This is a genomic window from Segatella hominis (assembly GCF_004535825.1).
In the GTDB taxonomy this organism is placed as follows: Bacteria; Bacteroidota; Bacteroidia; order Bacteroidales; family Bacteroidaceae; genus Prevotella; species Prevotella hominis.
Map to the genome: position 1 here is coordinate 1 of NZ_SGVY01000021.1, position 57,671 is coordinate 57,671.

33 protein-coding genes and 1 riboswitch are annotated in these 57,671 nt (G+C 45.4%); of the genes, 6 read left to right on the top strand and 27 right to left on the bottom strand.

The window, feature by feature from the left end:
* Positions 1–342: 342 nt before the first annotated feature.
* Positions 343–436: riboswitch (TPP riboswitch) on the top strand.
* Positions 437–600: 164 nt separating this feature from the next.
* The 5 genes from thiS to thiH all read left to right on the top strand — a co-directional run bounded on the left by thiS (position 601) and on the right by thiH (position 5,486).
* Positions 601–798, top strand: a complete 198-nt coding sequence (thiS, locus tag EXN75_RS09050; protein WP_022111612.1) for a sulfur carrier protein ThiS — start codon at positions 601–603, stop codon at positions 796–798.
* 132 nt (positions 799–930) lie between these two features.
* Positions 931–1,569 carry a thiamine phosphate synthase gene (locus tag EXN75_RS09055; RefSeq protein ID WP_134843555.1) on the top strand — a complete coding sequence of 213 codons (639 nt, stop codon included), beginning with the start codon at positions 931–933 and terminating at the stop codon, positions 1,567–1,569.
* 132 nt (positions 1,570–1,701) lie between these two features.
* Positions 1,702–2,475, top strand: a complete 774-nt coding sequence (locus EXN75_RS09060) for a thiazole synthase (protein WP_022111614.1) — start codon at positions 1,702–1,704, stop codon at positions 2,473–2,475.
* A gap of 97 nt (positions 2,476–2,572) precedes the next feature.
* Positions 2,573–4,267 carry a phosphomethylpyrimidine synthase ThiC gene (gene thiC / locus EXN75_RS09065; RefSeq protein WP_118118659.1) on the top strand — a complete coding sequence of 565 codons (1,695 nt, stop codon included), beginning with the start codon at positions 2,573–2,575 and terminating at the stop codon, positions 4,265–4,267.
* Between the two features lie 79 nt (positions 4,268–4,346).
* The gene (gene thiH / locus EXN75_RS09070) at positions 4,347–5,486 is read left to right on the top strand and encodes a 2-iminoacetate synthase ThiH (RefSeq protein ID WP_134843556.1); all 1,140 of its coding nucleotides are present in this window, start codon (positions 4,347–4,349) and stop codon (positions 5,484–5,486) included.
* 241 nt (positions 5,487–5,727) lie between these two features.
* Here thiH and EXN75_RS09075 read toward each other — a convergent pair whose 3' ends face one another.
* The 27 genes from EXN75_RS09075 to EXN75_RS09205 form a co-directional block, all read right to left on the bottom strand.
* Positions 5,728–7,356, bottom strand: coding sequence for a dipeptidase (locus EXN75_RS09075; protein ID WP_371318223.1), 1,629 nt, complete (start codon positions 7,354–7,356; stop codon positions 5,728–5,730).
* A gap of 163 nt (positions 7,357–7,519) precedes the next feature.
* A complete protein-coding gene (gene nadC / locus EXN75_RS09080) occupies positions 7,520–8,371 on the bottom strand; it encodes a carboxylating nicotinate-nucleotide diphosphorylase (protein WP_134843558.1) in 852 nt (283 codons plus the stop codon).
* 119 nt (positions 8,372–8,490) lie between these two features.
* Entirely contained in the window at positions 8,491–8,709 is a 219-nt protein-coding gene (locus tag EXN75_RS09085; RefSeq protein WP_118118649.1) for a hypothetical protein, read from the bottom strand.
* 222 nt (positions 8,710–8,931) lie between these two features.
* A complete protein-coding gene (locus tag EXN75_RS09090; RefSeq protein WP_134843559.1) occupies positions 8,932–9,981 on the bottom strand; it encodes a DUF4296 domain-containing protein in 1,050 nt (349 codons plus the stop codon).
* A 2-nt stretch (positions 9,982–9,983) separates the two neighbouring features.
* Positions 9,984–10,637, bottom strand: coding sequence for a lipoprotein signal peptidase (locus EXN75_RS09095; protein WP_134843560.1), 654 nt, complete (start codon positions 10,635–10,637; stop codon positions 9,984–9,986).
* The gene (locus EXN75_RS09100; RefSeq protein WP_022111630.1) at positions 10,638–11,024 is read right to left on the bottom strand and encodes a TraR/DksA family transcriptional regulator; all 387 of its coding nucleotides are present in this window, start codon (positions 11,022–11,024) and stop codon (positions 10,638–10,640) included.
* A 191-nt stretch (positions 11,025–11,215) separates the two neighbouring features.
* Positions 11,216–14,827: an isoleucine--tRNA ligase gene (ileS, locus tag EXN75_RS09105; RefSeq protein ID WP_134843561.1), complete on the bottom strand. Its 3,612-nt coding sequence runs from the start codon at positions 14,825–14,827 to the stop codon at positions 11,216–11,218.
* 482 nt (positions 14,828–15,309) lie between these two features.
* Positions 15,310–17,304 carry an NAD(+) synthase gene (locus EXN75_RS09110; protein WP_134843584.1) on the bottom strand — a complete coding sequence of 665 codons (1,995 nt, stop codon included), beginning with the start codon at positions 17,302–17,304 and terminating at the stop codon, positions 15,310–15,312.
* Between the two features lie 26 nt (positions 17,305–17,330).
* The gene (locus tag EXN75_RS09115) at positions 17,331–18,473 is read right to left on the bottom strand and encodes a DUF2027 domain-containing protein (protein ID WP_134843562.1); all 1,143 of its coding nucleotides are present in this window, start codon (positions 18,471–18,473) and stop codon (positions 17,331–17,333) included.
* A gap of 267 nt (positions 18,474–18,740) precedes the next feature.
* Positions 18,741–22,085, bottom strand: coding sequence for an alpha-amylase family glycosyl hydrolase (locus EXN75_RS09120; RefSeq protein ID WP_134843563.1), 3,345 nt, complete (start codon positions 22,083–22,085; stop codon positions 18,741–18,743).
* Between the two features lie 218 nt (positions 22,086–22,303).
* The gene (locus EXN75_RS09125; RefSeq protein ID WP_134843564.1) at positions 22,304–25,663 is read right to left on the bottom strand and encodes an alpha-amylase family glycosyl hydrolase; all 3,360 of its coding nucleotides are present in this window, start codon (positions 25,661–25,663) and stop codon (positions 22,304–22,306) included.
* 217 nt (positions 25,664–25,880) lie between these two features.
* Positions 25,881–29,237 (bottom strand): alpha-amylase family glycosyl hydrolase, encoded by a 3,357-nt coding sequence (locus EXN75_RS09130; protein WP_134843565.1) that lies wholly within the window; start codon positions 29,235–29,237, stop codon positions 25,881–25,883.
* 223 nt (positions 29,238–29,460) lie between these two features.
* Entirely contained in the window at positions 29,461–32,832 is a 3,372-nt protein-coding gene (locus EXN75_RS09135) for an alpha-amylase family glycosyl hydrolase (RefSeq protein WP_134843566.1), read from the bottom strand.
* Between the two features lie 755 nt (positions 32,833–33,587).
* The gene (locus EXN75_RS09140) at positions 33,588–33,779 is read right to left on the bottom strand and encodes a hypothetical protein (protein ID WP_134843567.1); all 192 of its coding nucleotides are present in this window, start codon (positions 33,777–33,779) and stop codon (positions 33,588–33,590) included.
* Positions 33,780–33,794: 15 nt separating this feature from the next.
* Entirely contained in the window at positions 33,795–37,043 is a 3,249-nt protein-coding gene (locus EXN75_RS09145) for a hypothetical protein (RefSeq protein WP_134843568.1), read from the bottom strand.
* Between the two features lie 564 nt (positions 37,044–37,607).
* On the bottom strand, positions 37,608–37,814 hold the full coding sequence (locus EXN75_RS09150) for a hypothetical protein (RefSeq protein WP_134843569.1): 207 nt from the start codon (positions 37,812–37,814) through the stop codon (positions 37,608–37,610).
* Between the two features lie 36 nt (positions 37,815–37,850).
* On the bottom strand, positions 37,851–40,568 hold the full coding sequence (locus tag EXN75_RS09155) for a hypothetical protein (protein ID WP_134843570.1): 2,718 nt from the start codon (positions 40,566–40,568) through the stop codon (positions 37,851–37,853).
* 843 nt (positions 40,569–41,411) lie between these two features.
* The gene (locus tag EXN75_RS09160) at positions 41,412–41,609 is read right to left on the bottom strand and encodes a hypothetical protein (RefSeq protein WP_134843571.1); all 198 of its coding nucleotides are present in this window, start codon (positions 41,607–41,609) and stop codon (positions 41,412–41,414) included.
* Between the two features lie 40 nt (positions 41,610–41,649).
* Positions 41,650–43,821: a starch-binding protein gene (locus EXN75_RS09165; RefSeq protein ID WP_134843572.1), complete on the bottom strand. Its 2,172-nt coding sequence runs from the start codon at positions 43,819–43,821 to the stop codon at positions 41,650–41,652.
* A 563-nt stretch (positions 43,822–44,384) separates the two neighbouring features.
* Positions 44,385–46,028 (bottom strand): NAD(P)/FAD-dependent oxidoreductase, encoded by a 1,644-nt coding sequence (locus EXN75_RS09170; protein ID WP_134843573.1) that lies wholly within the window; start codon positions 46,026–46,028, stop codon positions 44,385–44,387.
* A gap of 24 nt (positions 46,029–46,052) precedes the next feature.
* On the bottom strand, positions 46,053–46,592 hold the full coding sequence (gene yfcE / locus EXN75_RS09175; protein ID WP_134843574.1) for a phosphodiesterase: 540 nt from the start codon (positions 46,590–46,592) through the stop codon (positions 46,053–46,055).
* A 197-nt stretch (positions 46,593–46,789) separates the two neighbouring features.
* Positions 46,790–48,064, bottom strand: a complete 1,275-nt coding sequence (gene nqrF, locus EXN75_RS09180; protein ID WP_134843575.1) for an NADH:ubiquinone reductase (Na(+)-transporting) subunit F — start codon at positions 48,062–48,064, stop codon at positions 46,790–46,792.
* A gap of 18 nt (positions 48,065–48,082) precedes the next feature.
* On the bottom strand, positions 48,083–48,706 hold the full coding sequence (gene nqrE / locus EXN75_RS09185) for an NADH:ubiquinone reductase (Na(+)-transporting) subunit E (protein WP_118118865.1): 624 nt from the start codon (positions 48,704–48,706) through the stop codon (positions 48,083–48,085).
* 1 nt (position 48,707) lies between these two features.
* Positions 48,708–49,334, bottom strand: a complete 627-nt coding sequence (locus tag EXN75_RS09190) for an NADH:ubiquinone reductase (Na(+)-transporting) subunit D (RefSeq protein ID WP_118118863.1) — start codon at positions 49,332–49,334, stop codon at positions 48,708–48,710.
* Positions 49,335–49,346: 12 nt separating this feature from the next.
* Positions 49,347–49,949 carry an FMN-binding protein gene (locus tag EXN75_RS09195; protein WP_118118861.1) on the bottom strand — a complete coding sequence of 201 codons (603 nt, stop codon included), beginning with the start codon at positions 49,947–49,949 and terminating at the stop codon, positions 49,347–49,349.
* Between the two features lie 18 nt (positions 49,950–49,967).
* Positions 49,968–51,125, bottom strand: a complete 1,158-nt coding sequence (locus EXN75_RS09200; protein WP_118118859.1) for an NADH:ubiquinone reductase (Na(+)-transporting) subunit B — start codon at positions 51,123–51,125, stop codon at positions 49,968–49,970.
* Positions 51,126–51,148: 23 nt separating this feature from the next.
* Positions 51,149–52,504: a Na(+)-translocating NADH-quinone reductase subunit A gene (locus tag EXN75_RS09205; RefSeq protein ID WP_134843576.1), complete on the bottom strand. Its 1,356-nt coding sequence runs from the start codon at positions 52,502–52,504 to the stop codon at positions 51,149–51,151.
* Positions 52,505–53,003: 499 nt separating this feature from the next.
* Here EXN75_RS09205 and EXN75_RS09210 point away from each other — a divergent pair, with 499 nt between their 5' ends.
* Entirely contained in the window at positions 53,004–57,236 is a 4,233-nt protein-coding gene (locus tag EXN75_RS09210) for a translocation/assembly module TamB domain-containing protein (RefSeq protein ID WP_246031344.1), read from the top strand.
* Positions 57,237–57,671 lie beyond the last annotated feature (435 nt).

A 57,671-nucleotide genomic window follows, 5' to 3' on the forward strand; every position in this document is an offset into this window, starting at 1 on the left:
AATTTTGCATTCATAACAGTTACTCTTTAAATCGTTGTTTTTTTGTTCTTTAGCGATTACAAAGATACAACTTTTTATCGAGAAACTGTTATTTTTACCCTACTATTTTGGGGTGGGAAACTTTAGTTTATAATAAGAGCAAAGATACGCTTTTATTTTGAAACTAACAAGAAAAATCATAAGAAGTTGAGAAAAAAAAGCGGTGACAACAGGTGAACGTCATCCATCTCTTTGTGGAAGCCAGAGACAGAGACGAGGCAGTGTATATCAACATCTGTTAATATACACTAAAAAACCGCCCTTTTGATACGACTTAAGGATATTATCAGTATATTTGCAAGATGAATGTCACGGGGGTGCTGAGAGATCGGCTGAGATTATACCCATTGAACCTGACGCAGATAATGCTGACGCAGGGAAATATGATATAACCAAGAGGATAATGACACTGGAATACTGCAAGATGAGTATCAGAAGGTGTATCCGAAAAAAAGCCCCTATTCTATGGCTAATGACCATGGATTAGGGGCTTTTTCCGTGATAAAAACAAGGACTTAAAATAAACGGCTATCAGCATAGCCCTTAAAAACAATTCGATTTATGAAAGTAAATATCAACAACAAGGAAACTGAGACTCAGGCTCTCAACGTTAAGCAACTGGCAGAAGAACTCAATCTTCCTGCCACAGGTGTAGCCGTTGCCATCAGCAACAATATGGTGCCTCGCGACGAATGGGAAACCACAAAGATCCTCGAAGGCGCTGACATCGTTATCGTAAAAGCTTTCTGCGGGGGATAAGGATTCTATATAAAGCTATGACTTTAGGATAATCTGAGTTTGACTTTAACATAAATAGACTCAAGATAACAGGCTATGGCTTTATGATAATAGAGTGAGTTTTTTAAATAACATGACGAAGAATTTAAAAAAATGGCAAAAATTTCATTAGACCGTTTCCGCCTGCAGTTCATCTCCCATCAGAATGAAAAGTTGGGGTATCTCGACGGTATCCGTGAGGCATTAGCTGGCGGATGCAAATGGATCCAGCTGCGCATGAAGGGAGCTACCGACGACGAAGTGCGCCCTATCGCCCTGCAGGTGAAGGAATGGTGCAGAGAACAGCAGGCCACCTTCCTCATCGATGACCGTGTGGCTCTCGTGAAGGAACTGCAGATAGACGGTGTGCATCTGGGCAAGAACGATATGCCTATCGCTGAAGCCCGCAAGATACTGGGCGACGGATTCATCATCGGCGGTACTGCCAACACCTTTGAGGATGTGAAGGCGCACTACGAGGCGGGAGCCGACTACATCGGTTGCGGTCCGTTCCGCTTTACCACCACCAAGGAGAAGCTCTCTCCTATCCTCGGACTGGAAGGATATAAGGACATCATCCAGAAGATGAAGGAAGAAAGCATCGACATCCCGCTCGTCGCCATCGGAGGCATTACCAAGGAGGATATCCCCGAAATCATGAAAACGGGAGTGAACGGCATCGCCCTCAGCGGTTGCATCCTCCATGCTGAAAATCCAGCAGAAGAAACCAGGGAGATTCTGGAGCTGCTATAAAGCTGGCTCTACGATTATCCAGACTCTGGAATTATCTTGTTTCTGCGATTATCAGCCTCCGGGATTATCCAGCCTCTGCAATAATCCAGCCCTCTCTATAAGAAAAAAATAAAAATATAAATCATAAAAACAATGGAAAAATTAGTAATTGCAGGCAGAGAATTCAACTCTCGCCTTTTCCTGGGAACAGGTAAGTTCAACAACAACCAGCTCATGGCTGAAGCCATCAAGGCTTCTGAAACAGAAATGGTTACCGTAGCCATGAAGCGTATCGAACTCGAAGACAAGCAGGACGATCTGCTCGCTCATATCGTGCAGAATCCTAACATCCAGCTTCTCCCTAACACCAGTGGCGTGCGCAACGCCGAGGAGGCAGTCTTCGCTGCACAGATGGCACGTGAGGCTTTCGGTACCAACTGGCTCAAGCTTGAAATCCACCCAGACCCTCGCTACCTTCTCCCAGACTCTATCGAGACTCTGAAGGCTACAGAGAAACTGGTGAAACTCGGTTTCGTGGTATTGCCATATTGTCAGGCAGATCCTACCCTCTGCAAGCACCTGGAAGAGGCTGGTGCTGCTACCGTGATGCCACTCGCTGCGCCTATCGGTACCAACAAGGGATTGAGAATGAAGGACTTCCTGCAGATCATCATCGAACAGGCTACTGTTCCTGTAGTAGTAGATGCGGGTATCGGTGCACCAAGCCATGCTGCAGAAGCAATGGAGATGGGTGCCAGCGCCTGCCTGGTGAATACCGCCATCGCCGTAGCCGGAGACCCTGTTGAGATGGCCAAGGCTTTCAAGGAGGCTGTCATCTGTGGTCGTCGCGCCTACGAGGCTGGTCTCGGAGCCATCAGCGACTGTGCTGAAGCAAGTTCTCCTCTCACCGCTTTCCTCAACGACTAATATAATATGATAAATCAAAAGGCATCAAGGATGAGGCAAAGAAGCAAGAATGCTCTTTTTACCTTTTTACCTTTTTACCTTTTTACCTTTAAACATTATGCCAAACGATAACAAAGCTTACGCCAAGAGAGAAAAGGCGTATATGCAGGGAAAACTCTTCCCTCAGATCAAAGTCGGAATGACCAAGGTGAACCTCACTCCTACGGTGGTGAAGGATGAGCGCGGCATTCCTCATACCGAGCCAAACGCTCCTGTGTATATCTACGATACCAGCGGTCCATACAGCGACCCTAACTATCAGGTGGACTTGAAGAAGGGACTGCCTCGCATGAGAGAGCAGTGGATTCTCGACCGCAATGATACCGAACAGCTCCAGGAAATCACCAGCGAATATGGTAAGCAGCGCCTGGCCGACCACAGTCTCGACCACCTCCGCTTCGAGCACATCCAGTTGCCTCGCCGTGCTCAGGCTGGCAAGCACATCACCCAGATGGCCTATGCCAAGGCGGGCATCGTGACCCCTGAGATGGAGTACGTGGCTATCCGCGAGAACATGAACTGCCAGGAGTTGGGCATCGACACCCACATCACTCCTGAATACGTGCGCGATGAGATTGCCCGTGGACGTGCCGTGCTTCCTGCCAACATCAACCACCCGGAGAGTGAACCGATGATCATCGGACGCAACTTCCTCGTGAAGATCAATACCAATATCGGCAACTCTGCCACTACCTCCAGCATCGAGGAAGAGGTGGACAAGGCGGTATGGTCTTGCAAATGGGGAGGCGATACTTTGATGGACCTCTCTACCGGCGACAACATCCACGAGACCCGTGAATGGATTGTCCGCAACTGCCCTGTACCTGTAGGAACCGTGCCTATCTACCAGGCTCTGGAGAAGGTGAACGGCAAGGTGGAAGACCTGAACTGGGAGGTATTCCGTGATACCCTCATCGAACAGTGCGAGCAGGGTGTGGACTACTTCACCATCCATGCCGGTATCCGTCGTCACAACGTGCATCTCGCTGACAGCCGTCTCTGCGGCATCGTGAGCCGTGGCGGTAGTATCATGAGCAAGTGGTGTCTCTACCACGACCAGGAGAGTTTCCTCTATGAGCACTTCGATGATATCTGCGACATCGTGGCACAGTATGACGTAGCCCTTTCTTTGGGCGATGGTCTGCGCCCAGGTTGTATCGCCGATGCCAACGATGCAGCCCAGTTTGCCGAGTTGGATACCATGGGCGAACTCGTTACCCGTGCCTGGGACAAGAACGTACAGGCATTCATCGAGGGTCCTGGCCACGTGCCAATGCAGAAGATCAAGGAGAACATGGAGCGCCAGCTCGACCACTGTCACGAGGCACCATTCTACACCCTCGGCCCATTGGTTACTGATATCGCTCCAGGTTACGACCACATCACTTCAGCCATCGGTGGCGCCCAGATAGCATGGCTCGGTACTGCGATGCTCTGCTATGTAACACCGAAGGAGCACCTCGCATTGCCTAACAAGGAGGATGTGCGCACAGGTGTGGTAACCTATAAGATTGCCGCTCATGCAGCCGATTTGGCCAAGGGTCATCCAGGCGCAACCATCCGCGACAATGCCCTCTCCAAGGCCCGCTTCGAGTTCCGCTGGAGAGACCAGTTCCACCTCTCGCTCGACCCAGAGCTCGCCTTGAAGTATTTCGAGGAGGCTGGTCATACCGAGGGTGAATACTGCACCATGTGTGGTCCTAACTTCTGTGCAGCCAAGTTGACTCACGATTTGAGAAAATATAAAAAATAAAGTAAGGTAAAAGCAAAGTCTGCCGGCTCATTTCTCACCAGAGGGAGGAGCAGGCAGCACTTTAGAAATTCATAGGAATATGTTTTCAGACGAATTAAAGAATATCAGTTGGGAGGAGACCACGGAGCGTATCGCTCGCATGACCGATAATGATGTACGCCGTGCCCTCGCCAAGGACCATTGCGATGTAAACGACTTCATGGCAATGATTTCACCGGCAGCAGAACCATATCTGGAGGTGATGGCCCGTCTCTCCCGCAAATATACAGAGGAGCGCTTCGGCAAGACTATGTCGATGTTCATCCCTCTCTACATCACCAATTCATGCTCCAACTCCTGCGTGTATTGCGGTTTCCACCGCGAGAATCCGATGGCACGCACCATCCTCACCCCTGAGCAGATCGAGAACGAATACAAGGCTATCAAGCAGCTGGCTCCATTCGAGAACATCCTGCTCGTGACGGGCGAAAACCCGGCAAAGGCTGGCACCCCTTATCTCGCCAAGGCCATCGACATCGCCAAGAAGTATTTCTCCAACGTGAAGATTGAGGTGATGCCGCTCTCTACCGAGGACTACAAGACCCTCGCTGACCATGGTATGAACGGTGTGATCTGCTTCCAGGAGACCTACCACCGCGACAATTACAAGCTCTACCACCCACGTGGCATGAAGAGCAAGTTTGAGTGGCGCTGCAATGGCTTCGACCGCATGGGTATGGCAGGTGTCCACTCCATCGGTATGGGTGTGCTCATCGGACTGGAGAAGGAGTGGCGCACGGACGTAGTGATGATGGCTCACCACCTGCGCTACCTGCAGAAGCACTACTGGAAGACGAAGTATAGTGTGAATTTCCCTCGTATGCGCCCAGCACAGAACGAAGGATTCCAGCCTAACTGTTTCATGACCGACAAGCAGTTGGCACAGGCTACATTCGCCATGCGCATCTTCGACCACGACGTAGATATTTCCTACTCTACCCGTGAGCCAGCCAACATCCGTGACAACATGGCTACCCTCGGTGTCACCACCATGTCGGCTGAATCCAAGGTAAATCCAGGTGGTTATCATACATATCCTCAGGCGCTGGAGCAGTTCACCGTGAGCGATGAGCGTACCGCCAAGGTAATCAATGCAAGACTGAAGGAACTGGGCAGAGAACCAGTCTGGAAAGACTGGGATGCCTCATTCGACTTCTTCGGAAATGTAGCTAACGGATAAAGAAGATTTTATAAAACAGAACATAATAAAAAAGCCTGGCTTCTATTTCTCCCTAAGAAGAGAATAAGAAGCCAGGCTTTCCTGTATTCAACTTATTTAATCTTTATCTCGCCAAATTATGCAAGGTCTTGTTGGCAGCATCATTGATTGCATCATGGGCTTTCTGGTGAGCCTCATTCACCTGGTTGGCAGCCTTCTGGTTGACAAAGGGGAACAAGGAGAACCCGTTTGTCCTGAGTTTCTACTCAGGACAAACGAATTTATCTCCAGTCTGCTTGATTAGCTCACGAGCATATTTCTCTGGATATCCCGGACGAACTGGGCGTGCACCGAGCCCCTCCTTCGTACGCTCGAAAGTTCCATTCTTGGTGGTTGGCTTGATGATCATATCATTATACTTCACCACGAGATAAGTATGGAGCTGCTTCCAGCGACCGAGCATCTGCTGCGCCTTCTCTACACCATAATCGTTGAGGTACTTCACTGCCTGCTGAGGATTCTGGGCATAGAGTTCGAGCGCCTTGTCCTCCACCTGCTTCTGGGCAGCAAAATAACTGTTGTCGAGACTGTCGCGAACCTCCTTCAAACTTGGGAACAGCTGGCTGTAACGTGGATAAACCATGTTGCTCACCATATTGCAAACCCAGTAAGCATTCTTATCGCTGAAGGTCACGGCATCTGCGCCAGGCGTATTGTAGCACTCTGGACGAATGGTAGAACTGCAGTAGATAGGTGTAAAGGCCACCATGTTGGCATCATCATTGCCAAACCAGAGCACACCACCGATCTCGCGTGGCAACCAAGAACGCATCTGGCTCACATATACGAAACCACTCTGCTGAGTGCTGACAGGGCGCTCGTTGAAGCACTGCTTGCCATCCACCTTGAATGTCAGAGGAGTTGGACGGTAAGGCATCTGCCAGATACCGCCACCGATATCATCGCCATCAGCCACAGAGAGCGGAGTACCCTCATAATGGTCTCTCATGCAAGCCTCTACATCCTTTACGCTCACCTTCTTGTCAGGAATCACCCAGAGTGGCATATCCTCAGCATTCGGATCCTTGCCGAGTGCCCAAGGCAGATAACGGCTCATATCCTTGAAGTGGTTGAGCAAAGCCCAAGCACGGGCATCGCAGAAGCGGCGACCCGAGAAATCCGGTTTGGCATAAGCCATCTTCCAGGAGAAGTCAGCATCCTTGCCGCTGAACCAGCCCTTGCTGCGCGCGAAGGCTACCACGTCCTTGGCAAACATGACATTCTTCTTGTCCTTCATATTAAACTTGCCGATGCGACTCTGGTTAGCATGGGCACAGATAGCCTCATCAGGGATGCGCTGAGCCACCCAGACCACGCCCTTGCTGCCCGGTCCCTTGCCCATCATCTCCATGATCCAAGCCTCGTTAGGATCGCAGATGGTAAAGGTCTCACCTTCTGAATTATAACCGTAGGTCTGCGCCAGTGTAGTCATCACCTTGATAGCCTCGCGAGCGGTCTTACTGCGCTGCAAAGCCACGTAGATGAGTGAACCATAGTCTAAGATACCGGTAGAATCCACCATTTCCTCGCGACCACCATAGGTAGTCTCGCCGATGGTCACCTGATATTCGTTGATATTACCGATAACACTGTAGGTCTCGGCAGCCTCAGGAATCTCTCCGTGATAAACATTGGTATCCCAGTCAAAAATCTTGCGCATCTCGCCCTTGGCATGCTTGCCCGCAGGATAATGGGCGAGATTCTGGAACATACCATAGTCGTCGGCACTGTAAGAGCACATCACCGAACCATCTACAGATGCTTTCTTGCCCACGATGAAATTGGTGCAGGCATCAGCCTCAGATACACTGCCCATCATAGCCACAGCCATCAAGGCCGAAGCAAAAATCTTATTCATAAAATATACCTTAATTAATATACACCTAAATGCAATGTGGAGTTAGAAAAGTCTCCTAACTCCACAAAATTATTTCAGAAGAACAAAGAGAAAAGCATTTGAATTCTTCACTCTTCCCTCTTCACTTAAATCACTCTTAATCACAAGCCTTGAAACTCATGTCCAAGCCCTTCACGCTATGTGTCAAGGCACCTACAGAGATGAAATCCACACCCTGCTCGGCATAGTCGCGGATGGTATCGTAGGTGATACCGCCAGAAGACTCCGTCTCATACTTGCCAGCGATGATATCCACCGCCTTCTTGGTATCAGGCACAGAGAAATTGTCGAGCATGATACGGTTTACACCACCGTGCTTCAAAACCTGGTCGAGCTCATCAAAGCTGCGCACCTCGATTTCGATTTTCAGGTTGAGCCCCTTCTCCTTGAGGTAAGCATGGCAACGGTCGATAGCATTGTCGATACCACCAGCGAAGTCGATATGGTTGTCCTTGAGCAGGATCATATCGAAGAGACCGATGCGATGGTTCATACCGCCGCCGATCTTCACCGCCTGCTTCTCCAGCATTCGGAGACCTGGAGTAGTCTTGCGGGTGTCCAGGATATGAGTCTTGGTACCCTCAAGGCGCTTCACGTACTTGGCGGTCATGGTAGCGATACCGCTCATACGCTGCATGATGTTGAGCATCAAGCGCTCAGTCTGGAGGAGAGAACGGGTCTTTCCTGTCACGATCATCGCGATGTCGCCTTTCTTCACAGGAGTACCATCCTGAATGAGAACCTCCACCTTCATGGTAGGATCAAAGCGAGCAAACACCTTCTTGGCTATCTCTACACCAGCCAACACACCGTCTTCCTTGATAAGCAGATGACTCTTGCCCATCGCATCTTCAGGGATGCAACAAAGGGTTGTGTGGTCACCATCACCGATATCCTCAGCAAATGCCAAGTCAATCAACTTGTCTTCTAATTGATCTACGCTTAACATAAATATTCTTTTTAAAAATTAATGATTCTTGTTTTTATTCTTTAAAGCCTTAGCTCTACATCTGAAGCCTTAGTTTTTTTTTAAGCCTTAGCTCTGCTTCTGAAGCTTCAACCTCAGTTTTATTCTAAAATTCTTCCATTCCAGTAGGCTCTCCGGATTCCTTCCTCATCGCATTTCACCTCGATGAGTCCGCCCAACCATTCCGTCATCGGAAGTTCATCCCGAAACTCGAAATAGTTGACCACCCTTCCTTCCATCAGTTCCACCACAGCTTGCTGCAGGCAGTCACCTCCCGGAAGTCGAACCTCATGAGCGCCGCACCTTCTGATTTCTTCCATTCTCATTTCCTCCTCTATTCTTCTTTCATCCTCCTTTATCATTAATTCCCTCTAAAATCCCCTTATTTTTTAGGGGGACTTTTCTCTTCTTTTTAAAAGCTCCTTAAGAGAGAGTTTCTCACTTTTTATTTAAGAGCCCCTTAAGAAAGAGTTTCTCTCTTTTAATTATTTAGAAAGAATCTTTTCCTAAATTCTCTTTCCTTCAATCTTTCCTATCCTCTATCATTTCACTTCTATCTTCTGAAGTCTGTCTGGCGGAACGGCAGAACCGCCAGGACCGGATAATTGAGGACGAAGAGGAAGAGAACGGCCTGATACAGGAGAAACAGATGAACCTGATGGAGAACCAGCAGATGAACCAGAAACCGAACCTGCAGGTGAACCAGCAGATGAACCAGAACCAGGACCCCCCGGAGCATTCAGACCCTCATTTCGAGCATTAGCAGAATCCCCTGCTACAGTCTGACTTCCCATCGGCTGCGGTTTCATGCGAAGCTTCACGAGCTTGATATGATGCACGAACATCAGCTTCATGGTGGTATAGGATGCTGCACCACCGAAATCGCCCACGTTCAGGAGGAAATAGCCCTTCACACTCTTGATGCCCAAACTGTCGCGGTCTTCCACCTGAATAGAATAACTCTGCGAACTGGACATACTGGAATTGCTGTAAGCCACACTATCGTTCTTGAAGGTGACAGCAAGCATCGCCACACCATCACGCATACCCTCCTGGAAGAGGAACTGTGCCTCGAAATTGAGCATCAGCTTATCGCCCTTATGGAACGAAGTATCCACCGGCACCTCAAAACTATAATAGTTGTAAGGCTTGTAAGTGCTAAGCACCATCGCAGAAGGACCCTTCCAGATATTGGCAGTATCGCTGGAAGCTATATCGCCCAGACTGTTCAAATCACTGACGTCAGCACCCATCGCCTGCGCCTCAGCAGTAAGCCGGTCGCCCAATTTCACGTAGATGTCGTGCAGCAGTTTCGTATGGCGCATATAATAGACCATCGACGAATCAAACTCGGCAGCCGTAATACCATGTTTCTTGAAAACGGCCTCGCGATAAGTAATCATCGCAGCATCACCATCCTGACGGGAATTATCGTTGGCCATCGCCTCAGCTATATGAAAGTCGTAGAGCACATTCTCCATTTCCTTCTCGGAAAGATACTCTCCCGGCACGGAAGGCTTACATGAAGCAATGCATGCCAAGAAGCTGATACCCAAGAAGATACCCCAAAATGCTTTATTCAATGATTTCATTCTTATTCCTTTTCTTGTTCATTTTCCTTCTTTCCTCCTCCCAACTGTTCCAGTTCCTTACGACAGAAAAGTAAGAGCGAGATGACACCTACAGAAACGCAGGAATCAGCGAAATTGAATACTGGGTCGAAGAAAGTACCATGCTGTCCACCGAAGAAAGGCACCCAGTCTGGCCACGTATAAGTGAAAAATGGGAAGCGGAACATATCCACCACCTTGCCCATCAGCACACCAGCATAACCCGTTCCGAAAGGCACCATATAGGAAACATATTCGGTGGATGAAGCCGTGAAGATGAGACCGTAGAAGATGGAGTCCAGCATATTGCCGATGGCACCCGTCAGCACCAATGCCACAAGATAGATGTACAGCTTGCGGTGGGTTCCGCGCTGAATGATGCGGCGCAGATACCAGAACAGCACGCAGATGGCAACAATTCTCAGCAGACTGAGCCAGAACTTGCCGATGAACGACATGCCCCATGCCATACCATTATTCTCGACGAACTCAATATAAAACCAATCTGTAACACGAACCGACTCGCCAAGGCAAAAATGGGTTTTGATATAGAGCTTGATAATCTGGTCGATTATCAAGAGTATCACCACCATTGCCGTGACGAGCCAGCCTGTCTTTACCTTTTTATTTTCTTTCATTTATTTACGATTTCTTGCCTCCTTGGAAGCTACACTCAATGTGGCATGAGGAACAGCACGAAGACGCTCTTTAGGAATCAGCTCACCAGTTTCACGGTCGATACCATAAGTCTTGTTTTCGATACGGACCAGCGCTGCCTCCAAACCCTTGATGAATTTCTGCTGGCGCTGTGCCATCTGTATGATCTCTTCCTTACTCTGGGCCTCACTACCCTCTTCGAGAGCCTTGTAGGTAGGTGATGTATCTACGATATCATTACTGTCGGAATGATTCAGCTGAGCCATCATCTCCTTGTAGTTCAAACGAGCCACTTTCAATTTCTCTTCAATAATAGCGCGGAACTCCTCGAGCTCCTCATCGCTATAACGTAGTTTTTCGTTAGCCATAGACATTTATTGTTATGCAGTTATTAATCTTGTTTATTTAGTTATTTTTGTTTCCGGATAAACAGCAGAAGTTAGAAGCAAACAGTTGGGGAAACTCCTTCTTGAGGGGAATTCCGGCTCCACTCGGGAGGGACTCCGTCTCTGCTTTTCGGGGATATTCCTGACTCCTTACTTCTAACTCCTTACATTATTTAATTCTTCTCTACGAGAAGGTTCAACTTAAAGTCATCAAATTCGGTCTCGACACCTGCGTTGTCACCGATTTCGATGCTGTCTGCCAACACCTGACCCTTGATGTAGTCGCCGAATGCCTCGATGGCTGCGTTGGTCTCCTCATTGGAAGCCACTGTCACCTTGATGCGGTCGGTAATCTCCAAGCCGGTCTCCTTGCGGAGGTTCTGGATACGGTTGATCAACTCACGTGCCATACCCTCCTTCTTCAACTCTGGAGTCAATTCTACCTCAAGTGCCACGGTCAGATTGCCCTCGTTAGAAACGAGCCATCCTGGGATATCCTCAGAGATAATCTCCACGTCGGCTACCTCTACTACGGCTTCCTGTCCGTCGATATTCAATGTGATGTTGCCTGCCTTCTCGAAAGCTGCAATCTGATCCTGATCGAGTGCTGACATCTGGGCTGCAACACCCTTCATCAGCTTGCCGAACTTCTTACCCATCACTCTGAAGTTACACTTCACCTTCTTCACGAGAATGCCCTGACCCTCAATGAAGTTCACCTCCTTCACGTTCACCTCGTTCTTCAACAGGCCAGCTACAGCCTCGATGTGTGCTTTCTGTACATCATCTACGGCAGGAATCATGATCTGCTGGAGTGGCTGGCGCACCTTGATGTTCACCTTGCGGCGCAATGCCAATACCATAGAAGTAATCTTCTGGGCGATGGCCATACGCTCCTCCAAGTCTGCATCGATAGCAGCTTCATCAGCTACTGGGAACTTATCCAGGTGTACGCTCTTCAACTCGCCGCCCAAGTCGTGATACAACTCGTCAGCATAGAATGGAGCGAATGGAGCCAACAACTTAGCCACTGTCATCAGACAAGTATAGAGAGTCTGGTAAGCGCTCAACTTATCCTCGCTCATCTCCTTACCCCAGAAACGTTTACGGTTCAGACGAACATACCAGTTAGAGAGGTCATCGTTGACGAAAGCGTCGATGAGACGGCCTGCGCGGGTTGGATCGTAGCCAGCCAACTCTCTGTCAACGCCCTTGATGAGGGTATTGAGTGAAGAGAGAATCCAGCGGTCGATCTCTGGGCGCTTCTCGAATGGCACCTGAGCAGCCTCTGCATCGAAACCATCTACGTTAGCATAGAGGGCGAAGAAGCTGTATGTATTATATAAGGTACCGAAGAACTTACGACGAGTCTCGTCCACACCATTAGGGTCGAACTTGAGGTTGTCCCAAGGCTCACTGTTGGTCATCATATAGAAACGAACAGGGTCGGCACCATACTTATCGATCATCTCGAAAGGGTTGGTCACATTGCCCACGTGCTTACTCATCTTGTTGCCCTTAGCATCGAGCACGAGACCAGAAGAGATGACGTTCTTGAAGGCTACGCTGTCGAATACCATGGTAGCGATAGCATGCAGGGTGAAGAACCATCCACGGGTCTGATCCACGCCCTCATTGATGAAGTCGGCTGGATAGAACTTAGGAGGAATAGCATATCCCTCGTAGGTGCTGTGGATGAGTGCATCGCGGTCTGCCTCTGTGCCACGAGCCATCTCACCCTCGAATGGGTAGTGGAGCTGGGCGTAAGGCATTGAACCTGAATCAAACCAAACGTCAATCAAGTCGCTCTCACGATACATTGGCTTGCCCTCCTCGTTGACCAATACAATCTTGTCAACGTATGGACGGTGGAGGTCAATCTTATCATAGTTTTCCTGACTGTAGTCGCCAGGCACGAAACCATTCTCTTTCAATGGGTTGCTTTGCATGATGCCAGCAGCCACAGACTTCTCGATTTCAGCATAGAGTTCCTCGAGACTGCCGATGCACTTCTCGCCACGGTTCTCATCACGCCAGATTGGCAATGGAGTACCCCAGAAGCGGGAACGTGAAAGGTTCCAGTCGTTCAGGTTCTCAAGCCAGTTGCCGAAACGGCCAGTACCGGTGCTCTCTGGCTGCCAGTTGATGGTCTTGTTGAGTTCTACCATGCGCTCCTTGCGGGCAGTATCCTTGATAAACCAGCTATCCAACGGATAATAGAGGATAGGCTTGTCGGTACGCCAGCAGTGAGGATAGTTGTGCACGTGCTTCTCACTCTTGAAAGCCTTGCCCTCCTGCTTCAACTCGTAGCAGATTACGATGTTCAGGTCTTCAGCCTTATCAGAAGCCTTCTTATCCCAAACACCATCCACATTAAACTGTGGATCGTAGGCATTCTTCACGTAGTCGCCTGCGTGATGAGCGTATGCCTCCTTGTTGACGCAAGCGCTTACGAAGTTGGCATCGAGGTCTTCGATGAGATAGAACTTACCCTGGAGGTCAACCATAGGGCGGGTCTCGCCCTTCTTATTAATAAGGTAGAGCGCAGGGATGTTGGCATCCTTAGCTACCTTGGCATCATCAGCACCGAATGTAGGAGCGATATGAACGATACCGGTACCATCATCGGTAGTAACGTAGTCGCCGAGGATGACACGGAAAGCCTCGCTGTCCATCTCAACAAACTTATCGCGACCATCCTCAGAAGCGAATACCTTCTCAGGATGAGCAGCAGCATATTCTGTAACGAACTGAGGCGCAAAGGCATCTACCTTCTCGCATGGCTTCACCCAAGGAAGGAGCTGCTCGTAGTGCAAACCTTCGAGGTCGGTACCCTTCATGTGGTCGATGATGCGCCATGGGCACAGCTTCTTCTCCTTGTCGAATGGAAGGAGATCGCCCTCCTTGCACTCCTGGTCAGCCTTCAGATAAGAACCTACCAAAGCCTCAGCCATCACGAGTGTCATAGGCTCGCCATTGTAGAGGTTGTAGGTCTCAATAGCTACATAGTCAATCTTAGGACCCACACAGAGAGCCACATTTGATGGCAATGTCCAAGGTGTAGTAGTCCATGCGATGAAATATGGTTTACCCCACTTGGTCCATTCAGCCTTAGGATCCTTGATGAGGAACTGTGCTGTGGTGGTGAGGTCCTTCACGTCGCGGTAGCAGCCAGGCTGGTTCAACTCGTGAGAACTCAAACCGGTACCTGCACCTGGAGAATAAGGCTGGATGGTGTAACCCTTGTAGAGCAAGCCCTTGTTGTAGAGCTGCTTGAGGAGCCACCAGAGGGTCTCGATATACTTGTTATCGTAAGTGATATAAGGATGATCGAGATCTACGAAGTAACCCATTTTCTCGGTCAGATCACGCCATTCAGCAGTGAACTTCATCACGTTCTCGCGACACTTATGGTTGTAGTCCTCTGTAGAGATATACTTCTCAGAAGCCTTGTTGTCAATATCCTTCTTGGTAATGCCGAGTTCCTTCTCGACACCGAGTTCAACAGGAAGTCCGTGAGTATCCCATCCCGCCTTGCGGTGTACCTGAAAACCCTTCATAGTCTTGTATCTGTTGAATGTATCCTTGATACTACGTGCCAACACGTGGTGAATACCCGGGTGGCCGTTAGCTGATGGAGGTCCCTCGAAGAAGATAAACTGAGGGCAGCCTTCACGCTCGTCAATAGACTTGTGGAAGATATCATTCTTCTCCCACTCTGCTAAAACGTCATTGTTGGTCTTTGTCAAATTCAGACCATTGTGCTCGGCAAATTTCTTAGCCATATTATCTGTATATTTATTATTATTTTTACTTTTGGGCGCAAAGTTACGAAAAAAATATCTTTCTACCGAATAATCGCTTTTAAATTTATATAATTTTTCCATTAAAAATCCCGATTTAAACATCAGAATCGCTCTTGATGCCTAAATCGGGAAACAATATCATGTAGGGCTGCAGCGGAAACCATCAGCCCAAATGCTAAAATCTAAAACGATTTTGGGGTTGAAAATCAGTCCAGACTATCCAACCACTTCTGACCCCACTTACTTTTCAGCCAAAGTAACATAATAGATGCTATTAATGCAATAATGCCATAAATAATAGTCATTCCATCAGCGAATCCCATCAAAACTATAGTTAATGCAAAATCCATAACTCTTAACTCTGATTTAAAAATCAATATTCTGTTTGACTTTGCAAATATAAGAAAATATCCGGCAAAGTGGGATGATTCTATTCTATATTTAACAGTTTTTACACTAAACTACAGGCTTTCCGCTTCCTGCAACCAGATGGTAGAAGTAGCATCAGAAGGCATGCGCCAGTCGCCACGAGGACTCAGGCTCACACTTCCCACTTTCGGTCCATCAGGCAGACAGCTGCGCTTGAACTGCTGGTTGAAGAAACGGCGCACGAAGGTCTTGAGCCACTTCTTGATGGTCTCCTCATCATAGAAATCAGGATCATTATCACTGATCTTTACGCGCTCTCCTGTCGTCTCCAAGAAAGCCTTCTTGGCAAGCAGGAAGATCTTGCTCGGACGGAAACCGAAGCGCAGGAAATAGTAGAGAAAGAAATCATGCAACTCGTAAGGTCCCACCAAATCTTCCGTTTTCTGCTTGATATTGCCGTTTTCGTCGGCTGGTATCAGCTCCGGACTGATCGGCGTATCGATGATATCCTGTAGGGTAATGCGACTCTGCTCGTCCACCCCACTCTCTGCCACGTAGTTCACCAAGTGACGAATCAGGGTCTTAGGGATGCTGGCATTCACACCATACATACTCATGTGGTCGCCATTATAGGTAGCCCAACCGAGCGCCAATTCAGAGAGGTCGCCCGTACCGATTACCATACCGCCACACTGGTTGGCAAGATCCATCAGTATTTGTGTACGCTCGCGCGCCTGCGAATTTTCATAGGTTACATCATGCACCTCCATATCATGCCCGATGTCCTCGAAATGTTGAGTTACAGCCTTGGCGATGCTGATTTCACGGATGGTGATGCCGAGGCTCTCCATCAGCGTGATGGCATTGTTGTAGGTGCGGTCGGTGGTTCCGAATCCCGGCATAGTGACACCGATGATACCCTTGCGGTTCATGCCCAATTTATCGAATGTTTTCACGCAAACCAACAGGGCTAACGTAGAGTCCAGTCCTCCGCTGATGCCCACCACCACGGTCTTGGCGTGGGTATGCACGATTCGCTTCGCCAAACCCATCACCTGGATATTGAAAATCTCCTCGCAGGAAGCCTTCATATCGGTAGTAGCTGGGATGAAAGGATGTGGATTCACCTCGCGCTCCAATACAAAATCACGGACATTCTCGGCAGGATGTGTATCAATCACGGTGATACCAAACTGCTTGTTGAGCACGGAATATTTGATATTGCGCTGGGCATTCACGTAGGTAGAATTGGTGCGGCGTTCAGAACGAAGCTTCTCCACATCAATCTGAGCCACAACCATTTGAGCCTCTAAGCTGAAACGTTCACTTTCATCCAACAAAGCACCGTTTTCATAGATCAGAGCGTTGCCTCCATAGACCACATCCTGAGTACTCTCACCAAATCCGCAGGAACTGTAAACATAACCGGTTATCGTGCGGGCACTCTGCTGGGAGAGCAGACTCTTCAGATAACTGTTCTTGCCAATCAGCTCATCTGTAGCCGAGAGGTTGAAGATGATATCAGCACCCGCCAAAGCCAACTTGTTGCTTGGAGGCGCAGGAGCCCAAACATCCTCACAGATTTCCACACCAAACTGGAATCCGTCAAAGGTACGGAAGAGCTGCACGTCAGGAGTCAGTTTCACCTTATGTCCGGCAAAACGGATTTCCTGTTCACGGAGATCCTGAGCCGATGCAAACCATCGCTTCTCATAGAACTCACTGTAGTTAGGCAGGTAGGTCTTTGGTACGATGCCCAATATCTGTCCCTGCTGAATGACGATTGCACAGTTGAGCAACAGATCGCCAGCCACGACAGGAGCGCCCACAATGGCGATGATATCGAGTTTGCGGGTGAAATCGAGCAGCATCATCACGCTCTGTTCCGTTGCCTCCAACAGGATTTGCTGGCGGAAAAGGTCCTGACAGGTATATCCCGTGAGCGAAAGTTCAGGGAAAGTAATCACCTCCACACCCTTGCCCTCAGCCAAGATAATCTGTTCTTCTATCTTCTGAATATTGAAAATGACATCTCCCACACGTACTGCTGGGATTGCACTTGCCACCTTCATAAAGCCATATTTCATATTCATAATTCTTCACTCTTCGTTCTTCACTTAATCGTAACCTGAGTTGCTCCATAACCATACTCCTGGAAGGAAGCATCCTGATAAGAGCAGGACTTATAGCGGTAGTTCAGTTCATGGACGATGGCCTGGCGGAGCACTCCCTCACCCTTTCCATGGATGAAGATAATCTTCTGACCTTTGCGGTTCTTGTATTCAGCCATAGTCTTCTTGAACACATCTACCTGGTAGTGCAGGATATCAGCAGTATTCATGCCGGCAGTCGTCTCCAGCACCTCGTCAGCATGCAGGTCGATCACCACGGTTCCGTCGTCCTTCTTCTGCTTCTTCTTGCTCTCGTTGGCGATAATCTTCTCGTCCTTATACATCTGCTCCTTCAATCTCTTGGAGTCAACGACCAATGGTCTTGCCACCTCATCATTCTCCACGATGGTAAAGAGCAAGGCAGGTGTCTCGAAGAAATCATTCTCCTCGAAGAGATGCAACTTATAGAACTTCACTGGATCCAGACGGAACTGCACGTCGGTAGCTGGCTTGAGGAGGAAAGGCTTATCCTTCTTGTAGGCTACCATTTGGACGGCAATATGCCCCATCTCATTAAGCACGTCACGACCGAATTCCTCGATGAAGAGCTTCGTGTTCGGTTCTACCTCTCCACAGCCCTTCAGCGTCCAGGCATTACCCTCAGCTACGAGATAAGTATATTGGATATAATAGTTGCTGTCGTTGACGAAGTAAGTCTCGAAACGGGTATTCGTGATTTCCTTGATATCCACCGGTACGAAGGCAAGATAAGCGCTGAGCTTGTTGCCGCCGTCACGTTCACGGGCAGGAGCCTGGAAGGTAATCTCACGGTCGGCAGCATCATACTCGTCCACATTCATATCCACCTCCACATCATGCTGGTTGAGGATTGACTTAATGCTTCGGCTGTCGTTCTTCAGTTCCGTGTTGGAACGTTCCTCTGCAGCCTGTTTGGCATCCATTTTGGCAGAAATCATTTTACCCATGGCATAATCGTCCTGTTCCACCACTACCACGTCGTGGATGGAAGTAGGAATCTCGAAGCCATCCTCGTCCATCACCATCACGATATCTTTACCCTGGAAGCCGGAGATCTTTCCGCCTCCCACTTCACTCAGGAATCTTACTTTATCACCTATTTTCATCTTTGTTTTCTATTTGTTTGGTGCAAAGATACAAAAGATATTGTAAATGGCGAAAAGATTTATCTTTTTTATCACAATTCGTGCAGATTTCGATGAATTTGTCGAAAAACAATTCAGAGAAGGAAAACAAACGAAACAAAAAAACCGGTCAAGCTCTTCCAAAGAGCCCGACCGGAAAACTTATTACTTTGATTAATTAAATATTGATATATTAGTATCTCTCAGAGAGAGAACGTATATCCCTAAGTATTTGAAGAGAGTTTATGATTACTTGATGACATACTTCTTGCCACCGCAAACATAGACACCAGGAGCGAGGATGTACTCAGCATCTGCCATGCTGCCTACCTCAGCTACCTTCTGACCGTTGATAGAGTAAATCTTCAACTTAGCAGGAGCCTTCTTGCTACCTACCTGGTTGATACCTGTTGTGATAGTCTCGTTGGTCTTACCGTCACGGTTATAAACTGCACCGTTTACGAATTCCAAATCCTTTGTCTGCTGACCACCGCCGTTGTTGAAAATGATCATGGTAGGAGCAGTTGTCAAATCGCCATCATACTTCCACATCCAGACATCCAGACCATTCTTCTTCATGCCAGTCTTGGTACATGCTACACCTGGCCAGTTACCACCGGTAAAGTTGCCTGCATCACTCCAAGCCCAGCAGTTTACCTTACTCCAGTCTGAAGGAGCGAGGAAGTAAGCGAAGATACCTGTTGGAGCAGGAACAACTACCTCTTTAATCTTGTTGAAGGTTGCAGAACCTGTCTTGGTTTCATTATCTGCATTGGTTGCACTCCAAGTTACAGTCTTGCTCTCGCCTTCCATCATGTCAGCACCGAGAGTGAATGTAGCAGCCTTACCAGGAGTAAGAGCTACCTGCTCGCCATTACCAATCTTATACCAACCGCTCTTGGCATTGCTGCTCAGTGTGGCTGCTACGGTAACAGTCTTCTCGAAGTCACCACCATTAGGACTCAAAGTAACCTTGGCTGCAGTATTGACAGGAGCGTCAATCTTCTGAGCATTTGCACCGCCGTCATACTTCAGGTAGATATCACCTGTGATACCAGTGATGTCACCAGACTGTGCACCGCTATTATTATTCAAGATGACATTGAAGGTCTCAACACCATCAAAAGCGCAAGTCCAGTACTTTTCGCCATTGATTTCTTCAGACTCTGTCATCTTTGTACCAGGCCATGCACCTGTCAACTCCTTAACAGAAGAACCTTTTGACCAAGCATAGATAAAAGGAGCATTTTCTGCCTGTACGTAAACCGTGATAGAAGCATTAGGGTCCACCTTCTTGAAGGTCAAGCTACCGCTCTTTACTTTACCGTCCTGGGCCTCTGCGCTCCACTCAATAGTCTTGGTGTCGCCAAAGTTCATACCTTCGCCAATGGTAAGGTTCTCACTCACACCAGGAGTCAAGTTCACCTTATCCTGACCTTGTATCTGATACCAACCAGACTTAGCGTCTTCAGAGAGAGTAACTGTCAGGTTAATAGTCTCAGTACGGAATGATCCACCAGCCTGTGAGAATGAAACGCTTGCTGGCTGAATAGGACCCTGCTCGTTCCAAATTGTACCAGCCTCCTCATTACCATCATAGTCTTGACCGTCCAGAGACTTAGCTGTAGTATCGTAGATGAAAGCACCATCCTCACCGATCTTGCCACCATTCCAGTCCTTTACGAGAACACGGAGCTGACCCTGAGTAGAAGGAGCTTCTACTTCAATAGTAGAACCTGTATATGTCTTACCAGTTACCACGTCGGTATAAGTACCAGCTGGGCAATCTGTGAAGGTAGCACCACCATTGAGGGCTACGAGCGCATAGCAATCCTTAGTAGCACGCTTGAAAGCGATACCATTCTTACCTGTTGCCTTACAACCATCTGTTGTCCACTGACCCTTACGGAGAGCAGGCACAGCCTGACGGATCTTGTTCAAACGGATGAGGTGCTGAGCTACATCGTGATTCAAAGTAGCTGCTACGTTACCTGTAGCCTTATACTCACCGAAGTCTGTTGCTGTTACATCACCTGTGATATAACCACCGAAGTAAGCACGACCAGTTTCAGAAAGAGGACCGTTAGGACCTGGGTCGATTCTTACACCACGACGGAAACCAACCTCAGAACCATAGTAGATACATGGAATACCACGGAAGGTAAACAAGAGAGAGAGGTTCTCAGCCCACTGAGCATCTGTACCACCGAAACGGTTGAGATCGTTAGGGCCTGGACTGTAGTCATGGCTGTCAATATATACTACATTGTATGTAGCGTCATTATAGAGTTCGTCTTCCTTTGAAAGACGGAATGCATCTTTAGCTGTATTGTAGCTATAGTGCATTGGGAAGTCGATGACATTGAAACCACTTGCCTCAGAATAGTCTGGCTCATGCCATGCACCATTGATCATCTTAGCATTTTCGCTCTTCTTGTCACCAAATGTTTCCTTACCGCAGAGTGCCTGAGGACCGATAGGACCAGAACCCTCTGGCAATACCTGACTGTCCCAGAAGCTTTGGCTTCCATCCCACTGGTTCATCAAAGACTCATCAGACTTCCATGTATAGAAGTAGCAAGAAAGATTGGCCTGACCTCTATAGGTTGCTTCGTGACCACGGGTACAAACCTCACCATACATAAAGAAAGGAGCCTTGTTCAATCGCTTATTCTCGTACTGCTTACCGAGGGCAGCAAACTGAGGAACGAACTGATGGTTGAAAGTGAGTCGTGAGATGTGACCAGATGTATCGATACGGAAACCATCCACACCCATCTTGATGAACTGACCATAGCAATCTACGAGATACTTAGCTACCTCGTCGTTCTCTGTATTGAGGTCAACACAGTCACCAGCAATCTGACCCCACCAACGGGATGGATCATCCCAACCGAACTGACCGTAATGGTGCCAATAGTTGTGAATATCACGGTTCTGACCATCCATATTCTTCATCATGGTAAGACGACGGTGGTATTGATCTTTTGGAAGGATGGTCAGGTAGTCACTACCCAAAGTTTCTGTAGGGGTCATACAAGCATCGATGTAAGCTTGGTTGCGAAGTTGTGTGTTACGATCGAACAGCTTGCAGAGCTTCTCCTCACCGAAGTTACCGGTGTGGTTGAGCACGATGTCAAGAATAATCTTGATACCCTTGGCGTGAGCCTTGTCAATGAGTTCCTGGAACATCACGTCACCACTCTTACCATCACTGCTCTGATAGCGGCAGTCAACATGCTGGAAATCCATGGCATGATAGCCGTGGTAGTCATAACCAGACGCATTCTGAACGACAGGAGTAATCCAGATGGCAGTGAAACCAAGCGCCTTGATGTAGTCGAGCTTGTCAATCACGCCCTGGAAGTCGCCTCGCCAGCAAGGGTCTTTTGTTTCAATCTGCGCTGCCTGGTTGTCCCAGCAGAGCACATTGTTTTTAGGATCTCCATCGTAGAAACGGGTGGTGATCATGAAATAGATACTTTCGTCTCGGAAGTCTGTACGATTAGATGTGAAGACATCCGTCGCCATCGACTGCATTGAGACCAGAAGGAGCAGCAATGCCGCCCAAAGCTTCTTTGTAAATCTTCTCATAAATTGTAGTGTTAAGTTAAGATATTTAGTTAAATATTATTCTATTTGCAAATTTAGCCAAAATATATGGTATTTACAAAGAAACAAAGCCCAACCCACTCTTTTTTGTGTGCAAACGATTGCATCTGAAAGTAAAACAAACACATGCAAACGATTGCATAAAAAAATACGCAAGTTTTCTGCCGAAAACTTGCGTATTCAAAAAGAGTATCAGATGATTATTTAATGACGTACTTCTTACCGCCACAAACATATACACCAGGAGCGAGGATGTACTCAGCATCTGCCATGCTGCCTACCTCAGCTACCTTCTGACCATTGATAGAGTAAATCTTCAACTTAGCAGGAGCCTTCTTGCTACCTACCTGATTGATACCTGTTGTGATAGTCTCGTTGGTCTTACCGTCACGGTTATAGACTGCACCGTTTACGAAATCCAAATCGGCTGTCTGCACACCATTACCGTTGTTGAAGATAATCTTGGCAGGAGCATCTGTCAAGGCACCATCATACTTCCACATCCAGACATCCAAACCATTCTTCTTCATGTCAGTCTTGGTACAGCTAACACCAGGCCAGCTACCACCAGTATAGTTCTCAGAATTACTCCAAGCCCAGCAGTCAACCAAGCTCCAGTCTGAAGGTGCGAGGAAGTAAGCGAAGATACCTGTTGGAGTAGGAATTACAACCTCTTTCATCTTGTTGAAGGTAGCAGAGCCTGTCTTGGTTACATTGTCAGCATTAGTTGCGCTCCAAGTTACAGTCTTGCTTTCGCCTTCCTGCATATCTTCACCGAGAGTGAATGTAGCAGCCTTACCAGGAGTAAGAGCTACCTGCTCGCCATCGCCAATCTTATACCAACCGCTCTTGGCATTGCTGCTCAATGTTGCTGTTACGGAAACAGTCTTCTGGAAGTCACCACCGTTAGGGCTGAAAGCCACCTTAGCAGCTGTTGTCGAATTTGCTGGAGCAGAAATCTTCTTGGCACTTGAACCACCATCGTATTCCAAGTAGATATCGCCTGTAATACCAGTGATGTCACCAGACTGAGCACCGCTACCATTATTCAATACTATATTGAAGCTCTCAACGTTATCGACATCATAAGTCCAGTATTTAGCACCATCAATCTCCTCAGGACCGTTCATTACCTTACCAGGCCATGCACCTGTCAAAATCTTAGCGTCAGCACCTGTTGTCCAAGCGTGGATGTAAGGAGCCTTGTCAGCCTTCACCATGACCACGATAGATGCATTAGGATCTACCTTGGTATAAGTAACCTTTTCTGTCTTCTCCTTGCCTTCAGAGCTTGTAGCACTCCAAGTCACAGTCTTGCTGTCCTTGAAGTTCATGCCATCACCGATAGTGAAGGTGGCAGCCTGACCTGGAGTCAAATCTACCTTGTCCTGTCCCTCTATCTGGTACCAACCAGACGCAGCGTCTTCAGAGAGTGTAGCGGTAACAGTTACCGTATTGGTACGGAAAGTACCACCAGCTGGAGAAAGAGAAACGCTTACAGGCTGAAGTGGAGCCTCGTCAACCCAAGTTGTACCAGCCTCTTCATTGCCATCATAGGTCTGACCACCCTTATGCTGAGCAGCTGTTTCGTAGATGAAAGCACCATCATCAATGAGCTTGCCACCCTTCCAGTCTTTCACGAGAACGCGAACCTGACCCTGATTCTTAGGAGCATCAACGGTGATAGTAGAACCTGTGTAAGTCTTACCTGTTACCAAGTCTGTATAAGTACCAGCTGGGCAATCTGTGAAAGTAGCACCACCATTGAGAGCTACGAGTGCATAACTGTCCTTATAAGCACGCTTGAAGGCGATACCGCCGTTAGCAGCACAACCCTCATCTGTCCACTGACCCTTACGGAGAGCAGGAACAGCCTGACGAATCTTGTTCAGACGGATGAGGTGCTGAGCCAAATCATGATTCAATGTAGCATCCACGTTACCAGAAGCCTTGTATTCACCGAAGTCTGTTGCAGTTACATCACCTGTGATATAACCACCGAAGTAAGCACGACCTGTGTTAGAAAGAGGACCATTAGGACCTTTGTCAATCACAGAACCACGACGGAAACCTACCTCAGAACCATAATAGAGACATGGGATTCCACGGAAGGTAAACATCAGAGAGAGATTCTCAGCCCACTGAGCATCACTACCAGAGAAACGGATACCATCACTTGGCTGAGGACCGTAGTCATGACTATCTACATATACCACATTGAAAGTAGCATCATTGTATTTCATATCACCAGACTTAGCCAAGCCGTATGCACTTCCTGCATTAGAGAAGTTGTAGTGCAATGGGAAGTCGATTACATTGAAACCGCTTGACTGAGAATAGTCTGGCTCATGCCATGCACCATTCAGCATAAAGGTATTGTTGCTTTCAGGAGAATCCGCATTATCCTTCTCGCAGAGAGGCATCAGCTTAGCATCATAACCTGTACCACTGTCATAGATTTCCTGAGTGTCCCAGTATGTCTGGCTGCCATCAAAGCTATCCATCAGATTCTGTGGAGCCTTCCATGTATAATAATAAGGTGAAAGGTTGTCCTGACCACGGTACTGCACACCACCGAAACGGGCACAAACCTCACCATACATGAAGAAAGGAGCCTTGTTCAATCGCTTGTCCTCGTACTGCTTACCGAGGGCAGCAAACTGAGGAATGAACTGCTTGCAGAAGGTAAGACGTGAGATATGACCGGATGTATCAATACGGAAACCATCGACACCCATCTTGATAAAGTTGCCATAGCACTTGACTAGATAATCAGCCACTGTATTATTCTCAGTATTGAGGTCCACACAGTCACCTGCAATCTGAGCCCACCAACGATTAGGCAAGTCCCAGTTGAAGTTACCGAAATGGTGCCAGTAGTTGTGTGGATCATGATTCTGACCATCGGTATTCTTCATCATGGCAAGACGACGCTGATACTGATAACCAGGCTGAAGACCCGGATAGTCACTACCCAATGTTTCCAAATTAGGAATCATACAAGCATTGATGTCTGCCTGATTACGAAGACGAGTATCACGGTCGAACTCCTTGCAAAAATGCTCCTCACCGAAGTTACCGGTGTGGTTGAGCACGATATCGAGGATAATCTTGATACCCTTGGCGTGAGCCTTGTCGATGAGTTCCTGGAACATCACGTCACCACTCTTTTTACCGTCACCACTCTGATAACGGCAATCAACTTTAGAGAAATCCGAAGCATGATAGCCGTGGTAGTCATAACCGGATGCATTCTGTACAACAGGAGTAATCCAGATGGCAGTGAAACCTAACGCCTTGATGTAGTCGAGTTTGTCGATCACACCCTGGAAGTCACCTCGCCAGCAAGGGTCCTTGGTACTCTTCTGCGCTTCCTGATTATCCCAGCAGAGCACATTGTTACTTGGATCACCATCGTAGAAACGAGTGGTCATCATGAAGTAAATACTTTCATCTCGGAAATCTGTACGATTAACCGTGAAATTGTCAGTCGCCATCGCATTAGACGAGGCAAGAAGCAGCAGCATCGCTGCAAAGAGCTTCTTCTTGAACTTTCTCATAAATTTTTTGAATTAAGTTAAGATATTTAGTTAAATTTTATTCTATTTGCAAATTTAACCAAAATATATGGTATTAACAAAGAAACAAAGCCCAACCCACTCTTTTTTATGTGCAAACGATTGCATCAGAAAGCAAAACAAATACATACAAACGATTGCATAAAAAAATACGCAAGTTTTCTGCCGAAAACTTGCGTATTCAAAAGAGAGATTATTTTTACTTAATAACGTACTTCTTGCCGCCGCAAACATAGACACCAGGAGCGAGGATGTACTCAGCATCTGCCATGCTACCTACCTCAGCTACCTTCTGACCGTTGATAGAGTAAATCTTCAACTTAGCAGGAGCCTTCTTGCTACCTACCTGGTTGATACCTGTTGAGACAGACTCATTGGTCTTACCGGCAAGGTTATAAACTGCACCGTTTTCGAATTCCAAATCCTTTGTCTGCGTACCACCGCCGTTGTTGAAGATGATCATGGTAGGAGCAGTTGTCAAATCGCCATCATACTTCCACATCCAGACATCCAAACCATTCTTCTTCATGTTAGTCTTGGTACAGCTTACACCTGGCCAGTTACCACCAGTAAAGTTGTCTGTACCATTCCAAGCCCAGCAGTCAACCTGATTCCAATCTGAAGGAGCGAGGAAGTAAGCGAAGATACCTGTTGGAGTAGGAATAACTACCTCTTTAATCTTGTTGAAGGTTGAAGAACCTGTCTTAGTTGTACCATCAGCATTAGTAGCGCTCCAAGTTACAGTCTTGCTCTCGCCTTCCATCATGTCAGCACCGAGTGTGAAAGTAGCAGCCTGACCAGGAGTAAGAGCTACCTGCGCACCATCACCGATCTTATACCAACCGCTCTTAGCATTGCTGCTCAACGTTGCAGTTACTGTGATTGACTTCTCAAATTCACCACCGTTAGGGCTGAAAGCCACCTTAGCAGCAGCTGTCGAATTTGCTGGAGCAGAAATCTTCTTGGCACTTTTACCACCATCATACTCCAAGTAGATATCACTTGTAATACCAGTGATGTCACCAGACTGAGCACCGCTACCATTATTCAATATTACATTGAAGCTCTCAACGTTATCGAAATCATAAGTCCAGTATTTAGCACCATCAATCTCCTCAGGACCTTTCATCACCTTACCAGGCCATGCACCTGTCAAATTCTTACCGCCAACACCTGTTGTCCAAGCGTGGATGTAAGGAGCCTTGTCAGCCTTCACCATGACCACGATAGATGCGTTAGGATCAACCTTAGTATATGTTACCTGACCAGTCTTCTCCCTGCCTTCAGAGTTTGTTACACTCCAAGTCACTGTCTTGGTGTCCTTGAAGTTCATGTCATCACCGATAGTGAAGGTAACAGGCTTACCAGGGGTCAAATCTACCTTGTCCTGTCCCTCTATCTGATACCAAGCAGACGTAGCATCTTCTGAGGCCTCAGCGGTAACAGTTACCGTATTGGTGCGGAAATTTCCGCCAGCTGGAGAAAGAGAAACGCTTACAGGCGGAAGAGGAGCCTCGTCAACCCAAGTTGTACCAGCCTCTTCATTGCCATCATAGGTCTGATCACCCTTATGCTGAGCAGCAGTTTCGTAGATGAAAGCACCATCATCAATGAGCTTGCCACCAGTCCAGTCTTTCACGAGTACGCGAACCTGACCCTGAGTATTAGGAGCATCAACAGTGATAGTAGAACCTGTGTAAGTCTTGCCTGTTACCAAGTCTGTATAAGTACCAGCTGGGCAATCTGTGAAAGTAGCACCACCATTGAGGGCTACGAGTGCATAACTGTCCTTATAAGCACGCTTGAAGGCGATACCACCCTTGACAGGAGTACAACCATCGTCAGTCCACTGACCCTTACGGAGAGCAGGAACAGCCTGACGAATCTTGTTCAGACGGATGAGGTGCTGAGCCACATCATGATTCAAAGAGGCAGCCACATTACCAGAAGCCTTGTATTCACCGAAGTCTGATGCTTCTACATCACCTGTGATATAGCCACCGAAGTAAGCACGACCCGTTTCAGAAAGAGGACCATTAGGACCTCTGTCAATCACAACATCGCGACGGAAACCTACCTCAGAACCATAATAGAGACATGGGATTCCACGGAAGGTGAACATCAGAGAGAGATTCTCTGCCCACTGAGCGTCTGAGCCGCCAAAACGAGACCCAGACCCAGGACCATAGTCGTGACTGTCAACATATACCACATTATAGGTAGCGTCATTATATTTCATATCACCAGTCTTAGCCAAACGGTATGCGGTGGCAGCATTACCGAAGTTGTAGTGCAATGGGAAGTCGATCACATTGAAACCGCTTGACTGAGAATAGTCTGGCTCATGCCATGCGCCATTCAGCATAAAGGTATTGTTGCTTTCTGGAGAATTCGCTTTATCTTTCTCGCAGAGAGGCATCAGCTTATCATCATAGCCTGTACCTCTGTCATAAATTTCCTGAGTGTCCCAATATGACTGGCTGCCATCAAACTGATCCATCAAGTTCTGTGGAGCCTGCCATGTATAATAATAAGGTGAAAGATTGTCCTGACCACGGTACTGCACACCACTGTAACGGGAACAAACCTCACCATACATGAAGAATGGAGCCTTGTTCAATCGCTTGTTCTCATACTGCTTACCGAGGGCAGCAAACTGAGGAATGAACTGCTTGCAGAAGGTAAGACGTGAGATGTGACCGGATGTATCAATACGGAAACCATCGACACCCATCTTGATAAAATTGCCATAGCAGTTGATAAGATATTCAGCCACTGTATTATTCTCAGTATTGAGGTCCACACAGTCACCAGCAATCTGAGCCCACCAGCGGTTTGGCTCATCCCAGTTGAAGTTACCGAAATGGTGCCAATAGTTATGTGGATCATGATTCTGACCATCGGTATTCTTCATCAGGGCAAGACGACGCTGATACTGAGCAGCAGGCAAAAGACTTGGATAGTCACTACCCAATGTTTCTGGATTAGGAATCATACAAGCATTGATGTCTGCCTGGTTACGAAGACGGGTATCGCGGTCGAACTCCTTGCAGAGCTTCTCCTCACCGAAGTTACCGGAGTGGTTGAGCACGATATCGAGGATAATCTTGATACCCTTTTCGTGAGCCTTGTCGATGAGTTCCTGGAACATCACGTCACCACTCTTTTTGCCGTCACCACTCTGATAACGGCAATCAACCTTGGAGAAATCCGAAGCATGATAGCCGTGGTAGTCATAACCGGATGCATTCTGTACGACAGGAGTAATCCAGATGGCAGTGAAACCTAACGCCTTGATGTAGTCGAGCTTGTCGATGACACCCTGGAAGTCACCTCGCCAACAAGGGTCCTTGGTACTCATCTGTGCTTCCTGGTTGTCCCAGCAGAGCACATTGTTTTTAGGATCTCCATCGTAGAAACGCGTGGTGATCATGAAGTAAATACTTTCATCTCGGAAATCTGTACGATTATCCGTGAAGTTGTCAGTCGCCATCGCATTAGACGAGGCAAGAAGCAGCAGCATCGCTGCAAAGAGCTTCTTCTTGAACTTTCTCATAAAAAATTTTTGAATTAAGTTAAGATATTTAGTTAAATTTTATTCCACTTACAAATTTAATCATAATAAATGATGATAACAAATAAATAAAACAACTTCCGCTCATTTTTTCATGCAATCGATTGCATTAATAAGTAAAATAAACAAACACAAACGATTATACGAAAAAAATACGCAAGTTTTCATCTGAAAACTTGCGTATCTAAAAGAGAAAAGAGATTTATTACTTAATGACGTACTTCTTACCGCCGCAAACATATACACCAGGAGCGAGGATGTACTCAGCATCTGCCATGCTGCCTACCTCAGCTACCTTCTGACCGTTGATAGAGTAAATCTTCAACTTAGCAGGAGCCTTCTTGCTACCTACCTGGTTGATGCCTGTTGTGATAGTCTCGTTGGTCTTACCGGCAAGGTTATAAACTGCACCGTTTTCGAATTTCAAATCCTTTGTCTGCTGACCACCGCCGTTGTTGAAGATGATCATGGTAGGAGCAGTTGTCAAATCGCCATCATACTTCCACATCCAGACATCCAGACCATTCTTCTTAATGTCTGTCTTGGTACATGCTACACCAGGCCAGTTACCACCGGTAAAGTTGTCTGTATTATTCCAAGCCCAGCAGTCAACTAAGCTCCAGTCTGAAGGAGCGAGGAAGTAAGCGAAGATACCAGTTGGAGTAGGAATAACTACTTCCTTCTTCTTGTTGAAGGTAGCAGTACCAGTCTTAGCCTTATCCTCTGCATTAGTTGCGCTCCAAGTTACAGTCTTGCTCTCGCCTTCCATCATGTCAGCACCGAGAGTGAAGGTAACTGGCTTACCAGGAGTAAGAGCCACCTGCTCGCCATCGCCAATCTTATACCAACCGCTCTTGGCATTGTCGCTGAGGGTTGCTGTTACAGAAATAGTCTTCTCGAAGTCACCACCGTTAGGACTCAAAGTAACCTTGGCTGTTGTGTTGACAGGAGCATCGAGCGTCTTGACATTTGAACCACCGTCATACTCCAAGTAGATATCGCCTGTGATACCAGTGATGTCACTTGACTGCTTGTCATTACCATTATTCAGAATCACATTGAAGCTCTCTACTCCATCGAAAGTCTTATACCAGTAGTTGACACCACCAATTTCTTCAGGACCATCCATAGTCTTTCCATGCCATGCACCAGTCAACTCTTTAGCAGGTTTGCCAGGAACCCAAGCATAGATAGTTGGAGCATTGTCTGCCTTTACATATACGGTGATAGATGCGTTAGGATCCACCTTGGTGAAGGATACAGAACCATTCTTCTCACTCTTGTCGTTCTTAGCATACCATGTTACAGTCTTGGTCTGCTTGAAGTACATGTCTTCACCGATAGTGAATGTCTTGGTCTCGCCTGGAGCCAACTCTACCTTCTCCTTACCTTCTACCTGGAACCAACCAGAAGTTGCCTTACCGCTAAGGCTTACCTCTACAGTAACAGTATTGGTGCGGAAAGTACCACCATTCTGAGAGAACTTCAAACCAAACTCATTAGTCTGTGGCTCAACCCATGTTGTACCATCTTCCTCATGACCATCATAAGCCTGATCAGCCTCTGACTTAGACTTAGGAGCCTCATTATAGATGAAAGGACCATCCTCACCTATCTGACCGCCCTTCCAGTCCTTCACGAGAACACGGAGCTGACCCTGAGTAGCAGGAGCATCAACGGTGATAGTAGAACCTGTGTAAGTCTTGCCTGTTACCACGTCGGTATAAGTACCATCAGGGCAATCTGTGAATGTTGCACCACCATTGATGGCTACGAGTGCATAGCTGTCATTCTTGTAAGCACGCTTGAAGGCGATACCGCCATCAGCAGGAGTACAACCCTCGTCGGTCCACTGACCCTTACGCAAAGCAGGAACAGCCTGACGAATCTTGTTCAGACGGATGAGGTGCTGAGCGACATCATGATTCAATGTTGCAGCCACATTACCTGTTGCCTTGTAGTCACCGAAATCAGATGCTTCTACATCACCAGTGAGGTAACCACCGAAGTAAGCACGACCAGTTTCTGAAAGAGGACCGTGAGGACCTCTGTCAATCGGAGCACCGCGACGGAAACCTACCTCAGAACCATAATAGAGACATGGAATACCACGGAAGGTAAACATCAGAGAGAGATTCTCTGCCCACTGAGCATCATCACCAGAGAAACGGAATTGGTCGTTGGTTTGCTGAGGACCGTAGTCGTGGCTATCTACATATACTACATTATAAGTAGCGTCATTATATCTCTTGTCACCTGACTTTGCCAAACCGTATGCGGCGGCAGCATTACCGAAGTTGTAGTGCAATGGGAAGTCGATCACATGGAAACCGCTTGCCTGAGAATAGTCTGGCTCATGCCACTTACCATTCACCATAAAGGTATTGTCGCTTGTTGGTGTTGGGGCATTGTCTGACTCACAGAGAGCCATCTGATGGTCATCCACACCTGTACCGCCATTGGCTTTATCAAAGAGTACCTGTGTATCCCAGTAAGACTGGCTGCCATCCCATTTGTCGAGCAAATCCTTTGGAGCCTGCCATGTGTAATAATAGCAAGAGAGGTTATCCTGACCACGGTATGTGACATCACTGTAACGGGCGCAAACCTCACCATACATAAAGAAAGGTGCCTGGTTCAATCGCTTGTCCTTATACTTCTCACCAAGAGCTGTAAACTGAGGAATGAACTGCTTGCAGAATGTCAAACGTGAGATGTGACCGGATGTATCGATACGGAAACCATCTACACCCATCTTGATGAAGCTGCCGTAGCACTTTACGAGATAATCTGCTACGTAGTCGTTCTCGGTATTCAGGTCAACGCAGTCACCTGCAATCTGAGCCCACCAGCGGTTAGGATAATCCCAGTTGAAGTCACCAAAGTGGTGCCAGTAGTTGTGAACATCCTCGTTCTTACCACGGACGTTCTTCAACAAGCCAAGACGACGCTGATACTGCTCATAAGGGACACTTGTAAGGTAGTCGGAACCCAACTTCTCCTCGTTAGGAATCATACAAGCATTGATGAGTGCCTGAGTTTCCAAGTCGGTATTACGGTCAAACTCCTTGCAGAGTGTCTGCTCACCGAAGTTACCGGTGTGGTTGAGCACGATGTCGAGGATAATCTTGATACCCTTTTCGTGAGCCTTGTTAATGAGTTCCTGGAACATGGCGTCACCGTCCTTGCTACCATCGCTGCTCTGATAACGGCAGTCAACATGCTGGAAATCCATGGCATGATAACCGTGGTAATCATAACCGGATGCGTTCTGCACTACTGGTGTAATCCAGATGGCAGTGAAGCCGAGTGCCTTGATGTAGTCGAGTTTGTCGATGACACCCTGGAAGTCGCCTCGCCAGCAAGGGTCTTTTGTTTTGATCTGCTCTGACTGGTTATCCCAGCAGAGCACGTTGTTACCAGTATCACCATCATAAAAACGCGTAGTCATCATGAAGTAGATACTTTCGTCTCGGAAGTCTGTACGATTCGATGTAAAGACATCGGTCGCTACCGACTGCATAGAGACGAGAAGGAGCAGTAAAGCTGCCCAAAGCTTCTTAGTAAACCTTCTCATAAATTGTGCTGTTAAGTTAAGATATTTAGTTATTTATCATTTGCTTGCAAAAATAATTATAATAGGTGTAAACAGCAAATAAACTAGCACTTAACCCCCACTTTTTATGTGCAATCGATTGCATCAGAACGTAAAATATGATTGCACAATCGATTGCACAAAATCTTTCAAAGATTTCCTCTCAAAAGTTTGCATAATTAAAAACCTCTCTTAGACCATGAAGTAATGGTTTAAGAGAGGTGTAGTATTTTAACCGAAAATGCTTAAAGTAATTCTTTAAGTGCTTTCCTTACTTCAAAGTTAGGAATACCTAAAGTATAAACACCCTCGTCATAATCCTTGATGGTCAGATAACCGGATCTATAGAGTTCTTGACATCACGATAAGCCTTCAAACTATCCTCATATTCTTTCAGCCGTTCTTCTATCTGTTTCATATTCATCTCCTTTTAAAACGTTTAACTGAAATGTGATGCAAAAATAAGCTATTTTATCGAAAATACCAAAAAAAACAGCAAGAATCCTTCAAGTTATCAGCAAATTACTCAGAAAAAAGAATCTCCCATATTCAATGAGTTATGACGTTTATGAATTATAGAAATCTGCCCCATCCCCCTCACTAACAACCTATAAAACGAAAAACGAGGATTGCATCCCTGCAATCCTCGCCTAACTTTAGTAAAAGATGATTAATAAAAGTTTGTTATATAAACTCTGTATATTTTTGTTTCAAACTCATTTCATCTGATTTTTCACTTAATCCCAGAGCGACTTGCTGCTGGAATTAGATTCTGACTCATCCTCCTCATCGAAATCGTAATCCCAAGAAGAGAAGTTGTTTTCCTTGGAGAAACCATAATCAATTTGTCCACTTTCTGATGCTGCAAGAAGCGACTCATTACTTATACGACGAACCAACATTGTTGGTCTAATATATATATTCTTCATGACTAATGCATTTTATTATTTAACAATAACCTTCTTACCATTGTGGATATAAATACCTTTCACAGGATAAGCAACCTCAACACCTTGCAGGTTATAGTATTTGTTATCATTCAAAACTTCTGTCTCCAACTCTTTAATACCAGTCGTTTCATTACCTTCAATTAAATCATCAAAGACCATAGCCATATTTGCAAACTTAGCAGGAGACTCACCCTCATACTGTTCGTGATATTGATTTTCAAGCAACTGACCATTGAAATCAAGATAACCATAAGTAGCACCAACGCCATTACCAACTTCTGCATTTGCAGGAATACTCAAATAAGCCCTATTTGCTCCAGATTTACCATTTGATGTCAATCGGAAGAAACCAAGATAATCAGACTGAGTATCTGCTGTTCCAAGGCTATTATGATATTTAGTGCGATAGTAATTAGACAAGCCGAAATAACGATAAGTTATGTTACCAGACTTATCAACATACGCATTTCCTAAATTATCAACAGCTTGAACAGTTGGAACAAGATAGTTATTCCACTTGTCACCATGCTGAATATATGTATCAGCATTTCTCCAAAGTGAACATGAATCAGTAGGAGCAATTTCAGAGTCCTCTGTTCTTTCCAACAAAGAGAAAGCTAATTGATCGTTTTCATTATATGTACCTTCAGGAGCCACACCAATCAAAACAACACCTACATTAGCAGGAATATAATTCAATCGACGCAGATGAACCGTTCCTTTAGCATAAATATTATCAACCTTTCCTGGTTCTGTCTCCTCAGCAGGCTTATCATATCTATAAACCTCATAGATCTTAACGTTGTCATTATCAGGATTCATTGCCTTATTATTGCTATAAGTGCGGATAAACTGACCATTGCAATATGTAAGGATTACATCATTAGATTCTGAACCAGTGATGGTATAACCATATGCCTTTTTAAAATAATTACCACCATCAGTAGATACAGAACGGATATAAAAACGGATAGTCCACTGACCTGCTGGACGATTGAATATCATATCAGCAAATGTTCCTTCTCCATTTCTATTTTTCTCAGTTCCTTTTATTGTACGACCTAAGTTATTAGGGTCAGTAATAGAAGCCTCATGTCCTTGCTGAGTTTTATCCTTATAAGAAATACGAGCTTGATCTGCAGGATCTGTAGATTCCTCACCCCAGTTGATTTCCCAACTTCCATTAGCCAAGAAACGGAACTTATTGTCAGCACTTTCTCCCTTTTCGGTTCTGAAAGAGTATTCCCAACAGTCCAAAGTCTTATTATAGGTCATATTCTTAGCATCTTTTAATTTCCAAGAACCAACGACACCATTACCTACAATTTGAATAGAAGTAATAGGAATTTCGCCATTTACACGTTTTACCTCACCAGCTATACCATGACAAGTACTTGTGTTATTTCTTTCGTAATTTTGATTTCCTGCAGATGGATTATATTCCAAATACAAAGATTGTGTTGAAGGAAAATAAAAACCCTCCGCTTTGTTAGGGAATACATTCGTATATTTCATCTTTTCATCCTCATCTGTGATATGACCAGTATTCGTAGTAATATCCAAACCACCATTACCTTGGAAATACAACTTTTTTGTTGTCTTCAATATATGAGTATTATTATCATCATTATATACCTGAATATTACCTACAACAAAACAATGTTGTTTAGCTTCCAGATAAACATTACCGAAAAATTTGTTATCTGTTGTACCATTGTCTTTCTTAATTGCATAACAAGGATGAGCTACTGCATCAGCATCCTCAGTTGGATCAACCATGAAATAAGCCATACGTTGGGTCTTATCAAAATCAACCGTCCACTTTGTAGGAATGCCAGTCTCATCAACAGCTATAGTAACCTTATAGATACCATCACCTGTAAGTTCACGATCAGTAAAAGTAAAACAATTACTTCCTTCAACCAAATTTCCTCTTACAGTCTTATCATCAGCTGTAGGATTGTCTATACCGATATTACCATTCTTTGTAGGACCATAACATTTACCATCAGATGCCAAAACCTGTGCTTTTACAGTAAGAGTAGTAGGAATATCAAAAGAAAGAGTTCCATCACCATTATCAATAAAACGGAAATATTTCTTATCATAATTGATGGCGTCACCATCCTCTGTAAAGAAGTTACCAACCAAATAATAGTTACCATCAGCAATACCCTTCTCCTTTGCAACAACTTTCATCTTACCATCCTTTGTTACAGAAAGATAATAGATAAGACCAGCCTTCAAAGTCAAGGCATTTTTTCCTTCTGTTGTGAAGGCAATACCTGATGTGGTTCCAGCTTCAGAAATAGTTTGAGCAGTAGCCAAACCATATTTTGCACCATTAATAGTAAGAGTAATTGTAGCATCTTTAGAAGTATCGCCACACAAATCAAGAGTGTACTTTCCGTTAGAGCCTGCTACCTCAGTTTCTGCATTAAACAATTTAATTTCCTTAGTAACAACAGCCTCTTCTGGAACAACAGAGAGTTTACGAGTATATGAATTATCTGTTGAATTATACGTCTCTGTTAAAGTAAATGTATAATTATTTCCTTTAGTAACTTTACAAAACCAATAATTATCATACATCGAAACACCAGATGCATCTTTTTGATTATTGTATGCTACAGCATCAGAAGTTGAAGTAAGCTCTTTTCTCTTTGTTTTAGCATCAACATTTGGACACAAAGCTGCTCCAGATGTATAACTAGTATTTACTCTAAAACGAAATTCACCATCTTGAGCGGCAGTGAAGGTATAAGTGTACTTACCATCACCATCATTTTTAAAACTAGAAGGTTCGCTAGTCCATGAACCATTTCCATATCCACCTATCAATGTATATGTATAAGGATCGGTCTTCTCAAAATCAGACAGAGAGGTTCCATTGAGACTCGTAGAGGTATAAACATAATTATCTTTGACCTCCAGACCTTTTTTATTTTTTCCTGGATACTGCTTAACATCATTTTTTCCGGGCTCTTTAAAGATTACATATTTGTACTTGGAATCAAACGTACATTTCCATAATTTCACACCGTTAGAGGTGGTAAATTCAGAACCTGCTGGCGCATCACTCCAACTCGAGTTTTTGTCTGCGTCACTATTATATGCATACGCACACACAGGTGTTGTCCAACCAGGACATTGGAAATAGACAGTGACATCGGCTGCCTTTCCCGTTTGCGATATGGACAATAAAGCCCAAACCGCCATTAAAAACATAAAAAATCTTTTCATCTTTTATTTAGTTAAGTTATTATTTATATGTTGTTCTAAGCTTCTATTGGCAGGTAGATGACCTTGTACTTTTCAGTTAGGTAATCATCACTTCTTTTAGGAACTTATACGTCATTTTTAACTTTGTCTATTTTTTTAAGATGAACATGCTTTTAGCAAAATCCACTACTTAGTCAGAAACTTTTATTAAACTAACTTTTATCTCGGTAAAGTTAGAAAAAATATCTAAAACCTGTTCACTTTCACCACATATTTCTACACTTATTGCTGTGCAATCGATTGCACAATCAGCATTTTTTAGCCAATTCCCTTTGTCATTTCAAATAAAATAGCCCTTTATTCTGCTTAATATCACCCAACAGCTGACCGTTGTAATCCAAATCCGTATCAGTCAGACGAAGGTAAGCGTAAGTGGCAGGAACTAAACCTTCTGCACTATAAAACGAAAAACGAGGATTGCATCCCTGCAACCCTCGTCTAACTTTAGTAAAAGATGATTAATAAAAGTTTGTTATATAAACTCTGTATATTTTTGTTTCAAACTCATTTCATCTGAATTTTCACTTAATCCCAGAGCGATTTTCTTCTGGAATTAGATTCTGAATTATCCTCCTCATCGAAACCGTAATCCCAAGAAGAGAAGTCGTTTTCCTTGGAGCAAGCTCCACCTTGTTCATCTGGCCCAAAATTAACTCCAGTTCCAGCCAACAGTTGAGACTTCTCAACTGCAAAACTTACTGAAACATTCGGTTGTATATATTTCTTTTTCATTTTATTCTTTGCTTACTTGTTCTACAATACTTATAGTTACTTAACCACGAACTTTCTGCCGTTGTGGATATAGATACCACCTGCTGTAGGCTTCTCTACCTGCTGACCACTCAGGGTGTAGTATTTGCCATCGTTCAACTTAGTGCTCTGATTTACCACCTCGTTGATACCTGTTGTACCGCCAACATTATCAAAGTCAAATATGACTCCAGGAACCTTCTTCGCACTGCCAACAGCAGGTCCAAAGTCATCATAACTTGTACCAAGACGATTCATTGTTGCTGCTTTTTCCTTAGCTATTGGCAAATAACTACTATTACTTAAGTATGGCTTGCTACCTTTAGAAATCCAGAATCCAAGAAGATATTCATCTGCTCCATAATTAATTTTATCACCTGTAGCAATCTGGGCATTATAGTATCCAAAGAGATAATTGTAATTATCCGCGTCAGATGAAGGAATCACACGTGAAACAAGAATTGGCTTCAAGAAGTTTTGATCCTTATATTCTACATCATCTTTATACTGCTCCATAGGAATTACCAAATTATTGTAGGATGTAAAATCTTCACGAGATTTGAATTTAGCTCCAGGTATCTTAGAAGCAGCCTCACTCGTTGTTGCAAGAATCACACCAGTATTAGCAGGAATCACATGGTCATCACCACCAGATACATATCCATTAATATTCTTTAGAGTCATCTTAACATCACCAGATTTATCATCTGTGATGCTACTAACCACAAAGATATCAACCTTATCAGAAATCTTCCATGACTTTTGTGCACTCCATGTTCTCATATACCTATAGCCACCCAAATTAGTTATATTTTGCTTGTTGGTTTCAGAACCATAAACCACGTCCCCTAAATCGTGTAACTCCATATCCCTATTTGCAGTAATGGTGTAATAATAGTCAGTCTTTGGATCATTACCATCACTATAGGTATGGAAGTAAAGACGTACGGTCCAGCGACCTGCAGGACGGTTCCAAATGATGTTCCAACTATTATAATCTTCACTGGTAGGGTCACCCTTTTCAGTATAATCTACTTTGTTAGGATCATTGACATCTGCGGTATGACCAGGAGCGCTTTCTGAATCATAAGGATACTTAGCCATCTCATTTTTATCAGTATTAGTATTCTCATACCAAGTAATTTTTTCATCATGGTTACCTACAAATCTGAATGGTTTTCCATAAGCATCGCTAGTAGTAACGACTCTCGCCTTATAACACTGCTCAGTTTCATCATAAACCATATCTGCAGCATTAGATTTGTAATTCCATGATTTATCCGCATTTAATGTACCAGGAATAGCATCACCAACCAAAGATACAGAGGTAAGCACTGCACGGTCAGTACGCAGAATAAGTTCACCAATGAAACCAAAGTGATTATTATCCTTACACCTATTATCATCACCTTTGGAAGGATTATACTCAACAATCTGTACACCAAAATTACGTTTATTAATCTTTACAGGAGCCTCATTTGGAAGAACCTCGTTTTCAGGATCTTTACCTATATACTCAAGTCCACCATTACCCAACATGAAAAGTTTATTAGTCGTTGGACAACTAATAGCATGAAGTTCAGGATTGAAGGCTCCATAAGATTTCGCCCATTCAGTATATAGTTTATCTCTTACATAATTAGAAATTACATAGTACGAACGATTTGCTGCGAGATTGACTGTAGCAAAGAACTTATTACTAAATTGCGGATCATCCTTTTTGTAAGTATCATAAAGAGGCATAACAGTGGCATCAGGAGCATCGCTAATGAAGTAAGCCACACGCTTCTTTGCTTGATGCGTAATCATCCACTTAGCTGGCTCATGAGTTGTCTTGTCTACAGCAATATATACTTCGTACAATCCATCAGAATACTCATCAGGCCTCTTATTACGAGTAACAAAATTCCAATAGTTGTTATCCTCTGAAAATTTTACCGTTCCATTCAAAGTTTCCCAATTAGTAGACTTAGCCTCTGTTGAAGGATAAGTCTCACTAATGCCACAAGCAGAAGTAGGACCAAATACCTTTACTGCTTTTCCAGTCTCATCGACATACATTACCTGCGCATGAGCAGTAAGAGAAGCAGGTATCTCAACCATATATACATCATATGGAGTGGTTGCAGCTTCACTAATTGATTGATCATTCTGCTGCTGGAACTTGAATACAGCATCGTCATAATTTATCTTATCTTTTTCATCAAAGGTAAAGAAGTTACCAGCGAGATAGAAACCCTGAGTATAAACATGATCTTTGAGACGATTAGTTGTCACAGTATTCCAATCAACGGTTGTGCTACCGCCACCACCTTCAGTGCCACCTGATTCAGGAGCATCATACTTAATCTGGTTGGTTTCATAATTATAAGTAATGGTATAAGAAGTCTTACCTGAAGTAGGAACTATCTTCAGGGCATTAGATGTACCTTCAAAAATCTGCTGATAAGTACCTGTCAGAACCAAGTCTGATGAGGATCCATTTCCTGGTCCATACTCTTTTCCTTCTTTGACAATACGGAACCAAATAGCCTGTGTACCAGAAGGCACATTATCCAATTTACAAGTATAAATTTTACCATCTGTTGTGTTAAATTTGAAATTGTCATTTTCAGTCCAATTACCAGGTTGTAAATAATGACTAACTGCTTTAACTTCGGCGAAAGCCATCATTTTCAGTGGTATGCTCATTAAGAAGCATAACACCATCATCATTAGTGTAAATCTTTTTTTCATAATTATATAGCTTTAAACCATTTTTTTTACAAGGGGATTATTTTTCAAATTCAAACAGAGTTTCTTGGTCACCTTAGAGGTATAAACATGATTATCATTATCCTTGACCTCAAATCCGTTACTCGGACATTGGAAATAGACAGTCAAATCGGCTGCCTTTACCGTTTGCGATATGGACAATAATGCCCAAACCGCCATTAAAAACGTAAAAAATCTTTTCATCTTTTATTTAGTTAAGTCATTATTTATATGTTGTTCTAAGCTTCTATGAGCGCGAGTAGATGACCTTAAAACTATTCAGTTAGTTAATCATCACTTCTTTTAGGAACTTATACGTCATTTTTAACTTTATCTATTTTTTTAAGATGAACATGCTTTTAGCAAAATCCACTACTTAGTCAGAAACTTTTATTATACTAACTTTTATCAAGGCAAAATTAGAAAAAATATCTAAAATCCGTTAACTTTCTCCCCATATTTATACACTTATTGTGTGCAATCGATTGCACAATCGGCATTTTTTAGCCTTTTTCCTTTGTTATTCCGAATAAAATGATTAGCTCTGCAAAAGCAAATAGGCTGATAAGGTATTATCACCAGAAACTTAAAAGTACAAAACAAGGCAGAATAGATATTAACCAAAGTGGTTGTATAGCCATTAAGGGTTATATCCCTGAAACAGAATCCTTTATGATTGATATTCCCAACAAAGAGATGAAGAAAGCGTTGACGTGGTAAGAAAGACTTTAAAGTATAAAAACAAGAAGAAGTTTAAAATAAAGGGTGTGTCAAAGCTCATGACACACCCTTCCTTTTACTTAAAACACCTAACTCAAAAACTATTTATTCTTCCCAAACTGAAAAGCCCTTTTCCCAAGCATTCTCATCTAATTCCTGAGCGTCATCGAAGAAAAAATCATTTTTCTTTGACATGAAGTCGTCCTTGATCTGTGAGCCCTCTGGTCCCGATACAGCCAAAATAGCTGTTTTCAATCGGGAAGAACTTAATTCAGTGACTGGTTTTATATATTGTTTCATCATACTCTATATTTTAAAATCATTCATAAGAAATTCAAACACACTACTTGAGAACCACCTTCTTGCCCTGGTGAATGAAAATTCCCTTGGCTGGATGAGCAACCTTGACGCCTTGCAAAGTATAGTATGCATCATCAGTATTTCTCTCATTTACCTTTATCTCTGAAATACCAGTAGTTTCATTCGCATCATCAAACCACAAAACCAACTTCGCAGGTGCGGTATTGTCATCCAAATTGCTATTAATATCGCCCACAAACTGGCAATCGTGATTCAGCTGATCTGTCTTCAAAGCCAGGAATGCATGTCCTGGTTTAACATTACCCTCAGCACGGAAGAAACCCGCATAGTTTGAAAGTTGAGACTTGACTGCCTCATCCTGCAATCCCTTATAGTACTTCGTATTATACAGATAATTCAAAGCAAAATGACGACAGCTATAGTGATAATAGTTTTTATCATCTACTGTGTATTCACCATTTTCAATGTTCTTACCATATACAGCTTCAACCAAGTCGTTGCGGAAAGTCTCATTAGGGTAGCTATTCTTCCACCAATTCTCTTCGACCTCAGTAAGCAAACCACTATCGTCGGCATCAGTAAGAACCTCAAAGGTTTCACTACCACTGGCAGGAACTTGATCGGCTACGAGCAAGACACCCTGATCGTGAGGAATATATTTGAGGCTGCGCAACACTACCCTACCTTCAGGCTGGCCAGTCTGTCCTGCAGTTGTTTCCTCAAATTTCTGAGCAGTATAAGCTCTATAACCATCCTTCAACTTCAGGTTAAACGCACTACTATAAGTACGAAGTTTATCGCGGAATGAGATAACCTGATCGTCAACGAACTCAATACGATAAGTACTTGTGGTCGTATTCAAACGAACGATATAATAGTTTCTTGCATCATCAGCCTGAGGATTTAACGACTGCGAACCGTTACATCTGGAATCATTGTCTCCTCTGTAACCGGAAACAAATACGGAACCTGTTGTCGCAGTACCATCCTTCTGATCCTGTACCTGAGGTCTTACTACCAGATTCCATTTTTCGTGATCGGTATATAAAGCATCAGCAACCTTAGAACCAAATACACGACTGGCATCATCCATCAATGATTTTGGCGCAAAAGACATATACAAGTCTCCGAAGGATCCATTATTTTTTTTGACCACCTTACTATATACAATACTATCTACAACATTGTTGTCCTTTTGATTAAGATAGATATTCTTTACCATTTTATTAGCTTCTGTAGCCTCATAGGAATATGAAGTATTTGCTACATTACCTAACATATAGAAATCTTCCAAGTCAGCATTCTTCTTTGCGGTAGCATTCTTATATCCAGGATATAATGAAGCATACAATTCATCTATTGACTTATTGGTATATAAAGACAACGAATGAGCTTCGGCACCATAAGAAACATTTGGCTCACCTTTATGATGCTTTATTTTATCACCCAAATTCAAACCAAGTGTATAAGATACTCCAGAACCCTTCACAATAACAATTGCATTGGAAGAAGAAGCTGCAGTTGTAGGATCCAGATAGGCTCCTGTAACATATCCTGTCAAATTGGTATTAAGAGCCAAATTCCATGAACTGCCAAGTGTATTATCTATCAGTGGGCGATACTGTAAAGAATGATTGTTCTTTCCTCGCACATACACACGTACCAGATCTCCTTTTTTACCAGGAAGCAGTTCATCCTTAATACCTACAGAAAACTGTTCTAAAGAATATGGATTGGATTCACGCAATCGTGAGGCAGAAAGAGCTCTAATTAATTGCTTACCACCACACTCTGCTACCATCTCAAACTCAGTATCTGCAAGGAGGCCATTTGTGGTGTAATATCCGTTGTTTACAACTTTCCAACCAGGCCGGTTATTTCCCGGGCACTGATTGCTTCCCTTATCATTAAAGATAACTTTCACATCAGAAGCAGATACTGTACCCGTATCAAAAGTCCAAGTTGCAATTTTGTTTCCATCGACAGTTTTTATATCATTAGAAACACTTTCATCGCTACCCCAAGCACCCAAATAAGCCATAGAACTTGCACCTTCTCCGCTATATGCATAAGCACATGCATTAGCCCAGGTATTTGGCACATAGAAGTGCAATGTTACGTTTTCTGCCATTGCTTGCTGCATCATAGGAGTCATTCCCCCAAATGCCATTAGGAAAAGTAAAAATCGTTTCATCTTTTATATAAGTTTTAAAAGTTTACGTTATGTTCTAACTCGTTCTTTAGAGTTATATACAAACACATTCTTAGATAAGTTTACAGGGGCAAAGTTACTAAGAATCTACAAACTTTCTTTTCCTGATGGCTCACTTTTTGCCTTTTTTGTTATGCAAACGTTTGCATCTCTTTCCATGCAAATTGCATAAAAATAACATAAAATCGGCGCATTTTCCCTCAAAATATGGGAAATGCGCCGATTTTATGCTATTAGCACTATGCTTTAAATTCAATATGGTCTTGTGAAGGATAGCGAAAAGAAGATCTTTATTTGGAAGAGGCAAATTTTACGTTTGTAAATTTGGCGACTCTGCCTGGCCGATAATTATCACAAACGGGAATTTTATCGAAATCTGGGAACTTCTTACAAAACTCCTCATAAGTCCAATAACCGACTTTAACTTGTTTCTTTTCCATCATTTATCGCTTTAATTTGTTCAACATGTTGCATGATTTAAACATCACGCTGCAAAGTTAGAAAAAAGAATTGAAAACCGCAAGCTTTTATTTGATTATTTTAAATCACAGCTGCTCCATATACTGCGCACACATTTCGGCACAGCGTTCTCCATCCACACCTGCGGAAACGATGCCACCAGCATAGCCGGCTCCCTCACCACAAGGGAAGAGACCCTGGATGCGGACATGCTGCAAGGTTTCACGGTCGCGAACGATGCGGACCGGGGAAGAGGTGCGAGTCTCCGTTGCTATCAGTATCGCCTCATTGGTCAGAAATCCATGCGCATTCTTGCCGAATGTCTTGAATCCTTCCTGCAGACGCTTGCTCACAAATGACGGCATCCAGAAATGAAGCGGACTGGATACCAGACCCGGCGCATAACTGCTCTTAGGCAGGTCGTAACTCAAACGGTTGTTCACGAAGTCGGCCATGCGCTGAGATGGCGCCGTCTGCTTCATGTTGCCCTGCTGCCAGCACTGTTTCTCCAATATCTCCTGGAAATACATCATTTGGAGGGAAGAGTGAGGAGTGAAGAGTGAAGAATCCTCCTGTCTGCGAAGTTCGATTTCCTCCAACACTGCCTGATGATCCTTCACAAATGGCGCTACATCTTCAGGATGCGTCTCCACCACCATGCCCGAATTGCTCCATGCCGTACCGCGGTTGCTCGGACTCATACCGTTGACCACAAGCTGTTCCGGACCCGTAGCTGCAGGAATCACAAAACCGCCCGGACACATACAGAAACTATATACACCCCTGCCATCCACCTGGGTAACAAAACTGTATTCGGCTGCAGGGAGATACTTGCCACGACCGTTCTTGTTGTGATACTGTATCTGGTCGATGATCTGGGAAGGATGCTCCAGACGGACACCCACGGCAATGCCCTTCGCCTCAATCTCTATCTTGGAAGAAGCGAGATAACGATACACGTCACGGGCACTATGACCGGTAGCCAAGATCACAGGACCACGATAGTTTTCCTCCGCACCCGTCTGCAGGTTGACAGCCTCCACACCTATCACCTTGTCGCCCTCCAAGACGAAGCGGGTCATCTTGGTCTGGAAATGCACCTCACCACCACATTGGAGAATGGTATTGCGCATATTCTCGATGACACGCGGCAACTTGTCGGTACCGATATGCGGATGGGCATCAGCTAAGATATTTGTATTGGCTCCATGCTGACAGAACACATTCAGTATCTTATCCACACTACCACGTTTCTTGCTGCGGGTATAAAGTTTGCCGTCACTATAGGCACCTGCGCCACCCTCACCAAAACAGTAGTTGCTCTCGCCATCCACCTTCTGGGTCTTGGTGATATTACTGAGGTCTTTCTTGCGCTCACGCACATCCTTGCCACGCTCCAAAACCACCGGTCTGTAACCCAATTCGATGAGTTTGAGGGAAGCAAAGAGACCGCCAGGTCCCTCTCCCACCACGATGACACGAGGCTTACTGCTCACGTCGGGATATTCCGTATGGACATACTGGTCGTCCTGCGGAAACTCATTGATATAGGCACGCACCTTGAGATTGACAAAGATGGTGCGCTGGCGGGCATCGATGCTTCTCTTGAGCACCCTCACCTGGTTGAGTGTTCTCACATCCAACCCCTTTTCCTTGGCGAGATAGCGCTTGATGCCTTCCTCGCTCGCTGCCTGTTCTGGCAGAATTCTGATTTGATATTCCTCGATCATATTATTAGGATTTCCTTTTTTTGATTACACCTCCATGGTTGCCATGACTTCCAATGTATCCAAATTGTACATGGTGAACTTACCGTCCTCTAAGGTGGCGATGGTAGGAGGATTGCCGCCCTTAGGGAAGGTGATGCTGCCCGTATTGCAGATGGCACGGTCGGAATGCGACAATTCCCAGAGATGAGAATGACCATAGATGATGGCATCATAAGGTCCCTTAGGCATATTCTCCTTATTATATATATGTCCGTGGGTCAGCAGGTATCGCTTGCCGTTATCCACGAGCAGGGCGTAGGTTTCCATGATAGGGAAATCGAGCAGCATCTGATCGACTTCTGCATCACAGTTGCCACGTACGGCGATAATTTGGTCTGCCAGACCATTGAGACGCTCCACGATGCCCTTAGGGTCGATGCCCTCCGGAATGCGGTTGCGGGGACCATAGTTGATGATGTCACCCATGATGCACATCATATCACACTTCTGAGCCTCATAGAAGTCGAGTGCCCGTTCTAATGCTGGCAAACAGCCATGTATATCCGAAAATAAGAGGTATTTCATATTTCTTCTTTCCTTTTGATTTCTATTATTTTGATACGATTCTGTCACTGTTGATCCATTGTGACGGATAACATGATGCAAAATTAGGAAAAAAACGACAAACTGCCAAGATTTATAGTCAAGAAGTCTGTTAACAATACAAAAAAAGCCGTTGGGCATCATGAGGCTACTCATGAGCTCAACGGCTTTTATTATCTTTATCCGAAGTTATCATACATGATGCTCTCAGGATCCACACCGAGAGAATCCAGATAATCGGTTACGGTCTTGATCAACATTGGAGGTCCGCAGAGATAGTACTCGCAATCCTCTGGTGCCTCGTGATCCTTCAAGTAGGTATCACGGATGCAGTTAACAGCAAAGCCCTCGTAGTACTTCACGCCCTGAGCATCTGCCACTGGGTCCTTGCGGTCCAATGAAAGATGGAAGTGGAAGTTAGGGAATTCCTTCTCAAGCTCCCAGAAGTCCTCCAGGAAGAACGCCTCACCCAACGCACGAGCACCATAGAAGAAGTGCAACTCACGGTCGGTAGTATGCAATGTCTTGGTCATGTGCATAATCTGCGCACGCAATGGAGCCATACCGGCACCACCACCAATCCAGATCATCTCCTTGCCAGAAGTGAAGTTAGGATGGAAGTCACCGTAAGGACCACTCATCATTACCTTGTCGCCTGGCTTCAATGAGAAGATGTAAGAAGAAGCGATACCTGTTGGTACGTTCTGGAATCCTACCTGTGGACGTGGCAAGAATGGAGTTGTAGCGATACGAACAGTCAAGGTGATGATGTCACCCTCGTCAGGATAGTTCGCCATAGAGTAAGCACGAATGGTAGGCTCTGGGTTGTGAGCCTTGAGAGAGAAGATGTTGAACTTCTTCCATGCTCCGATGTACTCCTCGCCAATGAGATCCTTGTCGAAGTCCTTGTCGTAATCGATGCAGTCGTATGCAGGAATCTTGATCTGAGCGTAAGAACCCGGAACGAAGTCCATGTGCTCGCCTGGAGGCAGAGCCACCTTGAACTCCTTGATGAAGCTGGAAACGTTCTTGTTGGAGATCACCTCGCACTCCCACTCTTTCACGCCCATCACACTCTCAGGCACCTTGATCTTCAGGTCGCCCTTCACCTTGCACTGGCATCCCAGGCGCCAGTGGTCCTTGATCTGCTTGCGGGTGAAGTGAGGCTTCTCAGAATCGAGAATCTCGCCGCCGCCTTCGAGCACCTGAACCTTACACTGGCCACAACTTGCCTTACCGCCGCAGGCAGAAGGCAGGAAGATGCCGTTCTCATTCAGCGTAGTCATCAAACTGCTGCCCTGAGGCACGTTGATGGTCTTATCGCCATTGATTTCGATATTTACATTTCCGCTTGGGCTGAGATACTTCTTAGCCACGAGCAGAATGATAACCAGCAGGAGAATCACTACGAGGAAAACTCCGATACTAGCCAATATAAATGATGTATTACCCATATCTATAGTCCTCCTTTTTTAGATTTTCAAGCCTGAGAAGCAAAGCATAGCCATTGCCATGAGGCCTACTGTGATAAATGTGATGCCGAGTCCCTGCAATGGCTTTGGCACGTCGCAATACTGCATCTTCTCACGGATGGCACCCATCAAGACGATGGCGAGTGTCCAACCGAGACCGGAACCTACTGCATATACAATGCTATCCCATACTGAGGTGATAGCCTGAGTATTGGTAGGATCCATCAGGATGCGCTGCTGCATGAAGAGTGATGCACCCATGATGGCACAGTTTACGGCAATCAATGGCAGGAAGATACCCAAAGCTGCATAGAGCGATGGAGAGAACTTCTCTACAACCATCTCGACCAACTGCACGATACCGGCGATGACTGCGATGAAGAGGATGAAACTCAGATAAGTGAGATCCACACCTAAGATTCCGTCAGCGCTGAGCACCTTGGTCTGCAGGAGATAATCTACTGGTACGGTGATGAGCAACACGAAGGTTACTGCAAGACCCAATCCCAAAGAGGTCTTCACGTTCTTAGATACTGCCAAGTATGAACACATACCCAAGAAGTAGGCGAAGATCATGTTATCGACGAAAATCGAACGGAAAAACAAACTTATTGCGTGCTCCATCTTACTTTTCCTCCTTATAAATATAGGCACGATGTACCCAGATTACACATCCAACGAGAATCAGCGCCATCGCTGGCATCGTCATCATACCGTTGTTAACATATCCGAAATCGTAAGCTCCCTCTGGAATCAGCTGGAAACCGAGCAATGAGCCACGGCCTAAAAGCTCACGTACTGCACCCACAATCACGAGGATGAGGGCGTAACCCAAACCATTACCTACACCATCGAGGAATGAAGGCCAAGGCTTGTTCATCATGGCAAATGCCTCCAAACGACCCATCAGGATACAGTTGGTGATGATCAGACCTACATACACGGAGAGCTGCACGCTCACATCGTAGGCGAAAGCCTTCAATACCTGGCTCACGATGGTAACCAAGGCAGCAACTACCACCAGCTGAACGATGATACGGATGCGCTGAGGGATGGTGTTGCGGATGATGGAAATAATCACATTAGAGAATGCCGTGATGATCGTAACGGCAAGTCCCATCACAATGGCTGGCTTCAACTGTGAAGTAACAGCCAAGGCACTACAGATACCAAGCACCTGGACGAGGACAGGGTTGTCACCGTTCAATGGCTTGATGAATGCCTCCTTATTTTGTTTACTAAATAATGCCATAATATCGCTTAATTATTTAATGAATTTAGCAAGACCTTCCTTGAGCATAGCATCCACACCATCGGATGTCAATGTAGCACCTGTCACGGCATCCACATTGTTTGGGTCGCCTGCTGGAGCGTCTTTCTCAACGCCGAGCGCGATGCCCTGTACGCCATCCTTGTGAATCTTCTTGCCCTGGAACTTCTGCTGCCACTTCAGGTTGTCCTTGATTTCAGCACCGAGTCCGGCTGTCTCGCCTTCGTGGTTAAAATATACGCCATAGATGGTGTTGTTGTCGGCATCTACGGCAATGAAGCCTGAGATACCACCCCAGAGACCCATACCCTTTACAGAATATACAGTCTTCTTCTGACCATCAATCTCGCACTCGTAATACTTCATGCCGTCCTTCTCCTTCTCAGCCTTTACCACCTCTTTATATTTGGCAGCCGCAGTTGCATTGTCGAGGTCGCGGAGGTTGAGTGAGTTCAGAATCTGCTTCTGAGTATCCAGTGCCACGTTAGCATCCTGTGTTGCCTTCAATGAAGAAGACACGAATGCGAGCAGGAATGCTACGATTACCACGATGATAACCGAATAGATAATAGTATAGCTATTTGAATTTGTCTTCATATCTACATTCCTCCTACATTATTTAATTGCACGTTTAGCACGGCGAGAGATGTTGCTCTGTACTACACAGTAGTCGATGAGTGGAGCAAACATATTGCCGAAGAAGATAGCGAGCATCATACCCTCTGGATAACCTGGGTTCATCACGCGTACGATAACGGCGATGGCACCGATGAAGAATCCGTAGAAGTACTTTCCCTTTTCTGTACGGGCAGAGGTTACAGGGTCGGTAGCCATGAATACGGCACCGAAGCAGAAACCACCGAGAACGATGTGCTCATACCAAGCGATAGGTGTCATACCGAGCGCCTGGAAGATGAGGGCCATCACGATACCGCCTGCGAATACAGAACCCATGGTCTTCCAAGATGCGATACCTGTCCAGAGAAGGATAATGGCACCGATGGCAATGGCGATGACAGATGTCTCACCGATACAGCCCGGGATGAAACCTGTGATGGCGTCGCAGAGATTAGCGGTAGGTGTAATGTTCTGAGCCAACTGTCCGAGCGGAGTAGCCGCTGTGAATCCGTCTGGCAAGGTATTGCCGAGACCGAAGATGGCATCCTTGGCAATCCAAACCTTATCACCACTCATAGCCAATGGATATGAGAAGAAGAGGAACATACGGGCACCTACAGCCACATTGAAGATGTTCATACCTGTACCACCGAAGATTTCCTTGCAGAAGATAACTGCGAAGGCGCAAGCCAAGGCAAGCATCCAGAGCGGTGTAGTGATAGGAATGATCAATGGGATGATGATACCGCTGACGAGATAACCCTCCTGGATTTCCTCGTGCTTCCACTGAGCCCAGGCAAACTCGATGCCGAGACCCACGATGTAGCTAACCAGCAACTTAGGGAGGACAGCTAAGAATCCGAAGCCGAAGACCTCGATGAAGCTGGCAGTATCCAATGTACCGGCAGCCTTGAAATTCTGGTATCCCACATTATACATACCGAAGAGCAATGCAGGAATCAGGGCGATTACCACAAAGCTCATGATGCGCTTCGAGTCGATAGAGTCGTGAATATTAGCTCCGCTCTTCGCTGTCGTGTTAGGCACGTACAGGAAACTCTCGAAACCATCGAAGACACTCTCGAAGGCATGAAGCTTACCTCCCTCCTGGAAGTTAGGCTTTATCTTATTGAGATAATTTCTTAATGCACTCATTTTTTATTTATTCATTATTGGAATTAAGCATTCTCCTTACGCAAGGTATTCAAACCGTCACGTACAATCTTCTGGAGTTCGAGCTTGGAACTATCTACAAACTCAGCTACAGCAAAGTCTTCTGGGCTCACCTCGTAGATACCGAGTTGCTCCTGCTTGTCGATATCGCCTGTGATGATGGCCTTGATGAGATACTCACCATAGATGTCCATTGGCAATACAGAGTCGTACTCGCCGCTCATGATCATGTGGCGCTCACCACCCTTCACACGTGCATCCAGCGCATATTCCTTCTTCTTGCCGAAAAGCCATGAGAAATAGCTGCGGGATGTAGAGAACTGATCGGTGCGTGGAAGTATCCAGCCCAGCATCTCATCCTTGTCGTCACCCTCTGGAATAGCGGTGATCTCTGAGGTGTGTCCACCTACATAAGAGGCAAGTGATGCTTGAGTACCTGTCAGAGGATTGCCATTGATAACTCGCACGTGCTCAGTAGTTTTCAACTGGTCGGCTACAAAAGCACTCAAAGGGGTACCTACCAATACTTCAGCATAACCTGGAGTCTTGATTTCGCTACCGGCTACTGCTACCCTCTTGCTGAGATCCACCTTACCAGTAAGGAAGAGGCGACCGAAGAAGATAACGGCTGCAGGATCTACTGTCCATACCACCTCACCCTTGTTGACTGGGTCGATATGGTTGACCTGTACACCCACATTACCAGCAGGACAAGGACCATCGAAGATGTTCAATTCTACCTCCTTACTTGCCATCAATGCTACATTTGGCTGATTGATACCTGCACCGAGGTAAGTCTTGGCGATCTTGCTCAATGCGGTAAGACCTGTCTTGAATGCCTGCTCGTTGCCGAGAAGTTCCACCTCAAAGTCGGCTGCCAACGGCATATCACGAAGTGTGGAAACAAAAATTGCCTTAGGCGTTGTGTCTGGAGTTGTTGACACAGCGTAAGGCAACTGGTTGATGTATCCGAAAAGTCCCGCCTCAAGCAGAGCCTGCTTGACAGCGTCGCCATCCATCTCATCCACAATCTTCTTACCGAAATCCGTTGAGGTCTGCTCAGCATCGGCCTTTACCTTGATGCAGAGTACCTTGCGGCGGTCACCCCTCTCTATGGCGGTCACAACACCACTCACAGGTGAGGCAAACTTCACCTCTGGGCATGCCTTATTGACAAATAAGGCATCACCGGCACTGACATGGTCACCCTCGCGCACTACTACCTTAGGAGTAACACCTACAAAAGCCTCAGGAACGAGTGCATACTCGTCAGTCTCTGACACTTGCAGCGCAACATCCTTGGAAGCCTTCCCCTTCAGGTTAATGTCCAAGCCTTTACGTAACTTAATTACATTTGCCATAACTACATATTAAATATTTATATAAACTGATTTTCGTTCTTATTACTTTCGTTGAAAACTATTTCTTTCATCTCCTACAGTTCTCACGAATTATCTTTCATACTGCATCTTCGCCAGTGAAGATAAATCTGCGTAAATCTGCGTAATCTGTGGGCTTTTTTCCCTTCGTCTCATTCCCGTTGACTCACAAGTCAAAATGTCGGCTAAACAGAGACTTTATACATTAAAAACTGCAAACATTGCTGCAAAATTAGCAAAAAAAAGTAAGAATGGAAAGAAAAAAGGGCGAATTATTCGGTATTGTAATAAAAAAGCAGTATTTTTGCCAAAAAAATTAATAAATATTCAGTGGCTCGAAAGATTTTGGCAAATACACTTTGCAAAATTCACTTCGATTCTGCCGCTAATCACATAAAATAGTAAAGCTCTGAAAAAGTTAAAACATATATTCAACGGCATCATCTGGACACTGGTAGGTGTCTATGTTCTGCTCACTGTATTGGTACACCTCTCTCCAGTACAGCACTTCTTGGGTTCTCAGGTTTCAAGTGTACTCGCCGATAAATTCGATACGAAAGTGACGGTGGGAAGCGTGAATTTAGGTTTCTTCAACCGTATCATCATTGATGACGTGATGATGTACGACCAGAAAGGCGACAGCATGATCTATGCGTCCAGAATTTCGGCAAAGGTCAGTTTGCTGCCTCTGCTCAACCATAAGATTTCCATCGCATCGGCACAGCTGTTCGGTCTGAAAGCCAACCTGTATCAGCAGACGGCACAGAGCAAGCACAACTTCCAGTTTGTGCTCGACTCATTGGCTTCCAAGGATACCACCAAGCATACGCCACTCGACCTGCACATAGGAAGTCTGATCATCCGACACGGTGCGGTGAAGTATGACAAGCGGTATATCGCTTCTCAACCCGGGGTCTTCTCACCTGCTCATATCAGCATCAGCGACCTCTCGACCCACATTATAGCCAATCACATCACTGATGACGCTATCAATCTGCATATCAAGAAATTAGCGTTCCGCGATAAATCAGGACTTCAACTGAATTCTCTCAGTTTTAAGTTGGTGGCGGACAAGCGTGAAGCTTCGCTGAAGGAGTTTGAACTGCAGTTGCCACATTCTGATATCACCTTAGGCGACATACATGCCACTTACCGATTTGATAACGGGAAGTTGGTGATGCCAAGTCTGCAATATTCGGGCAGTATCGAACAGTCGAAAATCACCCTGTCAGACATCGCCTGCCTGCTCCCTATCTTCCGTCATTTCGAGGATGCCGTATTCTTCGACACACAGTTTACAGGCACCTCTACCTCACTGAGATGTCAGAAGATTAACTTCAAGACGGGAAGCGGCAGCATCAATCTGCAGGCTAAAGGAAGAATCAGCGACTGGAACAGCCATCCGGCATGGGATGTGGATATCGCCAATCTCAACCTGACCGAAGGGGGCATCAGTTTCATCTCTCATAATTTAGGCAAGAAAATTAATGTTCCTAAAGAAGTGACCCGTCTCGGAGGCATCCACTATGTGGGCCATCTCAGCGGTCGTGGCGACAGACTCAGTTCGAAGGGAAGATTGGAAACGGGCGCTGGAAATGCTGACATCCAACTCTCCAAGAACGGCAAAAATATCCAGGCTAAAATAGCGACCAAGGGTATTGCCCTCGACCGCATCTTAGCCAACAAAACCTTCGGACAGGTGGCTACTACCATCGAGGTGAAAGGCAACAAGGACCATCTGGTGGCAAAAGGTGAAATCAGCCGTTTCGACTACAATAAATACAGTTTCCGCAATATCAGTCTGGACGGACAGTACAACCACGGAATCGTAAAGGGACTCGCCTCCATCGACGACCCGAACATCCGCGTGGACATTGAGGGAAACTATGCCATGAAGGGCAACAAGTATGCCATCAATACGCATATCGACCATCTGCAACCTTCCATTCTCGGAGTGAAGATGGCAGACAAGGACTACAGTCTCGACGATATCGACCTGAGCGCCAACAACCAGAGCAGCGACAGTTATCTCGATCTGGAAGCTCCTTTCATGAGCCTGCATGCAAGAGGACAATACAATCTCTCTACGTTAGTATCGAGCATACAGAACATGATAGCAGAAAAATTGCCCACACTGCCTGGCATCAAGAAGACGAAGGCGAAGGGTGACAACGACTTCACCCTGCAGGGCAACATCTATTCTACCGAGGTGCTCAACAAGATATTAGGCATTCCATTAGCTATCAGTTCGCCTATCCACATCAACGGAAACATATCGGAACAGAGCAATGAGTTGAACCTCTACCTCAGTGCCCCACTCTTCAGTTATAACGGCAAACCGTTCCACAACGGAAACGTGGAACTCACCACCCTGGACAATGCGCTCAACCTGGAAGCACGCATCACACAGGGTATGCCTTACGAGAAGGCTCCGGAAATCAAACTGAAAGCAGCGGCGGCAGACAATGTGCTCTCTACATTACTCAATTATAACAACCATTCATCCAAGCTGCCATTAAGCGGTTTGCTGAATGCTGATACCCGATTCTCAAAGAATGAACAGGGACAGTTGACCATACAGACCAGCGTGAAACCATCTAACCTGATGTTGGGAGATACGCAATGGGATGTGAAGGCATCTACCGTGGAATACCACAAAAACCACCTCACCGTGGATAATTTCGTAGTGAAACACGACAAGCAGCACGTCATCATCAATGGTATGGCTACTCCTAACAAGGAGGATTCCATCGTGGCTGACCTGAAGGACGTAGATGTGGCATACATCCTCAACCTCGTCAACTTCCACTCGGTGGATTTCACAGGAAAAGCGACAGGAAAGGCTGTCGTGAAGTCTATCTTCCAGAATCCGGATGCCTACGCCAAGTTGGACATCCAGGACTTCACCTTCGAGAACGGACCGATGGGCATTCTCCATGCCTTCGTAAACTTCAACAAGGAAGACGAACAGATAGACATCAGGGCTACTGCTGATGAAGGACCTGGACGACAGACCTACATCAACGGCTATGTATCTCCTAAGCGCAACTATATCGACCTCGGTATTGAGGCCGCCGGAACCAATATGAAATTCATGGAGAACTTCTGTGGCAGTTTCATGGATCATCTTGAGGCACAGGGTCACGGAAAGGTGAACGTAGTGGGTGACCTGAAGGAAATCAACCTCGTGGGCGACATAGAAATAAGCGGTAAGATGCACATGAAGCAGTTGGGCACCGAATATCACTTTGACAGACTCCGTGCTCATGCCATCCCTGACGACATCCTGCTGATAAACGATACCATCTACGACTGCAACAACAACATTGCCGTGGTAAACGGTGGCATCCATCATAAGCACCTCACCAAGTTGAGCTACGACCTCGACCTGAAGGCAAAGAACTTCTTGGGATATGACATCCGGGAATTTGGCGATAATACCTTCTACGGCACGGTATATGCTACGGGAGACGTGGGCATACACGGCAAGAGCGGTGAGACCGTCATCGACATCGATGCCGTACCGGAGCACGGTTCTATCTTCGTTTATAACGTGGCAAGTCCGGATGCCATCAGCGACAAGAGTTTCATCCACTGGAATGATGCTACACCTGAGTGGGAAAAGCCTTTCTCATTCACAAAGAACACAAAAAAGGATGATGACGACGACGATATGGAATCGGATATGCGCATCAACTTCCTGGTGAATACCAACCAGAACCTGACGCTCAAATTACTCATGGATCCACAGAGCGGTGACTACATCACGCTCAACGGAAACGGCGTAATCAGAGCCAACTATTTCAACAAGGGTTCGTTTGATATGTTTGGCAACTATTTGGTGGATCACGGTATTTATAAGTTGACCATCCAAAACATCATCAAGAAGGATTTCGAGTTCTTGCCGGGAGGAACCATCAACTTCGGTGGTAATCCATATAAGGCTGCACTCAACCTTCAGGCTAAATACGTGGTGAACGGAGTGCCGCTGAGCGATTTGAACATCGGTCGCTCCTTCTCCAGCAACAATATCCGAGTAGATTGTCTCATGAATATCAAGGGCACGCCAAATGCACCGAGCGTAGATTTCTCGATGGACCTGCCTACGGTAAACAGTGATGCGAAACAGATGATCTATTCGCTCATCAATTCGCAGGAGGAGATGAACCAGCAGGTGCTCTATCTGCTCGGTATCGGAAGATTCTATGCACAGACGAAGAACAATCAGGCTACTGAGGATGCTGCGCAACAGAGTCAGACTTCGCTTGCCATGCAGAGTCTTCTGAGCGGTACCATCTCACAGCAGATCAACACTGTTCTCTCCAGTCTGGTGAAAAGCAACGAATGGAATTTTGGTGCCAACATCTCTACGGGAGACGAGGGTTTCAGCAATGCGGAATATGAGGGTATTCTGAGCGGTCGCCTGTTCAACAACCGTCTGCTCTTCAACGGACAGTTCGGCTACAGGGATAATGCCAATGCCACCCAGAGTTTTATCGGTGACTTCGACCTGCGTTACCTCATCTTTCCGAATGGTAATCTCGCCGTGAGAATGTACAACCAGACCAACGACCGTTACTTCACCAAGAACAGTCTGAACACCCAGGGCTTCGGTCTTATCATGAAGAAGGACTTCAACGGACTGAAGGACCTGTTCGGAATCAAAAAGAAAAAGAAGAAGAACAAAAATAAGGGCAAGACTATAGGCAAATAAAAATCTGCGTATCTCTGTGAAATCTGTGGGACAAAAAACGTCCCAAGAAAAATCTGTGTATATCTGTGAAATCTGTGGGATAAAATTTTCATCGGATTTTCGCGGAACTTTGGCCGCTGGCCAATGGCTCACGCCCGATATGTGCTGCTATTATTTTTTGGTCACGCAGATTTCGCAGATGACGCAGATTTTTCTTCGTGGGAGGGTTTGGTCCCACAGATTTCACAGATTTACACAGATTTTTCTTCGTGGGATTATTTTTGTCCCACAGATTTCACAGATATACACAGATTTTTTATGGAATCTCTGGTGAATCGCTTTATCCGATCCCAGGGGGTATCTGCAACGACCGAACAGGTCGCCTCCGCGAAATTCCGTGAGTAATCGTCGCAGCAGGAAATATCCGAATAAATTCCGTGTCATCCGATGAAAAAA

What these genes read in the sequence shown, in the direction of transcription:
- nqrE (WP_118118865.1), bottom strand. Translation starts at nt 48,706, where the DNA reads ATGGAGCACGCAATAAGTTTGTTTTTCCGTTCGATTTTCGTCGATAAC.
- EXN75_RS09075 (WP_371318223.1), bottom strand. Translation starts at nt 7,356, where the DNA reads ATGGCTGTGGCTATGATGGGCAGTGTATCTGAGGCTGATGCCTGCACC.
- EXN75_RS09095 (WP_134843560.1), bottom strand. Translation starts at nt 10,637, where the DNA reads ATGAAAGAAAATAAAAAGGTAAAGACAGGCTGGCTCGTCACGGCAATG.
- EXN75_RS09055 (WP_134843555.1), top strand. Translation starts at nt 931, where the DNA reads ATGGCAAAAATTTCATTAGACCGTTTCCGCCTGCAGTTCATCTCCCAT.
- EXN75_RS09135 (WP_134843566.1), bottom strand. Translation starts at nt 32,832, where the DNA reads ATGAGAAGGTTTACTAAGAAGCTTTGGGCAGCTTTACTGCTCCTTCTC.
- nqrF (WP_134843575.1), bottom strand. Translation starts at nt 48,064, where the DNA reads ATGGGTAATACATCATTTATATTGGCTAGTATCGGAGTTTTCCTCGTA.
- EXN75_RS09115 (WP_134843562.1), bottom strand. Translation starts at nt 18,473, where the DNA reads ATGAAAATAGGTGATAAAGTAAGATTCCTGAGTGAAGTGGGAGGCGGA.
- EXN75_RS09155 (WP_134843570.1), bottom strand. Translation starts at nt 40,568, where the DNA reads ATGAAAAAAAGATTTACACTAATGATGATGGTGTTATGCTTCTTAATG.
- EXN75_RS09090 (WP_134843559.1), bottom strand. Translation starts at nt 9,981, where the DNA reads ATGAAATCATTGAATAAAGCATTTTGGGGTATCTTCTTGGGTATCAGC.
- thiH (WP_134843556.1), top strand. Translation starts at nt 4,347, where the DNA reads ATGTTTTCAGACGAATTAAAGAATATCAGTTGGGAGGAGACCACGGAG.
- EXN75_RS09125 (WP_134843564.1), bottom strand. Translation starts at nt 25,663, where the DNA reads ATGAGAAAGTTCAAGAAGAAGCTCTTTGCAGCGATGCTGCTGCTTCTT.
- EXN75_RS09100 (WP_022111630.1), bottom strand. Translation starts at nt 11,024, where the DNA reads ATGGCTAACGAAAAACTACGTTATAGCGATGAGGAGCTCGAGGAGTTC.
- EXN75_RS09145 (WP_134843568.1), bottom strand. Translation starts at nt 37,043, where the DNA reads ATGAAAAGATTTTTTATGTTTTTAATGGCGGTTTGGGCTTTATTGTCC.
- yfcE (WP_134843574.1), bottom strand. Translation starts at nt 46,592, where the DNA reads ATGAAATACCTCTTATTTTCGGATATACATGGCTGTTTGCCAGCATTA.
- EXN75_RS09060 (WP_022111614.1), top strand. Translation starts at nt 1,702, where the DNA reads ATGGAAAAATTAGTAATTGCAGGCAGAGAATTCAACTCTCGCCTTTTC.
- EXN75_RS09195 (WP_118118861.1), bottom strand. Translation starts at nt 49,949, where the DNA reads ATGAAGACAAATTCAAATAGCTATACTATTATCTATTCGGTTATCATC.
- EXN75_RS09160 (WP_134843571.1), bottom strand. Translation starts at nt 41,609, where the DNA reads ATGATGAAACAATATATAAAACCAGTCACTGAATTAAGTTCTTCCCGA.
- thiS (WP_022111612.1), top strand. Translation starts at nt 601, where the DNA reads ATGAAAGTAAATATCAACAACAAGGAAACTGAGACTCAGGCTCTCAAC.
- EXN75_RS09130 (WP_134843565.1), bottom strand. Translation starts at nt 29,237, where the DNA reads ATGAGAAAGTTCAAGAAGAAGCTCTTTGCAGCGATGCTGCTGCTTCTT.
- thiC (WP_118118659.1), top strand. Translation starts at nt 2,573, where the DNA reads ATGCCAAACGATAACAAAGCTTACGCCAAGAGAGAAAAGGCGTATATG.
- EXN75_RS09140 (WP_134843567.1), bottom strand. Translation starts at nt 33,779, where the DNA reads ATGAAGAATATATATATTAGACCAACAATGTTGGTTCGTCGTATAAGT.
- EXN75_RS09205 (WP_134843576.1), bottom strand. Translation starts at nt 52,504, where the DNA reads ATGGCAAATGTAATTAAGTTACGTAAAGGCTTGGACATTAACCTGAAG.
- EXN75_RS09085 (WP_118118649.1), bottom strand. Translation starts at nt 8,709, where the DNA reads ATGGAAGAAATCAGAAGGTGCGGCGCTCATGAGGTTCGACTTCCGGGA.
- EXN75_RS09110 (WP_134843584.1), bottom strand. Translation starts at nt 17,304, where the DNA reads ATGAAATATGGCTTTATGAAGGTGGCAAGTGCAATCCCAGCAGTACGT.
- EXN75_RS09150 (WP_134843569.1), bottom strand. Translation starts at nt 37,814, where the DNA reads ATGAAAAAGAAATATATACAACCGAATGTTTCAGTAAGTTTTGCAGTT.
- EXN75_RS09120 (WP_134843563.1), bottom strand. Translation starts at nt 22,085, where the DNA reads ATGAGAAGATTTACAAAGAAGCTTTGGGCGGCATTGCTGCTCCTTCTG.
- EXN75_RS09170 (WP_134843573.1), bottom strand. Translation starts at nt 46,028, where the DNA reads ATGATCGAGGAATATCAAATCAGAATTCTGCCAGAACAGGCAGCGAGC.
- ileS (WP_134843561.1), bottom strand. Translation starts at nt 14,827, where the DNA reads ATGGCTAAGAAATTTGCCGAGCACAATGGTCTGAATTTGACAAAGACC.
- EXN75_RS09190 (WP_118118863.1), bottom strand. Translation starts at nt 49,334, where the DNA reads ATGGCATTATTTAGTAAACAAAATAAGGAGGCATTCATCAAGCCATTG.
- nadC (WP_134843558.1), bottom strand. Translation starts at nt 8,371, where the DNA reads ATGTTAAGCGTAGATCAATTAGAAGACAAGTTGATTGACTTGGCATTT.
- EXN75_RS09200 (WP_118118859.1), bottom strand. Translation starts at nt 51,125, where the DNA reads ATGAGTGCATTAAGAAATTATCTCAATAAGATAAAGCCTAACTTCCAG.
- EXN75_RS09165 (WP_134843572.1), bottom strand. Translation starts at nt 43,821, where the DNA reads ATGAAACGATTTTTACTTTTCCTAATGGCATTTGGGGGAATGACTCCT.